Here is a 56648-nt window from a genome sequence, read left to right on the forward strand (position 1 = left end):
TGCCATGGCGCCACGCGGCTGCCGGATGGTCTCGGTTGCCAAACAGCGTTCGCGCCACACGATGAAGCAGCAAGACATCAACGCCTTGCTGGTGCGTGAGGCGCTGGCTGGAAACGACGTGATCCGCCTCAAGGGCGGCGATCCGTTCGTATTCGGGCGTGGCGGTGAAGAGGCCGAGGACTGCTTTGCGGCGGGCGTGCCGGTGCAGGTCGTGCCGGGCATCAGCGCCGCGATGGGAGCAGCAGCTGCGGCAATGATCCCGCTCACCCACCGTGACAGCGCGAGCATCGTCTCGTTCGTTGCAGGCCAGTGCAAGGGCCTGACCGACCAGAACTGGGCGGGTCTTGCCGGAGTCGGCCGTACGCTGGTGATCTACATGGGCGTCGCCACGGCAGAGGCGATCGCCGAAAAGCTGATGGCCGATGGCCTCGCGCCAGACATGCCCGTGGCGGTCATTGAAAATGCTGCGCGGCCTGAAATGCGCGTCGTTCGCGGCGCTCTCGCGGGCCTCGGCGCGGTCGTGGCCGATAACAGGATCAAGAGTCCCGCCCTCATCATCATCGGTGAGGTTGCGGGTCGGGGAGACATGATGGAATTGAAGAAAGTGGCGGAGATGGCTGCATGAAGATCATCACCGGAAATGACCTGCGCACAGGTGATGTGATCTGGTGGACCGGCGAAGGCTGGTCGCGCCATGTCAACGACGCGGTCGAGGCGGGCGATCATGCCGACGCGATTATCGCGCGCGAGAACGCCAAGCAGATCGTCACCGACACGCATGTGGTCGATGCCGAACAGACCGCCGATGGCGTGCGGCCTGCGCACATCAAGGAGCGCGTCCGTGCGCTGGGGCCGACAGTGCGGCTCGACCTTTCCCTCAAGCCTGCCGATCCCGATGCCGGCAACTGGGTGATCTGACATGTATCAGTATGACAGCTATGACCAGGCGATGGTCGATGCCCGCGTCGCCGAATTCCGCGACCAGGTGGAGCGCCGCCTTGCCGGTGACATCACCGAGGACCAGTTCAAGCCCTTGCGCCTGAAGAACGGTCTGTACCTCCAGCTTCACGCCTACATGCTGCGCGTCGCGGTGCCTTATGGCACGCTGAACAGCACGCAGATGCGCATGCTGGGCGATATCGCGGACAAGTATGACCGCGGTTACGGCCACTTCACCACGCGCCAGAACATCCAGTACAACTGGATCAAGCTCTCCGACGCGCCGGATATTCTCGCCGATCTCGCTTCGGTCGAGATGCACGCGATCCAGACCAGCGGCAACTGCATCCGCAACACCACGTCCGACCAGTTCGCGGGCGCTGCGGCAGACGAACTCGTCGACCCCCGCCCATATGCCGAACTGCTGCGCCAGTGGTCGACGTTCCACCCGGAATTCGATTACCTGCCGCGCAAGTTCAAGATCGCGATGATCGGTTCGGAAACCGACCGTGCGGCGATGAAGCTGCACGACATTGGCATCCAGCTGGTACGCAACGACGCGGGCGAGATCGGCTGCAAGTTCTACGTCGGCGGGGGCATGGGCCGTACGCCGATGATCGCACCGGTGATCGGCGATTTCGTGCCGCCACTGCAGATGATCAGCTACCTCGAGGCCTGCCTGCGCGTCTACAACCGCTATGGCCGCCGCGACAACAAGTACAAGGCGCGCATCAAGATCCTCGTCCACGAAATCGGCGCGGACGAATACCGCCGCCAGGTCGAGGAAGAATTCGCGCACATCCTGACGCTGAACCTCGAACCGCCTCCGGCCGAACTGGAACGGATCAAGGGCTTCTTCGAACAGCCCGGCTTCGAAGCCGGCCTGTCGGACGACCTCGACCTATCCGATCCCGACTTCGCGCTGTGGGTCGATCAGAACACGCATGCCCACAAGCAGGCGGGCTACACGATCGTCACGATCAGCCTGAAACCCGCGGGCGGCATCCCGGGCGATGCCACGGCGGATCAGATCCGCCTGATGGCGGACCTCGCCAAGGAGCACTCGTTCGACGAACTGCGCGTAACCCACGCGCAGAACATCGTCCTGCCGCATGTGAAGAAGGCTGATCTCTACGCGCTGTGGCAGAAGCTGGACGAAGCCGGGCTTGCCACTGCAAACCTCGACCTGATCAGCGACATCATCGCGTGTCCGGGCCTCGATTATTGCGCGCTGGCCAATGCTCGTTCGATCCCGGTTGCGCAGAAGATCTCGGCGCGCTTTGCCGACCTCGGTCGCCAGCGCGAACTGGGTGAGCTGAAGCTCAAGATTTCGGGCTGCATCAATGCCTGCGGGCATCACCACGCCGGCCACATCGGCATCCTCGGCGTCGATCGCAAGGGCGTTGAAAACTACCAGCTGCTGCTCGGCGGTAGCGAAGGCGCAGACACCTCGCTCGCCTCGATCACCGGCCCCGGCTTCAGCGAGGACGGGATCGTGGACGCGGTGGAAAAGGCGACCGACGTTTACCTAGCCCAGCGCGCCGATGGCGAACGCTTCGTCGATACCTTCCGCCGTATCGGCATGGCTCCGTTCAAGGAAGCGATCTATGCCAAGGAGCCGGTCAATGGTTGAGCAGAACTTGCGTTTCCGCAGCGACGAACCCGTCGGCGATCCGGCAGTAACGGTCGACGCCTTTGCCGACCAGTCCAACGCCACCGCCGTGCGGATCGAACCGGGCGATGATGCGCGTGCATTGCTGCCGCACCTCGATCGGCTGGCGCTGGTGGAAGTGAACTTCCCGACGTATGGCGATGGTCGCGGCTATTCGGCGGCGCGTATCCTGCGCGAACATGGCTATGCGGGCGAATTGCGCGCGGTGGGCGATGTACTGATCGACCAGCTTTCGCACATGCGCCGTTGCGGGTTCGACAGCTTTGCGCCCGATCAGCCGATCAGCGCCGAGGCCGCCGACAAAGCCCTCGCCACATGGCCCGAGGTCTATCAGAAGACCGTCGATGGCCGCCCCGCGATCTGGGCGAAGCGTCACTCCGCCTGATCCCGATCCAAGTGGACACCCCTGCAATGGACCCGACCTTGACCCGCAATCTCGACCGCAAGATCGATCTGATCGACACCGCGCCCCGCTTTACGGACAGCGATGCGATCCGGCTCAACAACCTGTTCCGGGGGACCGACACGCAGGAGATGCTGCGTTCGGTGATCCGTGACGGGCTGGCGGGCGATCTTGCAGTGGTGTCCAGCTTCGGCGCGGAAAGCGCGGTGCTGTTGCATCTGGTGGCGCAAGTCGATCCGGGCGTGCCGGTGCTGTTCCTCGAAACGCACAAGCACTTCCCCGAGACGATCGCCTATCGCGATCAACTGGCCGATGTGTTGGGCCTGCGCAATCTTGTGATCGTCGAGCCTGACGCGGAACTGATCGCGAAGAAGGACGACAACGGGCTGCGCTGGTCGTGGGACCCCGACGGCTGCTGCGAAATCCGCAAGGTCGAACCGCTGGCCAAGGCGCTGTTGCACTACGATGCGTCGATCACGGGTCGCAAAGGCTTCCAGTCGAAGACGCGCGCCGGATTGCCGCGTTTCGAGGTGGATCGTTCCGATGCGCAAGGCCGGTTCAAGATCAACCCGCTGGCATCGTGGGACAAGAATATGCTCGCGGCGTATTTCGTCGAGCATAACCTTCCCGCGCATCCGCTGGTCGCGCAAGGCTACCCCTCGATCGGCTGCGCGCCGTGCACCAGCCGCGTCGAGCCAGGCGAAGACCCGCGCTCGGGCCGCTGGAAGGGCTGGGACAAGGTCGAATGCGGCATCCACGCGCCGACCGATGGCGAAGCCAAGCCGGGCGACGAACTGCCACCGGGGTATGATCCGATTTTCTAGTTCCCGACGAGTACGAATGGAGCCCAGGTGGCGGGGTGAGCTCCGCCAGATACGGTCTTGTCTCTCAGAATTGCCAGTTGTGCGCGGCGCAACGCCTCTGCGCGAGTGAGGCCGCTCTGCGCGCCTTGCAGGGTATCGAGCGTCAAGCGACTGGCGACGTCATCCCGGACCGGCCAGTGCGACAGCAACAACGAACGCGCGCCCGCCGCAACGAACGAACGTGCGAGACCCGAGAACGTCGGCGCGCTCTCGCCGTCACCCGCGCTTGTGTCGCAGGCGGACAGGATCACCCAGTCTGCATCCAGCCGCAGCTTGGCTATTTCCGAAGCTGTGAGCAGGCCATCATCCAGATCGCTCGGCGTTTCGGGCGGGGTCATTACTAACGCCGGTTCAACCAGATCGCGGAAGCTTCCTCCGACAAGCCCATGCGTTGCGAAGGCGATGACGCTGGCCTGTTCGAGCGGGGCCGCTTTGACCGCCGTTTCTGTTGCGTCCGCCCCGATCAGCAATGCTGGCGTTCCCGAAAAAGCCGTCGCCATGCGGCGCAGTTCATCCGCCGCGCCGGGCAGGCTCGCCAGCTCGCGCAAAGCCCTTACACTGGTATCGCCCGATCGCAGCAATGGAGCTGCACGCGTAGCGAGTCGGACCGGCGCGCCAAGCGTCGGCGCACCGATGCCCGCGAACGTCGCAGGCCTGCCAGATTTCATTGGTCGCTCGGCCAAGGGCACTGCGCCAAGCGGCACGGAAACCGCGTGGTCGAGAGCAAGCCAGCGCGTCTGGCGCAATGCACCGGTATCGCTGTCAGCACCCTTGGGCGCTTCACTGACGAGTGCAGGAAACGGCAAGGCGGCAAGACTGCCGGGTGCGAGGATGCGCAAGTCCGGCGTGCGCCTTATGGCGTTGCGGATCGGCTCGGGAAACAGGACCTGATATAGCTCCCAAGCCGCCGTCCGGTCGAACGCCCCTTGCCCACTATTGGCTAGGCCAAGATCGATTGAGCCGCGCAACCGCTTTTCAAGATCAAGCAATGTGCGCGGCGCAATCGGAGATTGAGCGACAACAGCCGCATCTCGGGTCACCGCCAGCACCACCAGCCCCGCTTCGTCCTGCCCAAAGAGAACCATCGCCTGCCCCTTGGCCAAGGCCTTTTGCGTAGCGGTCAGCGAGGCGGGCTCGACCGCCGTCTGCATGGCATAGCCGGGGATCAGCATGCCGAGGCGCTTGTCCTCTTCGCGGAGCTTGGCATCTACATCGGCAAGTTGGCGATTGATGGCATCGGTCGCGTCCGCTTTACCAGCAGCGACCTGCGCATTGAGAGTACGGCGCAATCGTGCGCCTTCAGCCGCGAGCGACTGGTAGCGCCGAATTACTTCGGTCGCCTCCCCACCATCGGCGGCGCGAAGCAGCGCAAGGCTGGACATCGCACTCTGCAGATCTCCCAGATTGGCCAGCTGCAAGGCTTCAAAGGCTTGAGCGGAATCATTGGCCTGCAGCGCCAGCCGGGCATGCTCAACGAACAGGACGTGATACTGCTCTGCAAGTCGCGAGACTTCTGCACGCGGTGTCGCTCGGTCGAGCAGGCGTTCTCTCGCAGGGGCCAGAATTTCGCGCGACCGCAGGAGCGCATTTGCAGGATCGCCCTTGCGAGCGACGATATCCTGCGCAAATACCTGTCCGGCCAATCGGCGGGCGTTGGAACTGAGCGCACGCTTGGTGAAGGCATCGTTTGCGTGCACAAGCAAGGCCGATGCCTCATCAAGCTTGCCGTTCTCGATATACTCGCGCGCGAGATTGACTTCGGCAAAAAGGATATCGGGGTGCTCGGGCGATACCGACCGTTCGCGACCAATGCGCACCGCCTTTTCGCGCAGGGCGAGCGACAAGACCTTGTCCCCGCGCCACGCGGCCAGACGCGCAACTTGCCCGATCGCGATCGCAGCGATGGTCGGGTTGTTCTTGTTGTCGCTCTTTTCAAAAATCTCGGCAGCGCGTTCGTAAAACGGCAACGCCTCTTCCTTGTGACCTGAATTATCGAGCGCGAAGCCGAGTGCACTGAACGAGAACGCGACATCGGTGTGGTCGGGCGCATAGGCTTTCATCCGCAGCTCAAGCGTTCGTCGGACGACGGGGATCGCTTGCGCGTACAGACCGGAATCGTTGAGCGAAGTGCCCAACTGGTTGAGCGTTGCCATGGTCACACGGTGATCTTCGCCAAGGTGCGTTTCGGCCCAGACTGCCGCCTCGCGCGCCGGTTCGATCGATGACGCCGTATCACCAGACTGGGACAAAAGAGCTGCAAGGCTCAGGCCGAAAATGGCTGGCTGCTCCAGATCATCACCGGTCAGGTCTGCGTGCGAACGCGCGATCCGCAATGCTTCGCGCACGCGCGGCATTGCCTTGAGCGGTTCGCCCTGACGGAACTCCACGAGTGCCATGCCATAGAGCGCGGACGCATATTCGATGCTCTCAGTCCCAGCTGTCTGCGCTGTCAGATCGAGCGCGCGCAACTTGTATCGTGTCGCCTCTTCAAGCTTGCCCAAGGAGGAATAAAGCGAGCCGATATTGTTGACGAGTTCCGCCCTATCGGGCGTCATCGCATACCTACCAGAGTCCAGCTCAGCCTCGAGCTTATGGTAAATGCTTAGCGCCTCGTCATAACGATCCAGCCAGAACAATGCGTTTGCGCGACTTGCCTCGGCATAAATCATGTCGAGCCGGTCGATTCCCTTGGCCTTGCGCGCGCGCGCCAGGATCGCATCAATCTTTGCCAGCGCCTCGGCAGGCTTGCCAGCAGTATCCATGGTTTTGAGCGCCTTGACCTGGTCGGTCAAGCTCTGCACCGGCGCGCTCTTCACAGGTTCTGCGGCGATCGCACCGCTCGGTACAGCTGCCGCAAGCGCAGCGGCCCAGATCAACCTGCTCATGCAATTTCCCCCAGCGGCACTACTGCTCACGTAGCACAGGGTTAACCGCAATCGGACGCTATGCCAGTGCTTTTAAGCACATTTCACTTCAGCCACCCCGCTTCGCGATACCACGCCGCCGTCGCGTGCAGTCCCATCTGCGTTTCCACCTGCGGCGTCCAGATCGCGGGCGGTGGCTGGTTGCCCTCGCCTACGCGCCAGTCGGGGTGGCACATGTAGCCGACGCGGTCCATCGTCAGCTTGGCGCCTTTGCCCCGGAACCGTGCGTCGAGCTTGGCGCCGAGCCGCAGCATTCCGGCGGGCAGGTTCATTGCCGTGACGCGCTTCCCCACCGCCATGCCTATGGCCCTGGCGATGTCGTTGTGCGTCCAGCCGCCCGGCCTGCCATCGTCGGGTTCGAAGGTCAGGTGCGTAACATCCTCTCCGCCCGGTATCAGTGTGAGCAAGAGGCGAGCGAGATCGTTCACATGGATGAGCGACGCTTGGCCCTTTGGTGGCAAGGGCATCACCCCGAACCGCGCCGCCTTGAACATCTCGAGCGTATCGGTGTCACGCGGTCCATAGACCCAGGGTGGGCGCACGACGGTCCAGTCGAGGCTGCTCGCCTTGACCACGCGTTCGCCTCGCAGCTTGGACTTGCCGTAGTCCGACAGGTCCGGTTCGCGTGCCGACAGCGACGAGACATGGACGAAGCGCGGCACGCCTGCGTCGAGCGCGGCGTTGACCACATTCAGCGTGCCCCAGACGTTGCCTTCCTCGAATCCGGCCTTATCCGGCGCGTTGACGACACCTGCGATATTAAGCACCACGCTCGCCTTGCCGACCAAGCGCGCCAGTGCGCGTTTGTCCGACAAGTCGCCCTGCACCCACTCGACACCGACGCGGGCCTCCTGCGGGCGGCGGGCCAGCGCGCGAACCTCGATCCCGGCGCGGGCGGCGAATTCGAGAACCGCTTGCCCGACGAACCCGGTCGCCCCGGTGATCGCCAGCAATTCTGCTGCCATTACAACAGCACCATCTGGTCGCGATGGATCAGCGCCGAACGCGGGGCATAGCCGAGCGTAGCCTCGTGATCGCGGCTAGGGCGCCCCATGATGCGCACACATTCAGCCGCATCGTATTCCGACAGGCCGCGCGCCAGCGTCTGACCGTCGGGGCCGAGCACGGCGATGGCATCGCCGCGCTGGAATTCGCCTTCGACCGCCGTGACGCCAGCGGCGAGCAGGCTGGAGCCGCGCGTCAGGGCACTGGCCGCGCCCGCATCGACGCGCACCAGCCCACGCATCCGCATCTTGCCGCCCAGCCAAGCCTTGCGCGCCTGCTTGCGCCCGCGCGGCAAGAATAGCGTCCCGCGATCGGCTTGAAGCGCGGTGGCGATAGGCGAGACCGGCTGTCCATCGATGATCGCCAATGCAATCCCGGCAAACTCGGCGATCTCGGCAGCCTGCAGCTTCGACGTCATCCCACCCGAGCCGAGGCCCGAAGACGACCCGCCGGTCGCCATCGCGTGAATCTCAGGCGTTACGCCGCGCACCACCGGGATGCGTTGTGCGCCCGGCTCGCGCGGATCGCGATCGTAGAGGCCGTCGATATCCGAGAGCAGCAGCACCGCACTCGCGCCCGCCGCCTGACCGACCCGCGCGGCGAGGCGGTCGTTGTCGCCGAAGCGAATTTCCTGTGTCGCGACCGAATCGTTCTCGTTGATCACCGGCACCGCGCCCGCTGCGAGCAAGGTGCCCAGCGTCGCGGTGACGTTGAGATAGCGGCGGCGGTCTTCGAGATCTTCGAGCGTCAGCAAGATCTGCGCCGCGGTGAGGCCATGCGCGGCCAGCAATTCCGCCCACAAACCGGCCAACGCAATCTGGCCAACCGAAGCTGCGGCCTGCGCATCCGAAAGCGATCCGCGTCCGCCCTTGGCCAGCCCGAGCTTGCGCGCTCCGAGCGCAATCGCGCCCGACGAGACCACGATCACTTCCTGACCGCCAGCCCGCGCCGCAGCGATTTCGGCCACCAGCGCAGCCAGCCAGTCGCGACGCGGAGCGCCATCCCCGCCCACAAGCAACGCCGATCCAACCTTGACCACGAGACGTGGACAGGCGGCAACATCGGTCAATTGGTCAAGCTGGCTGATCTTCATGGTCAAGGCCGCTTACGGGAATTGTGACGAGGCGTGAAGGCCCGCCGGTCGGATATGTGGGGCATCATGGCGTTGGGCGAGCGATACACGAGCGCCCTTCGACAGGCTCAGGTCGAGCGGGCACCGGTGTGATCCCGCAACCGCTCATGCTGAGCGTGTCGAAGCATCAGAGCGGGGACCAGGGCTTGGCGTCCTCTGCATTCTCGACCTCGCCCGTCGGGCGTTCGGTGATGGTCGCTGCCGGCAAGTGGTCGAGCACCGCGTCCAGCAGCGCATCGATCCCCTTGCCGGTCGCGGCCGAGATCGGGAATACGCGCGTTGCGCCGGCTTCGAGCAGTTCCTTGGCGAAGGCGTTGACCAGTTCGGTATCGACCAGATCGATCTTGTTGAGCGCCACCAGCCGCGCCTTGTCGCCAAGGCCCATGCCATAGGCTTCGAGTTCGCCCTCGACGACACGCATCGCTTCGACCGGATCTGTATCGCTGTGAATGTCGACCAGATGAATCAGCACGCGGCAGCGTTCGATGTGCCCGAGGAAGCGGTCGCCGATCCCCGCACCATCAGCCGCGCCCTCAATTAGGCCGGGGATGTCGGCCAGCACGAATTCGCGCGCGCGGTGGCGGACCACGCCAAGCTGAGGACGAAGCGTCGTGAAGGCATATTCGCCGACCTTGGCCTTGGTATTGGTGATCTGGTTGATGAACGTCGATTTGCCCGCATTTGGCAGACCGACGAGGCCAGCGTCGGCGAGCAGCTTTAGCCGCAGCCAGACATACATTTCCTCGCCGGGCCAGCCGGGGCCGGACTGGCGCGGGGCGCGGTTGGTCGAGCTTTTGTAAGACGCGTTGCCGCGTCCGCCCTCTCCGCCACGCAGCAGGACCACGCGCTCGCCGACTTCGGTCAGATCGAGCAGCACGGTTTCGCGATCATCGTCGAGCACTTGCGTTCCGACGGGCACCTTGATCACCAGATCATTACCGCCCGCGCCGGTGCGGTTGGTGCCCATGCCGCCATGGCCGCGCTGCGCCTTGAAATGCTGGGTATAGCGGAAGTCGATCAGCGTATTGAGGCCGGCGACGGCCTCGAACACGATATCGCCACCCTTGCCACCGCTGCCGCCGTTAGGACCGCCGTATTCCTCGTACTTCTCGCGCCGGAATGCGACCGCGCCTGGGCCGCCCGCGCCCGAACGGATGAAAATCTTTGCCTGGTCGAGAAAATGCATGACGGGTCACTGGTCCAACAACAGGCCCGGATGCAACCGACAACCGCCGCAACAGACTGCACCCGAAAACGCGGCTGGTGTACCCGTTCGAGGAGAGCCTGTCGAACAATGCCGACCAGAAGAACCGCGCAAGGCCTGCCTGAAACATGCGGTCCCGGTGATACCTGGTGGAGCCGAGGGGGATCGAACCCCTGACCTCGTCATTGCGAACGACGCGCTCTCCCATCTGAGCTACGGCCCCGTTCCCGGTATCGCCCGACAAGACAAGTCCTGCCAGGAGCGCCCGCCCTTAGCGCAGCGCTCCCGGTGTTACCAGACCAATTTTGCGGCGTCGAAGCCCCGTAGACGGTCAGTTTGCGCCAGTGCCAACGGGCTCCATCGGCAGCACCACCGTGGAGGCCGGCATCGGCCGCGCGACCACCGGCACCGGAGCGTACTGCGCCCGCCATTCGGCCAGCGCGATGCGATAGGCCTCGTAGCGACGGTAGAAATCGTCGAACACGACTTCGATGCTGGGCAGGCTGCGCACGGCAAAGGCTTCCAACTCGGTCGATTTGACGCCGATGCCGTCGCGCGTCACGGCTGTCACCGCGTCGCAGAAGTCATCAATCGTGGGCGGGAGCGCATAGTGATTGTAGAGCGAAGTCAGATAGCTTTCACGAGGGGCGATGTATTTCGCCCCATACCGCTGCTTGAACTCGGCATCGATCTTCTTGTTGACAGCGTTCAGCGTCTTGCCGTGCGCAGTGAGGAATTCCTTGTACCGCGGCAGGATCTCGGCGTGCTTGGGCGCACTGCAATTGAGCGCGGCAACGTTATACGCCGAACGCAGGTTCCAGACCATCTGGTTGGTCGAGATATTGCGGTTTACCGACTGGCGCAGACCGTTGGCGTCGGCGGGGGGAAGATAGATATTGTCCGATGCCCCGTTCGGCGGCGTGGGCTTTGGCGGCGGGACCACGACCTTGGGCGGCGGGGGTGGCGGCACGATCATCGGGATCGGCTTGGGCGCGCAGGACGCCAGACCGATTGCCAACGCGGAAACACAGACGAATGGCGCAATCGCGCGCCGGTAACGGAACATTGGCAATCCCCCGGACGACCCTCTCGCTCAAGGTGCAATCCTGAGCGCGGCATCCTTGCTGCAAGCTGAAGACAGGTACTAGCGCGGCAAGAGCGCTTTGAGAATCCCTAAACGCACGAAAGACCCGGCGAGCACGAAGCTCGCCGGGCAATTTGAGACCAATTGAAAATTCAACCGCGTCAATAGGTTGATCAGCGACGATCGCCCATGAATTGCAGCAGGAACTGGAACATGTTGATGAAGTCGAGGTACAGGCTCAGCGCGCCGAGAACGACGGCCTTGCCGGCAAATTCCGTACCCGCGACATAAGCATACTGCTCCTTGAGACGCTGCGTATCATAGGCGGTGAGGCCCGCGAAGATCAGCACGCCGAGGAAGCTGATCGCCCACTGCAGCCCCGAAGACTTCAGGAACATGTTGAGTACCGAAGCCAGCAACAGGCCGATCACACCCATCACCAGGAAGCTGCCCATACCGGACAGGTCCTTCTTGGTGGTGTAACCATAGAGGCTAAGTCCAGCGAATGCACCGGCCGTGGCGAAGAACGTCGTGGCTACCGACGCGCCGGTATAGACCAGCAGCACCGTCGAGAGCGACAGGCCCATCAGGGTCGCAAAGCCCCAGAACATGATCTGAAGCGTCGGGGTCGAGAACTTGTTCTGGCCAAAACTCATCGCCATGACGATTGCGAGCGGCGACAGGATGATCAGCCACGCAAGCGGACCGCCATTCACGAACACGCTGGCGGCAAGCGACGTAGGGCCGCCCATCGAGAACAGCAGCGCGACGACGCCCGAAAGCAGAACGCCCGAGGCCATATAATTGTAGATCGACAGCATGTGGCGGCGCAGGCCGGCATCGAAGACTTCGGTGCGGCCCTGAGCGCCGGAAAGGCTCGGAGACACGCCGAAGCCCGTTCCGGTGGGCCGGGGGTCATTCCAATTTGCCATTTTCAAGCTCCGTTCTGTGGCCACAATGACCACGTAATACGAATATCGTCGCAGTGTGCCCTTGTTTCAAGCGAAACCGGCATAACGGATTGGCAATCAATTGTAACGAATTGTTGCTGAACTCAGGTTTTCGCCTGCGCCTGCCGCGTCATCTCGGCACTGCGATCCCGCGCGCCGCGCAAGGTATCCGTCATCAGCGACACAAGGCGGTCGTCCGCGTCGAGAACATCTATCCCGACTTGGGTCACGCCGCCGGGGCTGGCTACGCGCCGCGCAAGTTCTGCAGGCGCATGGTCGGAGCCTGCCGCGAGCATCGCCGCCCCTTCGACCATCGACAGCGCCAGCCGGTCGGCCTGATCGCGAGGTAGGCCGAGTTCGGCGGCACCTTGTGCCAGCGCATCGATAAACCGGTAGACGAAGGCGGGACCCGATCCCGCCAGCGCAGTCACCAGATCCATCTGGTCCTCGTCCGAAAGCCACTCGGCCTGACCCAGCGGCGCCATCAGCGCGTCGCTCTGCGCACGGGCAGCCTCGTCGGCGTCACCGACCAGCGCGATCGGGGACTTGCCCAGCGCCGCAGCCAGATTGGGCATGACCCGGACGATCGCGCGCGCAAGCGGGAAATGGCTCCGCAATGTCGCGATATCCACGCCTGCAAGGATCGACAGCAACAGCGTCTGCGGGCCGATCGAAGGTGCGATTGCGCGTGCTGCGTCGGGCAGTTGCTGCGGCTTGAACCCCAGCAGGACCACTTCGAACGCACCCTCGCCTTCAGGCGCCGCGCCGAGCAACCGCACACCCGCCGGTGCGGTCTCAAGGTATGGATCGACTATCGTGAACGATTGCGGCGCGAACCCGCCCGCGAGCCAGCCTTTGAGCATGGCCCCGCCCATGTTGCCGCAGCCGAATTGGAGGATGGACATGATCATCGGCATTCTTCCTCGAAACGTTGGCGCTCTCATTGGCGAGTGACCAAACAATGACAACCCGCTCCCCCGCGAAGGCGGGGGCCTCGGGCCTCTAGGGGGGCGCTATCCGGCCTGAGGTCCCCGCCTTCGCGGGGACGCGGTAGTATCAATGGCCCCGCGTTACGCTTCGCCTGCCGCATCGACCATCGCGCTGGCGAGCGCTTCGACCGGGCTCTTGTCACCCCACAGGACGAACTGGAATGCCGGGTAGAAACGGTCGCATTCGTCGACGGCTGCCTCGATCGCGGCTTGCGCCTGGCTCAGGCTGAGCAGGCCATCGTCGCCGAGCATCAGGCCGTGGCGATAGAGCAGGACCGCGCCGTTCGACCAGATATCGAAGTGACCGATCCACACCTGCTCATTAATGAGTGCCATCAGTTCAAAGACCTGGGGCCGCTTGTCGTCAGCGATGCGGATGTCGGGCAGGCAGAGGATCTGGAGGACGTGATCTTCGGCACGCCAGATCGCGCGAACCTGGTAGCTGGCCCACGACCCCTGCACCTCGCCGCTGACTTCGTCGTCCGAAACAAATTCGCACGGCCAGCCGCGCGCCTCGAACAACGAGGCGATCATGTCGACCGGCGCCGCCTCGTCGCGCTCGTTGTCGTCATGGCCGGTACGCATGGTACGTCCCCTGAACACTTTGCTGCGCCTCCCGGAATGGTCGGCCCCCGGCAAGGCGATTTGCCCGGCCCGCCGTTGTCCTGTCCATGGGGCTGGACCCCCTCAACGACAATCGTGGGTTAACAGGCGGTTGGGCAAAACTCGATAAGCTTGTGGGAAAGCTGTGGACAAGGGGTGAACAAGCCGCCCCCCTAGCGCTCGTCACTTGAGCGCGAGGGTATCGACGGCCTGGCCGGCAGGGCTGGTCCACTGATAGCTGGAGACGCCGCTCTTGCGCAGTTTGGCGATGATGTCCTGCGCCGAGGCCTCGCTTTCGAACGGGCCTGTGAGCAGGCGGAAGTTGCTGCGCCAAGGCGACATGTAGGGCTTGCGGCCGCGCAGGACTTCGGGCGCTTCCTTGACCAGGCGGCGCCACTCGTTGTCCATCATGTCCTTGTTTGCGCCGGTCAGGACCTGGACCCAGATGCGGCTTGGATGGCTTGGCGCGGCCTTCTTCGCCTTGGCATCCTTGGCGTCCTGCGCGGTCTTGGCAGCTGCCTTGGCAGTGGCAGCGATCTTGGCCGGAGGCTCCTTGGCAGCGGTGCGCGAGACGTCGGACGGGGCGTCGGGACGCTCGCCGCGCGGGTCTGACTTGATGACCGGCTTTGGCGGAAGGCGCGTGATGTCGACCGCCGCAACTGCTGGCTGACGCTCCTCGGCAGGAGGCGCGAAACTTTTGAAAAGCGACACAAAATCGGCAGGCTTATCCGGCGTCGCGGTGCTCTCCGGCACTGATGCGGAACCGGTCGAAATGCCTTGCGCCGATGCGATTTGGGTAGGGGCGGGAGACGGGGGCGAGGTGACGGGGTTTGCCGCTGGCGATGTCGTTTGCGGTAGCGGCTGAGCGGTTGATGAGGGAGCGAGCCGCGCGAGGTCGAAACTCGAGCCAGACGCTGCCGGACTGACGGCGGCAGCGCCACTGGATTTGGTGTCGGGAAGCGCAATCGACGGCGTGGCTGGTGCGCTCGCTGTCGCTGTCGTTGGCGCTGTCGCGATCGGAGCGGCCGTTGTGGCCGTCGTACCCGGACGAGGAGTCGCCAGTGCGGGGGTCGAAGTCAGCGGCGTATAGGACGGTGCCGTCAGCGCTGTTGTGGTCGTCGGCGCGGATGTTGCCGGACGGACCGTAGATGGCAGCGGCTGAACCACGGGCTGTGCCGAGGCGTAGCGCGTCGGTACCGAGGGGATCGCCGTGGCTGAACTGGGGGCTGTCGTTGTCGGCGTGGTCGTGCGGCGGATGGGGCCGACCGGTGGCCGCGTCGTTCCAGGCGGGACGTCGAGCGCCGAAAGCACGGTGGGCCGTGCCGCTTGGGCGGGGACGGGATTCGGTGTCGGTGTCGAAGTAGTCGTTGCCGCGACGTAACGCGTGGTGGGCGATGGCGGCAGGGCGGTCGCGGTCGGCTGGGTGATCGAGGGCGTCGGAATGCGGCCCGGCTGCAGCGAGGCTGAGGCGGCGACCTTAACCTGCTCCTTGCCCGGACGACGACGCTTTTCCCGGCTGGGCTTGTCCGAGTTGGGACCCAGCGGTGCGCCGGTCGGCGTCAGGCTTGCCTCGGCATAGCGCGGCGAGCGCGGGTTGAGCGCGGCGTACTGCGCGATGCGCGCATCATCGCGGCCAATATCTGCAGCCCGCGGGAAGCGGCCGAAGTTTGCAGCCGCCGCCTGTTGCGCAGGGGTCAGGCGCGGCATGTAGCGCAGGTACGGCGCGATGCTGGACGCCAGCTCCTGCGGCATCGATGCGTAGGCGACCGCGACGGCCTCGTCCGGGCCGCCGGTGACGGCCATGACGAATGTGCGGGTGCGCCAGGTGGCGCGGTCCTGCTTGGCGATCAGCGGCGCGATCAGCGCTTCTGCGCCGCGCCGGTCGCCCGATATGGCCAGGCTGAGCGCGTGGCGGCGGGTCAGTTCGTCATCGCCGCCCCGGCTTGCGGCGACCTGATACCAGCGTTGGGCGCGGGCGTTGTCACCGACCAGATCGTAAGCCAGCGCTCGGTCGCCCGCCATCGCGAAAGTATCGGCACCCGCGCGCTCGGCATCGTCGAAGGCGCGGATCGCATCGACCGGATTCTCGGCGACGAGATAAGCCTTGCCGAGCAGGACCTTCGAGCGGGTGTTGTTCGGCTGTGCTTCGTTGGCGCGCGAAAGGAAGCCGATCGCCGCGTCGCTATCACCCAGCTTGAGCGCCGCATCTGCCGCATCAGTGAGTGCGGGGACATTGCGCGGATCCGAAGCGAGTCGCGCAAGAGCGGCGTTCAGTTCACGGCTTGGGCTTGGCGCGGTCGACTGTACGACCGGGCGCGATATCGTGGTCGGACCATCGGGATCGTCATCGACTTGGGCAACTGCGGGCGCCGCGATGGCCAGCGCAAGGGATAGGGCCGTGCCGTGCATGAATTTCATACGGGACATGATGGTGTAGCGTTGTTTCATTCAGCCGCACTCATACAGGCCCGAACATGAAGCGGCGGCAACGAGGTCACCGCCGCAACATGTTGTGTCTTACTGATTGTTCTGGCGGCCGAGGAAGCGCGGGATGTTCAACGCGCTGCCGTCATCGCCATCGTCCTCGTCTTCGCGACTGCCGCGCGACAGATTGGCCATGCGTTCGAACAGCGTGCTGCCGCTGCCCGGCTTGGCCGGTGCTGCTTCGGGTCCGCGACCGAGGCGCGGCATGGCAGGCGCAGGCTCGGGAGCGGCTTGTGGAGCCACTTCGGCTGTGACCGGTGCATCGTCTCCACCGAGAAGAAGTTCATCGGCCTGAGGCTCTTCCTGAAGCTCGGTAAGGTCGAGCGTATCGGGCTCTGGATCGGCGGGCTGTACCGGTTGAACCTGTTCGGTTGCTGGCGTCCAGCTTGGCTGTGCGGTTGCTTGAGGTGCCGACGCTGCGGCAGGTGCCGGTGCAAAAGGCGCAGGTGCCATCGAGCCGGATGCCGGCACCGCAGGACCACGCGAGGTGGATGGGATGGTGACGGGGCGCGCGGCGACTTCGGCCTGTTCGGCGCTCTGTTCGATGCCGGTGGCGACGACCGATACGCGGATCTTGCCATCGAGGTCGGGGTTGAACGCCGAGCCCCAGATGATGTTGGCGTTGGGATCGACCAGTTCGCGGATGTGGTTGGCCGCTTCGTCAACTTCAAGCAGCTTCATGTCGTCGCCGCCGATGATCGAGATGATCACGCCCTTGGCGCCCTGCATCGACACGCCGTCGAGCAGCGGATTGGCGATGGCGCGTTCGGCGGCTTCGAGCGCACGGTTGGGGCCTTCGCCCTCGCCCGTACCCATCATCGCCTTGCCCATTTCGCCCATGACCGAGCGGACGTCGGCAAAGTCGAGGTTGATCAGGCCTGGCATGACCATCAGGTCGGTGATCGAGCGGACACCCTGCTGGAGCACTTCGTCGGCGAGCTCAAAGGCCTGCTTGAACGTAGTATCGGCACTGGCGACAAGGAACAGGTTCTGGTTGGGAATGACGATCAGCGTGTCGACGTGCTTCTGCAGTTCCTCAATGCCCGCTTCGGCGGCGCGCATGCGGCGCGCGCCTTCGAACATGAACGGCTTGGTCACGACACCGACCGTCAGCACGCCCTTGCGGCGCGCGGCTTCGGCGATGACCGGAGCAGCGCCGGTGCCGGTGCCGCCGCCCATGCCGGCCGCGATGAACACCATGTGCACGCCTTCAAGCGCGCGCTCGAGCTCTTCGAGCGTTTCTTCGGCAGCGGCACGACCGACTTCGGGACGTGCGCCTGCGCCGAGACCCTGCGTGATGTCAGGCCCGAGCTGAATGCGGTTGTCGACGATCGAATTGTTCAGCGCCTGCGCATCGGTGTTGACGACGACGAATTCGACGCCTTCGATCTTGGCGTTGATCATGTTGGCGATGGCGTTGCCGCCAGCACCGCCGACGCCGATCACCGTAATCCGGGGACGAAGTTCGTCGATGGCCGGCGGTCCGATGTTGATGCTCATTGTCGGTCTCCCAAACGGGTCATTCTGGCGCCGGTGGCGGCGCGAAAAATTTCTATGGTTACCTGTTGCACATTGCAGTCCGGCGAATCAAAGCAAGTTTGACCTTTTCCACAGGTTGGATCACCCAGAGCGTCTGTAATTACACCGTTTCCGAGGTGGAGCGGTGGATAACGCCGTCAGAAATAATCCTTTACCGCTTTCACTAACCGACTCGCCAGCTTCATGCCCTTGTACGATCCTGTGGGTGTGTAGGCCGGGCCGATCGCGCGGATATCGACCGGATCAGCGGCCGCAAACAGGACGAGCCCGACCAGCGTCGACGAACTGGGCGTGGCATGTCCCGGCGGCAGGCCGAGCATGGTCGGTGGCGATCCGATCCGGACCGGACGCCCCAAGGCAGACTGCGTGTAGTCGGCAAGCCCGGGAAGCTGCGCCCCGCCGCCGGTCAGCACGACCTGCTGCCCGGTCTGACCGACAAAGCCCATGGACTTCAGCGACTTGGATACCTCTTCCGTAAAGAAGCCGAGTTGCTGGGTAATGACCGAGATCAGTTCGGCGCGGGGAATGCGGTTCTTGTCGTCCGCGTGGCGGGCCACCGGTCCGCCTTCGGGATCGCCGGGTGCGTTGACCGGGATCATCTCGCGGTGATCGGCTGGGCTGGCGATGGCCGAGCCGGACATGCACTTGAGTCGCTCTGCCTGATAGCGGCGGATGCCGAATGCGGACGCGATGGCATCGGTGATGTCGCCCGACCCGTACTGGATGACCTGCATGCCGAGCAGCATGCCCGCGGCATAAACCGAAACGGTGGTAACTTCCGCGCCAAATTCGACCAGTGCAACGCCGAGTTCGCGCTCTTCGGGGCTGAGGCAGGCGTGGCCTGCGGCGACGGGCGAGCCGACGACGGCCTCCACATCGAGATGCGCGTTCTGCACCGCCTCGGTCAGGTTGCGGATCGGCGCGCCGTCGGCGAGCATGACATGGATATCGACCGCCAGCCGTTCGGCATGGAGGCCCTTGGGATTGGGCACGCCGTGCGCGCCATCAAGCGTGTAGTGCGCGGGCTGGGCGTGGAGCACGGTGCGGCCATCGGGTTCGATCACTTCGCGCCCGGCGACAAGCAGGTGTTCGATATCGTCTTGTTCGATCCGCCGCCCGCCGACTTCGACTTCGACCCGCGCAGTGGTGCTGGCAAGCCCTGCCCCCGAGCACCCGATCCAGACCTTCTGGATGCCGATGTTGGCCATCTTCTCGGCGCGTTCGATCGCGTCGCGCACCGAATGCGTGGCCGCCTGCATATCGGTGACGTAACCGCGCTTGATCCCCTGCGCGGCGCGATGGCCCGATCCCAGCACGACCATCTCGCCGGTTTCGGACAGCCCGGCGATCATCGCGGACACGCGGAACGACCCGACGTTTACGGCTGCAAAAACCTTGGTGATGCGGGGGGTTGCCATCTAAAAGATCAGCCCTCTTCGGCTTTGGCTGAGGGCTTGCTTGTGGCGGCGCGCTTGGCTTCGGCCTTGGCCTGATCGACCGCGCGCTTTTCGGCGGCGACCTCGTCGGCGTGGCCGGGGACGCGCATGTAGATGCGGTCGGGCGCGCGCATATCGAACGCGGCAACTTTTCCGCCGAGCAGGCGATTGACGCCGTCCATGCGCGCAAAGCTGAGCAGGGCACTGGCAGCCTTTTCATCGCCTTCGGGCAGAGCGAGTACCTGATCGGTCTTGAATGTCAGGTTCCAGCGGCGGTTGCCGACCCATTCGGCCTCGCTGACTTGCGGCTTCAAGGCGGGCGCGGCTTCGAGCAGATGGGTGAGATCCTCGACGCGCTGGCCGACGCCGAGGCCTGATAGCACCAGCATGCCCTTGGCATTGGCGGGTTTTACCGTCTCGAGCTCAGTGCCGGTCTCGTCGATCAGGACCATGCGGTCGGGCTTGCGCAGCACCGCGTGGGGGGTGCGCTCGACGATGTCGATCACCAGCGTGTCGGGCAGCTTGCGCGAGACACGGGCGTCCTTGACCCACGGCAGTTCATTGAGCTCATCGCGCAGCGACGCCAGATCGAGCGTCGTCATCGCGCGGTCGTTCTGCCCCAGGATGCGTTCGTAGATCTTGAGTTCGTTCATGCGGTTGACGCCGCGCACTTCAAGGTGGCTGACCTTGAAGCCTGCGTCAGACGCGATCAGCGCGGTCTGCTCTGACACGAGCGCGGGCACGCCGGCCATGACCGCGACAGTCCAGACCAGCACGGCGGCAATGGCGAGGATGACGGTCATCACGATGCGGTGCAGCGTCTCCTCGCTGAACGGTAGCCAGCGGACGACGCTGTCGAGCAGCGATCCGGTCTGCTGGCGCGCGGTGCGAACCTTGCGCTGCGTGGTGCGGGCGGCGGCGGCGCGACGAACGCCCTTGCCGCCGCGCTTGATGGTCTGCGCCATGGTGTCAGCCCTTCCCGCTGTCTGCGATGGCCTCGGCGATAATTGCCTCGACCAGATCCGGGTAGTCCATGCCCATTGCGCGTGCCTGTTCGGGCACGAGGCTGAGCGGGGTCATGCCCGGCTGGGTGTTGACCTCGAGCAGGAACAGACCGGCGACGCCGCGTTCATCGTCCCAGCGGAAGTCCGACCGGCTGGTGCCTTTGCAGCCGAGCAACTTGTGCGCGCGCAGGGCGATGTCGCGACAGGCCTCGGTCACATCGTCGGGGATTTCGGCCGGGCAGATGTGGTCGGTCATGCCTTCGGTGTATTTGGCGTCGAAATCGTAGAAGCCGGATTTGGGGCGCAGTTCAGTGACGAGCAGCGCGCGGTTGCCGATGACGGCGGTGGTCAATTCGCGGCCACGGATGAACGGTTCGGCAAGCAGGCGGTCGAATTCCTGCCACGGGCCCTTGGCATCGGCGCTGATCGGGTTGCCGTAATTTCCCTCGGCGGTGACAATGGCGACGCCGACGGAGGAACCTTCATTGACGGGCTTGAGCACGTAGGGGCGCGGCAGCGGGTCAGCCTTGTAGAGTTCCTCGGTGCAGACCATGCGGCCGCCGGGCATCGGGATGCCGTGAGGGACGAGCGCCTGCTTGGTCAGTTCCTTGTCGATCGCGATGACCGAGGTGGCCAACCCTGAGTGCGTGTAGGTCAGGCCCATGATGTCCATAAGGCCCTGAATCGAGCCGTCTTCACCGGGCGTGCCGTGGAGCGCGTTGAACACGACGTCGGGCTTTGCTTCCGACAGGCGCAGCGCGACATCGCGGTCCATATCGATGCGGGTGACGCGGTGGCCCTTGGATTCGAGCGCCTTGGCTACGCCCTCGCCCGACATGAGCGAGACCGGGCGTTCGCTCGACCAGCCACCCATCAGGACTGCAACGTGGAGTTTGGGGAGTGTCACGTGCGGCCGATCCTCTTGATTTCCCATTCGAGGTCCACGCCGGAGTGAGCTTTCACGCGGGTGCGGACTTCTTCGCCCAGCTTCTCGATGTCGGCGCTGGTGGCGGCGCCGGTGTTGATCAGGAAGTTAGTATGTTTTTCGCTGACTTGCGCGCCGCCGACGGCAAGGCCCCGGCATCCGGCCTTGTCGACCAGTTCCCATGCGCGCGCACCTTCTGGGTTCTTGAAGGTGGAGCCGCCGGTCTTGCTGCGCAGGGGTTGCGAGGCTTCACGGGCGGCGCTGATGCGGTCCATTTCGGTCTGGATCGCTTGGGGATCGCCGGGCTGGCCGCGAAAGCGCGCGGCGACGACGATGCAGCCGTCGACGAGGTCGGAGTGGCGGTATGTGTAGCCGAGTTCCGAGAGCGGCATCGTGGCGATCTCGCCCGAGCGGATCACGATGTCGCAGTCGATCAGCACATCCTTGACCTCGCGGCCATAGGCGCCGCCATTCATGCGCACGAAGCCGCCGACGGTGCCGGGGATCGAGCGAAGGAATTCGAGGCCGGCGATGGCATTGTCGCGCGCGGTGGACGAGACGAGGATGCCGCTGGCACCGCCGCCGCAATTGAGCGTGACCTCATCGACGCGCTCGACCTTGGCGAAGGCCTTGCCGAGGCGGATGACGACGCCGGGGACTCCGCCATCGCGGACGATAAGGTTCGAGCCGAGTCCGAGCGCCATGACCGGGATATCGGGGGCGAGGTTGGCGAGGAAGTCCTGGAGATCAGCGACGTCCTTTGGCTCGAACAGCCAATCGGCGGTGCCGCCGGATTTGAACCAGACCAGCGGGGCGAGCGGAGCGTTGGGGGTAAGTTTGCCTTGAAGCGAAGGCACCACCCCCCGGCCCCCTCTTCTGAAGAGGAGGGCGAGATCGGAAGCCCCCTCCTCTTCAGAGGAGGGGATTGGGGGTGGTGTTTGCAATGTCACGCCCCGCCCCGTTCGCGTGCAATCGAATCCGCCAAACCCGCAGCCCACTTGGTGATGTCGCCTGCGCCGAGGCAGACGACCATGTCGCCGGGCTGGACTGTGGTGGCGAGTTCTTTTGCCAAGGCGTCGGCGCTGGCGATCAGGTGCGCCGAGCGGTGGCCGCGGGCCTTGATGCCTTCGACCATCGCGGCGCTGTCGATCCCTTCGATCGGCTGTTCGCCCGCCGGATAGACCGGGGCGGCATAGACCACGTCGGCATCGTTGAACGCGCCTTGGAAGTCTTCCATGTGGTCGCGCAGCCGGGTGAAGCGGTGCGGCTGGGCGACCGCGATCACGCGTCCGGTCACGCCTTCGCGTGCGGCGGCAAGGACCGCGCGGATTTCGACCGGGTGGTGGCCGTAATCGTCGATAATCGTGGCGCCCGCGACTTCGCCGACCTTGGTGAAGCGGCGCTTGACCCCGCCGAAGTGGGCAAAGCCGCTGCGGATGACGTCATCGGACACGCCCATCTCGACCGCGACAGCGATGGCGGCGAGCGCGTTCTGGACGTTGTGGCGGCCGGGCATGGGCATTTCGATGCCCTCGATCCGGCGGAACGATCCGTCGCGTGCGCGCAGCACCGCAGTGAAGCGGTTGCCACCGGGGACCGGAGTAACCGCGTCACCGCGCACGTCGGCCTGCGCAGAGAAGCCGTAAGTGACGACGCGGCGGTCGCGGATCTTGGGGATAATTGCCTGGACTTCAGGATGGTCGATACACAGCATCGCCGCGCCGTAGAATGGTACGTTCTCAATGAATTCGACGAAGGCGCGCTTGACCGCGTCGAAGCTGCCGTAGTGATCGAGGTGTTCGGGATCGATATTGGTGACGACCGCGAGCGTGCCGTCGAGCCGCAGGAACGAGCCGTCGCTCTCATCCGCTTCCACAACCATCCACTCGCTGTCGCCGAGGCGCGCGTTTGAGCCGTAGGAATTAATGATGCCGCCGTTGATCACGGTGGGGTCCACACCGCCCGCATCAAGCAGGCAGGCGATCATCGACGTCGTCGTGGTCTTGCCGTGGGTTCCAGCGACGGCCACGGTGTTCTTGAGCCGCATCAGCTCGGCCAGCATTTCGGCGCGGCGGACGACCGGGATGCGGCCTTCCAACGCAGCGACGACTTCCGGGTTGTCACGTTTCACCGCCGTGGATGTGACGACAACGGAGACACCAGCGACATTCTCGGCGCGCTGGCCGATCATCACGGCGATCCCGCGCGAGCGCAGGCCTTCGATAACATAGCCCTCGGCGATGTCCGAGCCCTGCACCGAATAGCCCATGTTGTGCATGACCTCGGCAATGCCGGACATGCCGATGCCGCCGATGCCGACGAAGTGGATCGTCCCGATTTCGGTGCCGACGCCCTTCATGCCAGTTGCCCCTGTACGCCCACCGGAGCGCGGGCTTCGACCTGAATTATGTCCATGATCGGTTCCGCGCCGAAGCTCTCGACGAGGTCGGCGAGATCGCTGACGGCGTTGGGAAGCCCGCAGTTCCAAGCCGCGTGAGCGGCGTTAGCGAGTGCCTGCGGGTGCTGGGCGATGGCCTGAATCTGGACGCAGATGTCCTTGGACAGCTTCTGGATATGGTCGGCCCGTTCGCTCATGATCGCGTTGCGGCGGTCGCCCGAATAGGCGTCCGGGTCGACTACCGTGGCGGCGGGCTGACGGATCGCGCGTGCGCCGCCTGCGGTGACGATCTCGCGCGTGTTGGCGGTCTGGTGATCGTCGGTAGCACCGGGCAGCGGGATCAGGATCGCGGGGCGGCCGACGGCGGTGAGTTCCGCGATGGTCGAGGCTCCGGCGCGGCCGATGAACAGGTGCGTACCCGCAAGCCGCGCCTGCATGTCTTCGAAGTAGGTGCCGAGTTCGGCCGGGATTTCATGCTTGGCGTAGCGGGCGCGGACCATTTCGAGGTCTTCGGCGCGGCATTGTTGGGTGACCTGCAGACGGTGCCGCAGGGCGGGCGGGAGCATCGCCAGCGCATCGGGCACGACTTCGGACAGGATCGACGCGCCCTGGCTGCCGCCGGTGACGAGCACGCGGAACAGGCTGTCTTCGGTGAACTCGGGGAAGGCCTGCCCACGCAGCGCGAGCACTTCGGGACGCACCGGATTGCCGACGCGGTGGACCTTGCCCCACAACTTTGGATCGAGCCGTTCGACATCGCCATAAGCCGTGGCGATGGCATCGACACGCTGGGCAAGGAAGCGGTTGACCCGGCCGAGCACGGCATTCTGTTCGTGAATGACGGTGGGCACCTTGGCCGCGCGCGCGGCGAGCAAGGCGGGCAGCGCGGGGTAGCCGCCGAAGCCGATCACGCACGATGGCTCGAAGCTGTCGAACAGGCGCAGCGCCATGGCGCGGCCTTGAAGGATCGACCTGATGGCCTTCCACCAGCCGAGCGGGTTCTTGGTCATGCGGCCAGCGGGAAGGACATGCGCGGGCAGGAAATCGGGCTTGCCCGGAATCTTCGCGCCGCGATCGTCGGTGACCAGCGCGACGTGGTGGCCGCGCCGTTCGAGTTCGACCGCCAGCGCGAACGCGGGGATCAGGTGTCCGCCTGTACCGCCTGCCGCGAGGACGTAGTGACGCGAGACGACGCTCATTTGCGCACCATGTCCGTCAGCCCGAACTTTTCACGCGAGAGGTAGGGGTTGCGGCGGGTAATCGCGAGCAGCAGGCCGACGCCGGTCAGCAGTGCGATGGTCGACGATCCGCCGTAACTGATGAGCGGCAAGGTCATGCCTTTCGAGGGGAACAATTGCAGGTTGACGAGGATGTTGATGAAGGCTTGCCCAACCAACTGCGCGGTGAGGCCCGCCGCTGCGAGGATCGTGAACAGGTCTTCTTCATCGAGCAGGCGGATCAGCACGCGCAGCGCGATCATGCAATAGACCACCACCACCACGGCGCAGGCGATCAGCCCGAATTCCTCTCCGATCACCGAAAAGATGTAGTCGGTGTGCGCTTCGGGCAGCGCGTTCTTGCGCGCACCGAGCCACAGCCCCGCCCCGCTCCACCCGCCATTGAGCAAGGTACGCATGGCCAGATCGACCTGGTCGAATTCGCTGCCGCCCGAAATGAACGCGTCGATGCGGTGCGTGGCGTTGGGATAGAGGAAGTAAGCCGCGATCACCGCCAGCACCCCTGCCCCCATCGACCACAGCACCTTGTTGATCGACAGGCCCGAGAGCAGCACCAGCACGAACCACACCCCAGCAAACAGCACGGTCGAGCCGAAGTCCGGCTGGGCCATCAGCAGGGCACCGACCAGCCCCATGATCCCGATGGTGATCGGGATGACGGGGATGTTGGGATCGCGCACGCGCCACGACAGGATCCATGCAATCGCGATGGCAAAGCCGGGCTTGAGGAATTCCGACGGCTGCAGGCTGAAGCCGATCCACAACCAGCGTTTCGCGCCCTTGACCTCGCTGCCGACGAGCGGAACGAGGACGAGGGCGACGATCATTGCAGCGGCGAGCAGGATCGCGCCGCGCCGCGCCGCTTCCTTGGGCAGAACCGAGGCGAAGAACATCGCGACAAGGCCCACCGCGACCCAGCGCAAGTGAATCCAGAAGAAGTAGAGATCGCCCAGCTTCTTTGCGCTGGTCGACAAGCGATGCGCGCTGGCAGGCGAAGCGGACGCGACCGCGACGGTGCCGATCGCCACGAGAAACAGGATAAGGCCGAGCAGCACACGATCGATCTCGCGCCACCAGATCAGCAATTCGCTGCGGCGGCTGCGACGAAAACGCGCGCCATGGCCGACGACGCGGACGCCGCCTTCGGGCATTGTCGTGGTGACGAGGCGCGTGGGGGTGGGTGCGGTGCTCAATTGCTGGCTCCCGGCGGGCATGGTGCCTCGCGGTCCTCGATCAGGGCTTCGACGATCTGGCGGAAGCTGTCGCCGCGCGCCTCGAAATCGCGGAACTGGTCGAAGCTGGCGCAGGCTGGTGACAACATGACCACGTCTCCGGGATGGGCGGCTTCCATCGCCTGGCGCACCGCGTCGCACAGCATCTCGCTGCGGCTGACGGGCATGACCGGCTCGAGGATCTGGGCGAAGCGGGGACCAGCCTCGCCGATGGTGTAGGCCGCTACGACATTGCCGAAATAGGGCGCGCACTCGTCGAGGTCGTCGCTTTTGGGCAACCCGCCGAGGATCCAGTGGATGCGTGGGTACGCTCCCAAGGCGGGCGCGGTGGAGGCGGGATTGGTCGCCTTGCTATCGTTGACGTAGAGCACGCCGCCTGCCTCGGCCACGCGCTCCATCCGGTGCGGCAACCCGACGAAGCTGGCAAGCGCGGGGCGCCAGACGTCTTCGCCGATGCCAAGCTGCCGTGCGATCTCGACCGCGATGGCGGCGTTCTGGAGGTTATGTGGGCCTTGCAGCGAGGGCCAGTCGGGCTGGCCCTGAAGCGTTGCGGGTTCGACGATGTGGACCGTGCCGAAGGGGCGGCCGCTCGCGGTTTCGCGCGCGATGGCAAGCGTATGCTCGTCACCCTGGCCGAACACGGCGTGCTGGCCGGACGTCTGCATCGCGAACAGGCGCGCCTTGGACGCGGCGTAACCGGCGAAGCCGTCATAGCGGTCGAGATGATCGGGGCTGAGGTTGATCAGTGCGGCGACATCGCAGGCGAGGCTTAGCGTGAGATCGATCTGGTAGCTCGACAGTTCGAGCACGTAGACGCCGCCTTCGGGCAGTGGTTCCTGCCCCAGGATCGGCAACCCGATGTTGCCACCGATGCGTGTGGGCAAGCCCGCGGCTTCGCAGATGTGGTGGACCAGCATCGTCGTGGTCGACTTGCCGTTGGTGCCGGTGATGCCGACGACGCGGTGCGCCGGCAGGTCGGCGCGGGCGCGGGCGAACAGTTCAATGTCGCCGATGACCGGCACACCGGCGGCGCGAGCATGGTCGGCGATGGGATGGCGGTTGAGCGGGACCCCGGGTGAGACGACCACGCCGTCGAAGCCCGCAAGGTCCATCGTCAGCGGATCGGCAATGTCGGCGCGGCCTTCGAACGCGGCGCGTGGTTCCTCGCGGCTGTCCCACACGGTGACATGCGCGCCGCTTGCCAGCAGGCTCTCGACGCTGGCAAGCCCCGAGCGGGCAAGGCCAAGCACCGCGAACCGTTTGTCGGCAAAGGCGCGCGACGTGATCATCGCACCTTGAGCGTGGCAAGGCCCAGCAGCGCGAGCACGATCGAGACGATCCAGAAGCGGATGACGACCGTCGATTCCTTCCAGCCTAGCTGTTCGAAGTGGTGGTGAATCGGAGCCATGCGGAACACGCGCTTGCCGGTGCGCTTGTAGACCGCGACCTGCACGATGACCGAGACGGCCTCCACCACGAACAGCCCGCCGACGATGGCGAGCACGATTTCGTGATGCGCGGCGACCGCGATCACACCAAGTGCTCCACCAAGCGCGAGGCTGCCGGTGTCACCCATGAACACGGCGGCGGGCGGGGCGTTGAACCACAGGAAGGCAAGCCCTGCGCCCATCATCGCGGCGCAGAAGATCGCGAGTTCGCCCGCACCCTTGACGTGGGGGATGCCGAGGTAGCTCGAATAGTCCACGCGCCCTGCCAGATAAGCGATGATGGCGAAGGTGCCTGCGGCGATGATCACCGGCATGATCGCCAGGCCATCGAGCCCGTCGGTCAGGTTTACCGCATTGCCCGCGCCGACGATCACGAAGATCGCGAACAGGTAATAGAACGGACCGAGCGGGATGTAGAGGTTGCTGAACACCGGCACGTAGAGGTTGGTCTCACCCACCGCGAGCCATGCCGCGATGGCCGCAACGACGAATTCACCAAGCAGACGAGTACGAGCCGATACGCCCTTGTGCGCGTACTTCGTGACCTTGTCGTAGTCGTCGAGGAAGCCGATCAGGCCAAAGCCGAGCGTGACCACGGCGCAGGCCCAGATGTGGCGGCTGGTGATGTCCATCCACAGCAGCACCGACAGCGTCAGCGCGGTGACGATCAGCAGTCCGCCCATGGTCGGCGTGCCGCGCTTGGCGAGGTGGGTTTGAGGCCCGTCCTCACGGATCGGCTGGCCCTTGCCCTGACGCACGCGGAGCATGTTGATGAAGCGCGGACCGATGATCAGCCCGATCACCAGCGCGGTCAGCAATGTCGCACCGGCACGAAAGGTCTGGTAGCGGATGAGGTTGCTGAACCCCTCGAATTGAAGCCATTGCGCCAGCAGGTAGAGCATTCATTGTTCCCTGGCGGTGAGCGACCGCACGAGCGCTCCCAGACCGACCGAGTTGGACCCCTTGACGAGGATGGCATCGCCACCCCGTACGCCATCGGCAGCGAGACATTGAGCCGCTTCTGCCGTGTCCTGCACATGCGCCACATCGATTGTAGCGGCAAGCGCGGGGCCAGTGCTTTTCCCCAGCGCGCGCGCCAGTGCAGCCATTTCGGGTCCGACGAGGATCAGGCGATCGACCTTTGCCGCGATGACAGGGGCGGCAAGGTCTGCATGATAGCGGGCCTCGTCGGCGCCGAGTTCACGCATCGCGCCGAGGATTGCGACGCGACGGGTGGCGGAAGTCTCACCCAATTGCTGCAAAGTGACTGTCATCGAGGCCGGGTTGGCGTTGTAGCTTTCGTCGATGAGCAGCGCTTGGCCCGACCCATCGCCATCGGCTGCGGGAATGGTGTGGCGCGCGCCGCGACCGGCGAGGCCTTCCATTTCAGCAAGCGCGAGGCCCGCTGCGCCGAGATCGCCGCCGATAGCCTCGACTGCGGCCATGACCGCGAGCGAGTTGGCCACCCAGTGCGCACCGGGCATGGCGATGGTGTAGCAGACCTTGCGGCCGCCGAGGTCTGCTGTGACCAGCGTGCCGCCGCAGCTTGCGGGGATCGCGTCGATCAGGCGGACGTCGGCATTGGCTCCCGAGCCGAAGGCGATGACGCGTCCGGCGTGACGTGCGGCCTTGGCGCGGAGACGTTCGTAGTGCGGGCTATCTGCGGGGATGATCGCAACGCCGCCGGGTTCGAGACCCTCGAAGATCTCTCCCTTGGCGTCGGCGATGGCTTCCTCGCCTGTGAAGTGCCCGATGTGGGCAGGCGCGATAGTGGTGACGACGGCGACATGGGGGCGAACGAGGCGGGTGAGCGCGGAAAGCTCGCCTGCGTGGTTCATGCCCATCTCGAACACGCCGAAGCGGGTCGCGGCGGGCATGCGCGCCAGACTGAGCGGAACGCCGACGTGGTTGTTGTAGCTCTTGACCGAGCGGTGCGCGCGGCCACGGCTGCCCCGGTCGAGCGCGGCGTAGAGTGCCTCCTTGACGCCGGTCTTGCCTGCTGAGCCGGTGACTCCGATTATGCCAGCATCTACCCGATTTCGCGCAGCTTTTGCCAGATCCTCAAGTGCGCTTGAGGTATTTGAAACAAGCACGTGCGAACCGAAGCAGGCGTGCTCAACGACTGCGCCCGGAGCGCCGCGCCCGTAAGCGCCCTCGAGGTAGCGGTGGCCGTCCGATGCTTCCCCCTTGAGCGCAAAGAACAGGTCGCCTTCGACGACTTCGCGGCTGTCGATGGCGATGCCCGAGACGGCGAACGGGGCGCTGGCGCGGCCACCGGTGGCTGCGGCGATTTCGTCGCTGGTCCAAAGCGCAAGACCTGCCGCGTCGGACAGGTCATCGGGCCATTCGATAAGGGCTGGGTTGGCGGTCATGTGGTGCACTCCCTTGCGACTTGCACGTCGTCAAACGGCAGGACTCGCATCGCATCGCCCCGCCCGACTATCTGCCCCTGCTCATGCCCCTTGCCCGCGACGAGCACGATATCGTCGCGCCCGGCCTCCGATATTGCCGCAGCGATGGCGCTGCGGCGGTCCCCTATTTCACGCGCGGCGTCGTCACAGCCCGCCATGATCGCGGCGCGGATCGCGGCTGCGTCCTCGCCGCGCGGATTGTCGTCAGTGACGATGACGAGGTCCGACCCGGCACAGGCTGCGTGCCCCATTTCCGGGCGCTTGCCTTCGTCGCGATCGCCGCCTGCGCCGAATACGGTGATCAGGCGGCCCTTCACATGCGCGCGCAGTGCGGCAATGGCGGCCTCGATCGCATCCGGCGTGTGCGCGTAATCGACGTAGACCGGTGCGCCTGCACGGTTGATCGCGGCGCGTTCGAGCCGACCGCGTACCGGCTGGAGCCTTGGCAGCGCGTCGAACACCTGTGCGTCGCTCATGCCCGATGCCATGGCCAAGCCCGCCGCGACCAGCGCATTGGCGGCCTGATAGGCTCCGATCAGCGGCAGGTTGACCTTGCGCGCCCTGCCCTCGCATTCAATCTCGAGCATCTGCCCGAGTTGGGTCGGCGTACGGGCGAGCAGGCGGATCGAGGTCCCCTGCTCGCCCACGCTGAGCAGCCGCAGACCCCTTGCGCGGACGTGCTCGACTGCCTCTGCCGACCATGCATCGTCCATCCACACGACGGCAGTGCCGCCGTCATCTACGACGGTGTCGAACAGGCGCATCTTGGCCGCGAAATAGTCCTCCATCGTCTCGTGGTAGTCGAGATGATCGCGGCTGAGGTTGGTGAAGGCGCCCGCAACGACGCGCAGGCCCTCGTTGCGGAATTGCGAGAGGCCGTGGCTGGACGCTTCGTAAGCGACGTGCGTTACGCCTTCACGCGCTAGGCCGGTCATGTTGGCGAGGAAGGTGACGATGTCGGGCGTCGTCAGCCCCGTCGAGATGCTCTCATCCGCCGTGGTAACGCCGAGCGTGCCGATCGATGCCGCCGCGTATCCGCCCATACGCCAGATCTGCCGGGTCATTTCGGCGGTCGAGGTCTTGCCGTTGGTGCCGGTCACCGCAACGACGGTTTCAGGGACGGGTTGGAAAAACTGCGCGGCGAGCGCGGCAAAGGCGCGGCGCGGTTCGGCGTCGGCGACGTGGTGTGCGCCATGAACGGTAGCTTGCGGACGCGCGACAATGGCCACCGCGCCTGCCTTGACCGCGTCGGCGATGAAATCCTCACCGTTGAAGCGCGTGCCGGGGAATGCGCCGAAGATCGTGCCGGGCGCGACCTTGCGGTGATCGATGGCAAACCCGGTGACGTTGGCGTCCGCCTCCGCTGGCGGAAACCCTGCCGCGTCAAGGATTGCGCCGAGCTTCATTCGCCCTTCCCGTTGCCGACCAGCGGCGAAAGGTCGGAGATGTCGATGTCGCGGCTGTCGTCCGGCACAACCCCGAGCAGCGGCCCGATGCGCGGGATAAGGCGACCAACGATCGGTCCAGTGTTCCACGCGGCGGTACGCTGGAACGAGGTGGCCGCGGTGCCTTTGGGTTCATCAAGCATGGCGACCACGACATAGCGTGGCTTGTCCATCGGGAACGCAGCAGCAAATGTTGCGATCAGCGAGGTGCGGTTGTAGCCGCCCTTGCCGCCGGGCTTTTCAGCCGATCCGGTCTTGCCGCCGACCCGGAAGCCCTGCGCGTTCGCGCTGCGGCCGGTGCCATCGACGACGATCATCCGCAGCAACTGGCGCATGCGTGCGCTGGTCGAAGCCTTGAAAACGCGACGCCCTGCCGCAACGTGGGCTGGATCGACCTTGTAGAGGGTGGCCGGCCGCCAGATGCCGCCGTTGACAAGAGCGCTGTAGCCCGCTGCCAGATGAAGCGGGGTAACCGCGATGCCGTGGCCATAGCTGACCGTCATCGTCGTGATGCGCGCCCAGTCGCCGTTCTTGTCAGTGCCGCGCGGCCACAGCGGGAAGCCTCGGGCCGGCAGTTCGATATAAGGCCGCTCATTCATGCCGAGCGCTGCCATAGTCCGCTTCAGCGCAGGCCCTCCGAGCTTGTCGGCGACTTGCGCTGTCACGATGTTCGATGAGTGGATCAGCGCCTCGGGCACGTTCAGGGACGCGCCGAAATTGTGGCTGTCACGGATCTGGAAGCCACCGATGGCAAGCGGGCGATTGGACGGATAGCGAACCGACAGGTCGGTGATCACGCCATCGTCGATCGCCGCTGCAACCGTGAACGGCTTAAAGGTCGACCCCAGTTCGTAAACCTGATTGGTGACCTTGTTGAACACGAGATCGTTGTAGGCCATGTCCGAACGGTTGGGATTGAACGAAGGCAGCGAGGCCAGCGCGACGACTTCGCCAGTATCGACATCAAGGATCACGCCCGCCGCGCCCTTGGCCTCGGTTTCCATCATCCCGCGGCCGAGTTCGTCCTCGAGCGCGCCCTGCACACGCATGTCGATCGACAATGCGATCGGCGTGCCGCGCTGCGCCGGATCGAGCAGCCGCTTTTCGAGCACCTGCTCCATGCCGACATGGCCGCCACCTTCACCATCGACGTAGCCCAGGACGTGCGCGCCAAGCGACCCTTGCGGATAGTAGCGCTGGTTCTCGCGCGGGAATTCCAGCGCGGGCTCACCCAGAGCGTAGAGGCGGTTGGCTTCTTCGGGCATGACCCGGCGGCGCAAGTAGCTGGGCTTGTCGGACTTCAGCCGCCGGACCAGATCGTTGTAATCGGCGTCGGGAAAGATCTGGAGCAGCGCCTTGGCGACTTCCTCGGGCGACTTCACCAGCGAGGAGCCCTTTTCTCCCAGCGCCTTGGGGTTATACCACAGCGCATAGGCGGGAAATGCGCGGGCGAGCGGGAAGCCGTTGCGGTCGGTGATCTCGCCACGTGGCGGCAGCAGCGCCTCGGTGAGCGAGCGCCGTTCGGGCGCGTCCTCGAAAAATCCGAGCTGCGCGATGCGGATCAGTGCAGCAAGGCCCACGAACGCAAACAGCGCCGCCACCACGAGCACGCGCACCTTGGCCTCGACCAGCGAGCGCTGACGGACGTTGGCGAGGCGGACCCTGCCAGATGCGATGGCGGCCGAGGCGGTGAGCGCGTTCAAGTGGTTGCTTTCGCCTCCTTGCGTGTGCCGGCCTTGGGCTTGGTATCCTTTTTGGCCGACGATTTGTTTGCGACCTCGACGGGCTTGGTTTTGGCAGTGGTCTTTTGGGACGCAGCCGTCTTTTGCGACGTGTCGGCATCCTTCTTCGCGCTGGCCTTGACGGCCTTGACCGGGCGCGGCTTGTCCGAAGTCGTCTCGGCGCGAACCGGCTTACCCGAGGACACTTCGACGACCTTGCCCAGACGGTCGTTGAGCGTTTCAACGGCCTCGGCGTGGCCCATGCGCGGGGCGCGCGGACCGTCGTCGGCATCGTCGTCGGACGCGCCGGCCTTGCGGTCGCCACTGGCGAGCGCCTTGCCCGAGAGCGGCGAGACCATCGCCGGAAATGCGGCCGAGGCGATCACGCTGTCATCCATGCTGGCGACGCGGATCGGGGCAGGCGCATCGGGTGTCGACGGCATGCTGAGGCTGGCAAGCTGGCGCTCGCCTTCGAGGTACTGGCTGGCACCGGGCGCGGCATAGCCGAATTCGACATCGTTCCATGCCTTGAGCTGCTGCTGGTTGGCGCGGGTTTCGAACTCGGTTTCGAGGTAGAGTTTTTCCTGCTTGAGCGCGACGATCTTTTCCTCGGCGTGGTGGACCCGGCTGCGCAGCGCGTTGACGCGGAAGGCAAGCACCAGAACGAGCGTGAAGCACAGGCCGAGCAGGACGAACCAGCCAACAGAGCGCAGGCGATTTGCCGAGGTGATCATGCTGCCTGCCTTTCGCCCGTGGCCCGTGCCGGGGCCGGGGTCCGCACGGCCCAGCGCAGCGTGGCCGAACGCGAGCGGGGGTTGCGCGCCTCTTCCTCGGCCGTGGGGCGGATCGCAGCGGAAGGCTTTTCGAAGACCGGCTGCACGGTGCTGGCGATCTGCGGGAGGTGGCGCGACCCGGAGCCTTGCGCCCCTGCCGCCTCGCGCAAGTACTGCTTGACGATGCGATCCTCGAGGCTGTGGAAGCTGACCACGACAATGCGGCCGCCGGGGAGGAGGACCTTTTCGGCAGCAGCAAGGCCTTCGATCAGTTCGTCGAGCTCACCGTTGATGTGGATACGGACGGCCTGAAAACTGCGCGTGGCGGGGTCTTTCTGCGCCTTGGGACCCTTGATGTCGGGCCGATAGCCCAGCGCCTTGCGCACGACGGCAGCGAACTGGCCGGTTGTGGTCAGCGGGCGCGCAGCAACGATGGCGCGGGCGATGCGGCGCGACTGGCGTTCTTCGCCATAGCGATAGAGTACGTCGGCGATGTCTCCCTCGTCCGCATCGTTGAGGAAATCAGCCGCGCTGAGCCCTTCCTGCGACATGCGCATATCCAAGGGGCCATCGCTGGAAAACGCAAACCCGCGCGCCGCCTGGTCAAGCTGCATCGAGCTGACCCCGATGTCGAACACGACACCGCGAACGCCCGCAATTCCGGCCTCGGCAAGTCCTTGGGCGAGTTCGGAAAAGCGCCGCGGATGGAGAACCAGGCGCGGATCTTTTCCACAGGTTTCTCCCCAGAGCTGTCCAGCGGCAATCGCGTCAGGATCGCGATCGAAGGCGTGAACGGTCGCGCCGGATTCCAGGATGCGACGGGTGTAGCCGCCCGCACCGAACGTGGCGTCGATGATGAGGTCGCCCGGCTTGGGATCGAGCGCGGCGACGACCTCATCGAGCAGGACGGGGATGTGGGGCGCGTTCATTTGCGCTTGCCCTTCGCGGCTTCGGCCATCTTGGCACGGCACCCGGCCTGCGCGCTTTCCCAGCCTGGCCCTTGCTGGAACAGGACGGTGGGGTTCCAGATGGTGATCTGACGCCCACCACCGTGGAAGTACATGCCATCTTCGATGCCACCGAGTTCGGCGAGGTGATCGGGCAGCACGAAGCGTCCGCTGTCATCGAAACTGGCGCGGTAGAAACCGTAGACCTGTCCTTCGGCCACATCGCGGTCGAAATCCTTGCCGAGGCGAAGTTGCTTCTCTTCCTCACGATCGATCTCGATCGCGAATTCCGCGAGACGCGAAAGGCCGAAGCCGGTCAGGCAGGGCAGGCGCGGGTGCTTGTCGAGACAAAGGATGCGGGTATCGTTCGACGCTGTGACGATGTCGGCGCGGAAATCGGCAGGCAGGACGTAGCGACCCTTTTCGCCGCGTGGCGAAAAGCCCTGCCCTACGAAACTTGCCGACCCTCCTGCCACCTGGTGTCACCCCGATCAAAGACAAAAGCGCCATCCTCCAGCCCCGCGCCATCGCGCAGAGCCGACTCATCCCCCGTGGATGCGACTGGAGTTCGTCTCGATTGAAAGCAGTACTAACGCGGGACGGCACGGGCGAAAAGGGGAAAATGCGGGAAATAGCGGACAAGTGATGATTTCGTCGCATTTTCTCGCCGTATTACCATGGCGGTAACCATGCGCTGGCTACAAATGAAGCACCGCGACTCCATGAAATAGGGCCATTTTTGTCGAACGCCTAGTATTACGCAGCTGATCGGCCCGCAGTTTCCCGTAACGGTGGCGAGGTCAGCGCGGAAATGCCTGATCGAGCAAGGCTTCAAACTGGGTACGTTTCCCGGCAGGAGCGGCGTCAGCCTCGAGCAGCGCCGCGTCGGCTACGATAAGTGCCTGACCTTTGGCGATTTTACACCGAGCGACCAAGCCTTCGGGGCCGATTTGGCACCGCGCCTCGACCCCGCCCGGGAATGCCTCGAGCACTCCGGGAAGGGCGACGGACAAGCCCTCGCCCGTGTTTTCCCGTGAGGCAGCCGGTTGCGAATCGTCGAAGCGCAGTTGCAGCCCCCAGCGCCTGAGGATCGGCGAGATGAGCGCAATATCCTGCGGGCGTCGGCGATCGCCCAGCGGGAACGCACTTTCCCGCGTGAGCATCGGATCGGCGAACAACAGGAGCTTGCCGCCGCCGCGCACCCAATTGTCGAGCGCGACGTTTTCCTCAGGCATGAGCGGGCGTGGCTGCGCGATGACCAGACGGCGGGTGCGCGACAGGTCGAGCAGGGTATCGAGCGCGAGCAGTGTGCCGCGACGTTCGAGGACGTTGCGCGCCCAATGGGGAGGCGCGGTCGAGGACAGCATCGCGCTGACGCTCTGTTCTTCGCTCCACAGGATCGGCAGGCTGGTGAACAGGCCGATCGAGGTGTTTCTGTCCGGGTCGGCGCCGCGGGTGGAGATGGCCCAGACAACCGCGCCCATGACCATCAGCAGCGCGGCGAGCCACGGGGCGCGGCGGCGCAGGATCAGGGCTGCGGTGCCTTGACCGAAGGTGCTGCGGTTGGCGGCGGGGCGGGCGAGATGCTGACGGTGGGCTTGACCGGTAGTTCGGGCGCAACGCCCATATCGACCAGCGGGTCACTGGCGGCGGTGTCGCTTGCCGCATCGGCAGGCGCTGCACCCGCGACTGCGGTCTGGTCGATATACTTGGCGCGGTCCATGATCACGTTGGCGAGGCTGACCAGCAGCAGCATGCCCGCCAGCCCGAACAGCCCGACCTGCAACCTGTGAACTGCCTGCGCGCGCATTTCGCGCATCGAGGGCGGGGTGTAGGCGAGCGCGCTGGACGGAACATCGACCTGAGGTCCGGTCGGAGCAGCGCGCGGGGCCTGCGATCTGGCAAAAAGGGCCATGGAGCGCTTCTAGCCTATTGCTCCAACCATGGGAATACCGGGAGACCCTTAGCCTTCAACCACTCGGCATTGTAGAGCGAGGACAGGTAGCGGAAGCCTGTGTCGCACAGGATCGTCACCACGCGCGCATTGGGGCCGAGCTGCTTGCCCAGAGCCACCGCCCCAGCCACATTGATCCCGCTCGACAGGCCGAGGCAGAGGCCTTCGTCGGCCAGCATGCGTTCGACCCAGAACAGGCCTTCCTCGTCCGAGATGCGGAACTGCGTGTCGATCGGCGCGCCATCGAGGTTGGCGGTGATCCGACCCTGCCCGATGCCTTCGGCGACTGACGACCCTTCGGCCTTCAATTCGCCATTGGCATAATAGTTGTAGAGCGCCGCGCCGTGCGGGTCGGTCAGCGCGATGGTGACGTTCTCGTCGAAGGCCTTGAGGCCCATGCCGACGCCCGCGATCGTGCCGCCGGTTCCGGCCGCACAGGTAAAGCCGTCGATGCGGTGTTCCATCTGCTCCCAGATTTCGGGCGCAGTGGTTTCAATGTGGGCGCGACGATTCGCGATGTTGTCGAACTGGTTGGCCCAGACCGCACCCTCGGTTTCCTCGGCAATGCGGCGCGAGGTGTGGACGAAGTGCCCAGGGTTGGAGAACGGCGCTGCCGGAACGAGCACGAGTTCGGCGCGCAGGGCACGCAGCGTATCCATCTTCTCGCGCGATTGCGTTTCGGGCATGACGATGACCGACTTGTAGCCCAAGGCATTGGCGACCAGCGCGATGCCGATGCCGGTGTTGCCCGCAGTGCCTTCGACGATGGTGCCACCGGGCTTGAGCAGCCCGCGCTCCTCGGCATCGCGCACGATCCACAACGCGGCGCGGTCTTTCACCGAGGCGCCGGGGTTGGCGAATTCACACTTGCCGAAGATGTCGCAACCCGCCGCTTCGCTGGGGCCTTTCAGCCGGACGAGCGGGGTGTTGCCGATCAGGGAGATGGTATCGTTTGAAATCGCAGGAGCTGTCATAGGCCCTGAATTAGGGTGCGTCGTGCGCGATTGCCAACGATTTTACACTCCGGCAGCTTATTCGCGGCCTGCCCGTATCGCCGCGCCCCCGGCGAAAGGCGCGACAGCCAGCGCGACGAGGCTGCAGGCGGCGAGCAGGGCCAGCCCGCCCTCACCATCGGGTTGGAGAGAGCCTGCTCCGAAGATCAGCAGCGGCACCGTCAGCGGGATCGCAAGCAGCCCGCCGAGCGCGGACCCGGCGCGCAGGCCAGCGGTGAGCGCGGCAATGGTCACGCCGATGGCGGCAAGGCCTGGCGTACCGAGCAGCAGGCCGATCTCGACCGTACGCAATTGTGCGGCGTCGAGCGACAGTAGTCCGGCAGAGATCGGCGCGGCGATCATCAGCGGCAGGCCGAAGCTGATCCAGTGGGCGACGATGCGACTGAGCAGCAGGGCTTCTTCGGACAACCCGCGCAAGGCCCACTGGTCGAAGAACCCGGCCTCGACGTCGGGTTCGACCAGCCGGTCGAGCGGCAGGATGGCGGCGAGCAGCGCGGCGACCCAGATCACCCCTGCCCCGGTCCGCGCCAGCAACCGCGCGTCGGGTCCGACCGCGAAGGGGAACAGCATCGCGACGGCAAGGAAGAACAGCAGCGGCAGCACCGCCCCGCCGCGCCCTTGCGCGCCGCGCGTGAGCAGCGTGAGATCGCGCACGAAGATCGGCCAGAGGCGGCGAATCACGCGGAGTAGTCCAGCAGTTTGACCGTGGTCACGTGGTCGATCGACAGCGACTGGTGCGAGGCGAGGATCACCGCGCCGCCTGCCTTGCGGTGCGCGTCGATGGCGAGTTGGGCCATGCACGACCAATGCGTATCGAGCCCGTTCAGCGGTTCGTCGAGCAGCCAGATGCTTGCCTCGCTTGCCGCCACGCGGGCGAGCGCGGCGCGTTTGCGCTGGCCGGTCGACAGGTAACGTACGGGCACATCGAGCAGGTTGGCGAGGCCGAAGTCGGGCTGCTGGCCGTGCGTTCCGTCGATCCCGCGCCAGAAACCGAGCGCGCGGTCGAGCGGGAGGTGGCCGTCGAGCGCCAGCCGTTCGTCCGACAGCGCGAGGGAGCCGCTACGCTCGACCGATCCGGCATAAGGGCGCAGCAGGCCCGCCAGGATCCGGATCAGGCTGGATTTGCCGATACCGTTGGGTCCCGCGAGATGCACGATCTCTCCGCCGCGCACGGCTAACGACAGCCCGCGAAACAGAATACGGTCACCGCGCCTGCAGGCGATAGTGTCGGCGACGAGACGGCAGTCTTGCATGGGGGCAGGCGATAGGGGAAAGCTTAAGTCCTGCCAAGCAGCCGACCGACAAGGACTATGCGATGACGATTCCCCGCCTGACCGACGCCGAACGCGACGCCCTGCTGGCCGAACTGCCCGAGTGGACGCTGCGGGCGGATGGCATTGCGATCGAACGGACATTCCGTTTCGCGGATTTCTCGGCCGCGTGGGGATTCATGAACCGCGTGGCGCTGTATGCGGAAAAGGCGGACCATCATCCGGAGTGGTTCAATGTCTACAACCGGGTGGAGGTGACGCTGACCACGCATGACGCGGATGGGCTGTCGGCGCGCGATGCGGCGATGGCGCGGGCGATGGAGGGGTTTTTGTGAGGGGGTGAGTGCAGGTTGACGGCAGAATTGTGAGCTTTTCGACTGAAAGCTGCCGTTCCGGACACGACGCCATTGCGGACATTGAGCAAAAAAGCAGGTTCCTGCAGTGAGCAACGAAAGCCTGGATCGATTTAAAAGTCTGTTTGCGGATTTAGGGGCTGCCCTCCCACCCGCACCTTTGAAAGTGATTTGCCTGCTCGGTGAGTTGGACTTGAATGCAGTCTACACACGAGAACCGGACTTTCTTCTTGATCTAACTTTGAGAATTACGGCGGACAGCATTCTAGCCTGCTATGATATGGTTGGACCAGCGAAAGCAGATTACCTCGGCGCTCTCAGATTGATATCATTGAAGCTTAACTTCATCGCTAATCAAGAGGTGGAAAATTCCGAGTTACTCACCTACCTAAGCAAGCTCGATTCCCAGCTTGATGAGTTCAACATTTAACGTTCGCTCCCCACCAATTCCCGCCAATCCGCCATTTCTCAGGCTAACGCAAAACCAGCCGTCGCCCCGGACTTGATCCGGGGTCCCGCTTTTTTTTGGAGGTTGCGCGGAAGAACAGCGGGATCCCGGGTCAAGCCCGGGATGACGAGTGGATGCATGTAGGGCGGTTGGTTGTGATGCGGTGCGGCGGACTTTAAAGGTTTTTTCGCGCAGAGGCCGCAGAGAGCGCCGAGGGGCGCGCGGGGATACGCGGGGAGGTTTCAGGTCTGGCGCACGCAGTCGCGCTTGTTTGGTCCAAACGACCTCGTCGCGCAAACAGCCTTCTCTGCGCTCTTTGCGATCTCTGCGCGAAAACTAAGGAAGCCTCACCCCGGATCACGTCCGGGGCGACGGGGTGGAGGGGTTGCCGTTTACTGTGGCTTTCCTGACATGGCGTTAGAGTGCCGGTCAAGCCGATGCTTCGGAGCACTGATCCCAATCAACCCAGCCGTCGCCCCGGACTTGATCCGGGGGCCCGCTTTTTTTGGGGGTTGCGCGGAAGAACAGCGGGATCCCGGGTCAAGCCCGGGATGACGAGGAAGTGGGTGGTGTGTGGGTTTGGTCGTGCTCGGTCAGGCCGCCCCTTACTTCCCCATCGGCCTCTGCCCCTTACGCATCTGTTTGCGCAACACCCCCGGCATCCAGCGTGAGGCGAACGCCAGACGCCGCGCCGTCTTGCCGACAAAGGTGTGGAGCTTTTCGCCGTGGACTGCGGCCCACGCGGCTTCGGCGACGTCACCCACGGGCGTGATCTCCAACCCCGCGCCGCGCACGCGGGTGCGGATGTCTTCGTTGCTGGCGCGGTTGGGGGCATGGTCGAGGAGCGGGGTTTCGATGAAGGCGGGCATCAGGCTGCGCACCTTGATGCCGTCTTCCGCCCATTCGCCGTCGAGCGATTCGGTGAGCGCGCGGACGCCGAACTTGGTGGCGGCATAGACCGAGGTGCCGGGCGAGCCGTAGATGCCCGCCGCGCTCGCGGTGTTGAGCAGGCACGATCCCGGCGCACTCGCCTTGAGCCACGGATGAGCGGCCTGCGCGCCGAAGATCACGCCCTTGAGGTTGATGTCGAGCGTGCGTTCGATTTCCTCGGGCGTGACGTCGATCAGAGCGCCGCCGATGGGGATTCCGGCGTTGTTGAACACGACATCGATCTGGCCGCCTGCTGCCTTGGCGCAATCAGCGAGCGCTGCGTCCCATGCCGCGCGGTTCCGCACGTCGAGGGTGTGGCACGAGCTTTGCCCGACCGGGAGCAGCGCGGCGGTGCCGGCCATGCCGGCCTCATCGATATCGGCGAGCCCCACGAACCAGCCGCCTTGGGCGAAGCGTTGGGCGACGGCGCGGCCGATGCCCGATGCGCCGCCGGTGATGAAGATGGTCTTGCGTGGCATATCAAAGCGCCGGATTGTTGTAGCAATGCCAGGTGAATATCGCGGCAGCTCCGCGGTGCGGGCGCCAGTCTTCGGCCAGCGCGCGGGTTTCCTTTTCGGTGGGGCGTTCGGTCAGGCCCAGCAGCTTGCCCAAGCCTACTTGAACTGCGAGGTCTCCGGCGGGCCAGATGTCGGGGCGGCCCTCGGCGAAGAGCAGGTAGATTTCGGCAGACCAGCGCCCGATGCCCTTGATCCTGACGAGTTCGGCAATGGCGTCTTCGTCATCTGCCGGCAGATTGTCGAGATCGAGTTCGCCCGAGACGACCAGTTCGCACAACGAGCGCGCGTAACCCTGCTTCTGGCGCGAAAGGCCGCAGGCGCGCAGGGCATCGAAATCGGCAGCGAGCAGGTCGTGCGGGGGGATGTCCTCACCCAGCAGCGCCTCGAGCTTGTTCCATACCGATGCTGCCGCCGACACGCTGACCTGCTGGCCGACGATGGTGCGCAGCAGGGTGCGGTAGCCGGTCTCGCGGATGCGCGGTTCGGGATAGCCGACTCGTTCGATTGCGCCAGCCATCAGTGGCGCGCGGGCGGCAATGTGGCCCAGACCTTCGCGGATCGCCTCGGCGGTAAGGCCCATGTCATTTCTCCCAAGCAACGCTGTCTTTTGGCCGGATAGGCGGTTGCCAAAGACCGGGACACGCGATAGCAGCCCGCTCCAAAGGCGAACAGGGGGCCAATTTCTCCCCCGCGCTGCGTTTGGAGAATGGACGATGCCGAAGATTGTCGTGATCAATCGTGCAGGTGAAGAACAGACCGTCGAAGTCGATGCCGGCTTGTCGGTAATGGAAGCGATTCGCGACAACGGTTTCGACGAGCTGCTGGCGCTGTGCGGCGGCTGCTGCTCGTGCGCAACGTGCCACGTGTTCATCGATCCGGAATTCGCTGACAAGCTGCCCGCGATGAGCGAAGACGAGAACGATCTGCTGGATAGCTCGGACTATCGCAACGAGACGTCGCGTCTTTCGTGCCAGGTTCAGGTGACGAGCGCGCTCGAAGGCCTGCGGGTTACGATCGCGCCTGAGGATTGATTTCGGTTCGATGACTGCTGCGTCCCCGCGAAGGCGGGGACCTCAGGCACTTACATGACAGCTAGAGCAATGCGGCCTGAGGCCCCCGCCTTCGCGGGGCCGCGGGCTTTTTTATGATTTTGCATCTCCACATCCGTTCGACACGAACGGGGAGAGTGGGTGTTGTGACTGGGGTGGCTAAAGACGCAGACCCGCAGTCTCTTCCAGCCCCGACATCAGGTTGAGCGACTGCACCGCCGCGCCGCTGGCGCCCTTGCCGAGGTTGTCGAGCACGGCGACCAGGCGGGCTTGCTGGCCGTCGGCACTGCCCATCACATGCAGCTTGAGGCCATCCCACGGTTCCATCGAAGCGCGTAGCAGCAGTTCGCCGTCTGCGGGAAGGTCCTGCTCGACCGTCACGATCGGCGATCCGGCGTAAAATTGCGTCAACGCCGCGCGGAGCAGGTCGGCGGGGACGTTTCCGGGCATCACGCCCAAGGGCAGCGGGATTTCGACGACCATGCCGCGATGTCCGTTGACCACGGCGGGGCTGAACAGCGGGGCGATGGCTACGCCGCTGTACTTTTCCATTTCGCCGACATGCTTGTGCCCGAAGGTCAGGCCGTAGCCGCGCCATGCAATGTCGCGATCGTCCTCGAAGCGCTTGATCAGCGCCTTGCCGCCGCCCGAATAGCCCGAGATCGCATTGCAGCTATAGGGCCAGGCCGAGGGCAGCAGGCCGTTGTGAACCAGAGGCGCAAGCAGGGCGATGAAGCCGGTGGGGTAGCAGCCGGGGTTCGAGACGCGGCTCGCCTGCGCCACGCTGTCGCGACCGACGATTTCGGGAAAGCCATAGGTCCAGCCCTCGGCGACGCGGTGCGCGGTCGAAGCGTCGATAACCTTGGTGCGATCGTTGCGGATCATCGCCACGGCATCGCGCGCGGCGTCATCGGGCAGGCACAGGATCACGACATCGGCGTCGTTGATCGCCTCTGCCCGCGCGGCGTCATCCTTGCGGCGGACGTCGTCGAGCGCGATCAGCGCGAATTCGCTGCGGCCTGCGAGCCGGTCGGCGATTTCGAGGCCGGTGGTACCGGCGGCGCCATCGATGAATACCGAAGTTGTCATGGCCTCGCCTCGATTGCAGTCAGTTCGACGTAGCCCACCAGCATGTCGTCCTCGCACTGGCCCCAGGCCCAGCCGCCGGACATGTCGAGCACATCGAAGACTTCACCAGCGCGCAGGGTGCGCAGTTCCTCGCCCTCGGCCTTGCCCGCAGCGCGCAGCACGGCGATGGCCTTGATCGTGTGCGGCATCGGCACGGCGTAGTGCGGCACGAAGTAGCGGCCAGCCAGGCCGATATGCGCCAGGTCGCCGCGCACCGGCAGGTGCGGCTTGTCCGACCGGTCCGCCGGGCGCAGCAGCGCAAGCTGTGCGGCGGGCACGTCGATGGGAAGTGGCGATGCTTCAACGGTCAATTCAGGTTGCCCCCGGAACACGAAAGCCGGGCGATTAGCCGTGTCGGCGTGATCAGGCAAGCTAGCGCGCATTTCAGCCGTAGCGGGCCTTGAGCATTCCCCATGTCGCGCGAAGGCCGAGCGCGTCGCCACCCTTTGGCCGCCCGGGCTTGGCGGCGGGTCGCCACGCGAACGTATCGAAGTGCGCCCACTCGATCCCCTCACCGACGAAACGGTCGAGGAACAGCGCAGCGACGCTGGCTCCGGCAAAGCCGCCCGAGGGCGAATTCTGCAGGTCGGCAACGTCGGATTTGAGCATTTCGCGGTAGCCGTCGTGCAGCGGCAGGCGCCAGCACGGATCATCGCGTTCGAGGCCTGCGGCGATCAGGACATCAGCGGTAGCAGCCTGACGCGTAAACAGCGCAGGCAGGTCCGGGCCGAGCGCGACGCGGGCCGCGCCGGTCAGCGTGGCGAAGTCGATGATCAGTTCGGGCTTGAGTTCACTCGCGCGGGTCAGCGCGTCGCCGAGCACCAGCCGCCCTTCGGCATCAGTATTGGTCACTTCCACCGATAGGCCGTTGCGCGCGCGCAAGATGTCGCCGGGGCGGAAGGCGTGGCCCGAGATCGCATTTTCGACGGCGGGCACAAGCACATGCAGCCGGATCTTCGGGCCGAGAGCCATGATTAGTCCGGCAAGTGCCAGCGCGTGCGCCGCACCGCCCATGTCCTTTTTCATCAGGAGCATGCCCGCAGAAGGCTTAATGTCGAGACCGCCCGAATCGAAGCACACGCCCTTGCCGACGATGGCGACGCGGGGGTGGCTGGGATCGCCCCACTCCATCTCGATCAGGCGCGGCGCATGGCTGCGTGCGGCGGCGCGGCCGACCGCGTGGACCATCGGATAATCGCGCTCCAGCGCGTCTCCGGTCACGACGTGGATTTCGGCGTGGTGGGTCTTGGCGAGCGCGCGGGCTTCGGATTCCAGTTGCGCGGGACCCATGTCCTCGGCGGGGGTGTTGACGAGATCGCGCACCATGAGCACGGCGGTGGCCTCGGCAAGCGTCGCGTCGATCAGCGCGGCCTGCCTGGTCAGAAGCACGCGCGGCTCTGCGTCCTTGGCATCCTTGCGATAGCGGTCGAAGCGGTATTGGGCGGTGACCCAGCCGTGCATGGCCTTGCCGGGTTCGCCGCTGGCGAGGCGGTAAGTGCCGCCAGGAAGGACATCGGCAAGCTTTGCGAGGCACCACGATGACAGGTTCGCCGTATTGGCGACACCTGATACGACGAACCAGCCATCGCCATCGGGCACGATCGCGTATTCGTATCCGCCCGCCTCGAACTTCTGGGCGGCAAGGCTCGCGCGCTGTCCGGCGTTGAGTTGCTTGAGAAATTCGGGCAACGTCGTCTTGTCGAGAAGGTGGATCGCAGTGGCCTGCTGGCCTCGGTCCGGCTGGATCAGCGCGTTTCTGTCGGTCATGGTGTATCCATGCATGCCGCAGAGCGCCGCGTGTTGCGAGAGGAAAGTGCCTGATGCGTGCCACCGTTTTGTTCCCGCTCGTGCTCCTTGCGGGTTGCTCGGTCAGCAGCGACCCACAAGCCGATGCCAGCGCAAGTGCCAGTGCAGAGCCGAGCGCCGTCCCTGCCCCGCCCGCCGCGCCATCGGTGCCGGCCCAGACGCCGGTGGCTGCGCGCAACGTCACCGTAGAGAACGACGAGTACGAATTCACCTACTCCTACCCCGCTGAGGCTGGCGCGATTCCAGCTCTGAAGGGCTTGCTCGATGAAGACCTCGAAAAGCAGCGCAAGGAACTGATTGCGGACGCAAAAGAGGGTAAAGCGGATGCCACGAAGAACGGCTACCCGTACCATGCCTATAGCCACAGCGTCGAATGGCAGGTCGTGACCGACACGCCTGCGTGGCTGAGCATGTCGACGCTGATCGGCTATTTCAGCGGCGGGGCGCATCCGAACTACGGCTACGAGCCGCTGTTGTGGGACAAGATCGCAGGCGTGCGCCGCGCGCCGACCGACCTGTTCACGTCGAAAGCGGCCCTGGCCGCGGCAATTCGCGATCCGTTCTGCAAGGAACTGGAAAAAGAGCGTGCCAAGAAGCGGGGCGGGGAAAAGTGGACCGGCGATATCTCGGAGTTCACCAAGTGCATCGACCCGATCGAGCAGACGGTGATCCTGGGCTCGTCCAACGGCAAGGCGTTCAATCGCATCGGCGTGCTGATTTCGCCTTATGCGGCCGGACCTTACGCCGAAGGGTCGTACGAGGTGACGCTGCCGGTGACGCCCAAGGTGCTGGCGGCGGTGCGTCCCGAATACAAGCCCGCTTTCGTAGCGCAGTGATACGGTCGATCTTCAAGACCTCGCATTTGCCGAACGATATCGCTACATGCAGGGCATGACCGAATATCTGACAGTCGAAGACAACGATGTGCTGCTGCGCGACGGCACGATCAAACTGCATGGCCCTGCCGCGTTCGAAGGGATGCGCAAGGCGGGACGGCTCGCAGCCGAGATTCTCGATGCGCTGGCGCCGATGGTGCAGCCGGGCGTCCGGATGGACTATCTCGACGACGTCGTGCGGCAGATGACGCTGGATGGCGGCGCGATCCCGGCGACGCTGGGCTATCGCGGCTATGAGCACTCCAGCTGCATCTCGATCAACCACGTGGTGTGCCATGGTATCCCTTCGGAAAAGGTGCTGAAGGACGGTGACATCGTCAACATCGACGTGACCCCGCTGCTCGACGGCTGGCATGGCGATTCCAGTCGGATGTATCTCGTGGGCGACGTGCCCTTGAAGGCAAAGCGACTGGTCGACGTTACGCACGAATGCCTCATGATCGGGATCGAGCAGGCCAAGCCCGGGGCGCGGCTGGGCGATATCGGCGCGGCGATCCAGGCCCATGCCGAAAAGCACCGCTTCGGCGTGGTGCGCGAATTCTGCGGACATGGCGTCGGCCGCCTGTTCCACGATGCGCCCGAGGTCGTTCACGCCGGGCGTGCAGGAACAGGGCCGGAGCTTCGGCCGGGCATGTTCTTCACGATCGAGCCGATGATCAATTTCGGCAAGGCGGGCGTGAAAATCCTCGACGACGGCTGGACGGCGGTTACGCGCGACCGTTCGCTGTCGGCGCAGTTCGAGCATTCGATCGGCATCACCGAAGACGGCTGCGAAATCTTTACGCTCAGCCCGAAAGGCCTGCACAAGCCGCCTTACGCGGGTTGACGGCCAGCCCCCCGACCGCGTCATTGCGACCGGCACAGGACGAGGTTGCCCAAAAATCAGGCAGCCTTTGCGCAAATATTGTGCACGAATAGATCACACAGGCGCAACGATGCATCTGTGTGGCTGGCGCATGCGATTCAAATCTTGCCGCAGCGCCGCATTTCCCGCTTTCCCGGCGTGTCGCGATGGCCTAGTGATTAGGCATACTAGCGTGGCACGATTCTTGTAGGATCGGTGTCATACGTGATCATCGCCGGTTCGCCATTCTGGTGCTCCGGCCCGCGTTGCAGGGGTCTGAACGACGTGAAAAAGGTCGAAGCCATCATCAAGCCGTTCAAGCTCGATGAAGTCAAAGAGGCACTGCACGAAATCGGCGTGTCCGGCATCACCGTTACCGAAGCCAAAGGCTTCGGTCGCCAGAAGGGCCATACCGAGCTTTATCGCGGTGCCGAATATGTCGTAGATTTCCTGCCCAAGGTGAAGCTCGAGGTCGTTGTGCCAGATACGCTGGTCGATCGCGTGGTCGAAGCCATTGCCGCCGCCGCCCAGACCGGCCGCATCGGAGACGGCAAGATCTTCGTGATCCCGGTCGAAAGCGCGCTGCGCATCCGCACCGGTGAGCGCGACAACGACGCGATCTAGACACACGCAGTCGTCTTGTTTTTTACGGCGGGGGTAGGCCTGTGGACGGGCAAGCCTCCGGTTTGACTACCACCCCAGACACCCCCCGACCTCTCCCCGGGGGCAAGAAAAGGACCAGCGATGGCAACTGCAAAGGACATTCTCGCCCGCATCAAGGACGAGGAAATCGAGTGGATCGATCTGCGTTTCACCGACCCCAAGGGCAAGTGGCAGCACCTGACCATGGTCGCCGGCCTGATCGGCGAAGATGAGCTCGAAGACGGCCTGATGTTCGACGGTTCGTCGATCGAGGGCTGGAAGGCCATCAACGAATCCGACATGATCCTCAAGCCGGACCTTTCGGCAGTCTATGTCGATCCGTTCAGCGCCACCCCGATGCTGATCGTGGTTTGCGACATCGTTGAGCCTTCGACCGGCGAGCTGTACTCGCGCGATCCGCGCTCGACCGCCAAGCGCGCCGAAGCCTTCGTCAAGTCGACCGGTATCGGCGACACCGTCTACGTGGGGCCAGAAGCCGAGTTCTTCCTGTTCGACGACGTCAAGTACTACGACGGCTACGACGGTAACGGCTTCCGCATCGACGATATCGAACTGCCGACCAACACCAACAAGGAATACGAAGGCGGCAACCTCGGCCATCGTCCAGGCGTCAAGGGCGGCTACTTCCCCGTCGCGCCGATCGACAGCTGCGTCGACATCCGTGGCGAGATGGTTTCGACCATGATCGAAATGGGCCTGCCTTGCGACAAGCACCACCACGAAGTGGCAGCAGCGCAGCACGAGCTCGGCCTGACCTTCGGTACGTTGGTCCAGACCGCCGACCGCATGCAGGTCTACAAGTACGTCGTGCAACAGGTTGCGCACGCTTACGGCAAGTCGGCCACGTTCATGCCGAAGCCGATCAAGGGTGATAACGGTTCGGGCATGCACACCCACATCTCGATCTGGGAAGCTGGCAAGCCACTGTTCGCCGGCAACGGCTATGCCGGTCTGTCCGACATGTGCCTGTATTTCATCGGCGGCGTGATCAAGCATGCCAAGTCGCTGAATGCCTTCACCAACCCCACGACCAACAGCTACAAGCGCCTGGTCCCGGGTTATGAAGCGCCGGTGCTGCTGGCATATTCGGCCCGCAACCGCTCGGCTTCGTGCCGCATTCCTTATGGTGCCGGTGCCAAGGCAAAGCGCGTGGAATTCCGTTTCCCCGACGCTATGGCCAACCCCTACCTGTGCTATGCAGCGCTGCTGATGGCAGGCCTCGACGGGATCAAGAACAAGATCCACCCGGGCGAAGCCATGGACAAGAACCTGTACGACCTGCCGCCAGAAGAACTCGCCGAAGTGCCCACCGTTTGCGGTTCGCTTCGCGAAGCTCTCGATTCGCTTGCGGCCGATCACGACTACCTGCTGCAGGGCGGCGTGTTCACCAAGGACCAGATCGAAGCTTATGCCGAGATCAAGTGGGCTGAGCAGCTGCGTTGGGAAACCACCCCGGCGGCGGTCGAATTCGACATGTACTACTCGGCCTGATTTCAGACCGTTGAATTGTAGGAGGGCGCCCGGGAAACCGGGCGCCCTTTCCGTTGGGGGACCAAGCGCCGCTCACTGCGGACAACGCGTGAAGTTGTGATTTTTTCCACAGTTTGCGACGAACCGAGTTGAGCTGTTATGAGCGCGGGGTGAACGGAATGGGGCTCGGGTTACCTTAAGCGACAGCATCGTTACGAAGGCTGCCATGCTTCGTACAATGGTCGCCAGCCTCCTCGCCCTGTTCAGCCTTGCAGCGCTCCCCACCTCCGCCCACGCGCGCTTGCAGTGCGTGACTTACGCCCGGCAGGTTTCGGACGTTCAGATCAGCGGCAATGCCCGCGACTGGTGGGGCAATGCCGAGGCTACCTATGAGCGCGGCCATCAGCCCCGCCCCGGCGCGGTTCTGGCGTTCAGCGGCACCCGCGCAATGCCCTATGGCCATGTCGCCGTGGTCAGCAAGATCATCGACGATCGCCACATCCTGATCGATCACGCCAACTGGTCTGGCCCGGGCATGGTCGAGCGCGGTGTTCAGGCCGTCGATGTTTCAGCTGCCGGCGATTGGAGCGAAGTGCGCGTATGGTATGCACCGACGCGCTCGGTGGGCCTTCGTGCCAGTCCGGCCAAGGGCTTCATCTATCCCCGCAGCATGACCGCCAGCGCAGCAAACGCAGACGCAGACGCAGCCAAGGGCTGACACCAATCAGGCCGAGCGCAAGGCCTTGCGCTGGGTGGGCTGGATGAGCGCGAGCGCTTCGTCGGGCGACAGCGCGGGCCAGAACAGGTGGCCCTGAATCATCTGGCATCCGGCGGCCTGGACCAGCGCGCGCTGCATCGTGGTCTCGACACCCTCGGCCACGACCTTCATGCGCAAGGTGTGACCCAGCGACACGATCGCGCGCAGGATCGAATGCGCATCGAGATCGGCTTCGATGTTCTGGACGAACGAGCGATCGATCTTGATCCGTTCGAACTGGAACGAACGCAGGTAACTCAGCGAGGAATAGCCGATCCCGAAATCGTCGAGCGCGATGCGGAAGCCTCGATAGTTGAGGCCCTTGAGCACGTCGAGCACGTGATCGCTGCGATCGAGCATGACGCCTTCGGTTACTTCGAGAACGAACCGCCGCGGGTCGATGCCCGTCTCCCGAATGAGTAAATCGATCCTTGGCAGGAAGTCGCTCGCCATGATTTGCAGTGGCGAGAGGTTGACCGAGATATCGCAGGACGGCCAGTCTCGGCATTCGGTGAACACGCGCCGCAGCACCCATTCTCCGAGCGGGCCCATCAAGCCGGCTTGCTCGGCCACGGGCACGAACAGGCCGGGACGGATCGGTCCGCGCTCCGGGTGGGGCCAGCGGACAAGTGCCTCAAAGCCCTGGATCGCGCCGTCGGCCGCACTGACGATCGGCTGGTAGGCCATCGCCAATTCGTCGCGGGTGATGGCGCGCCGCAGTTCGATTTCCATCTCGCGGCGAAGCTTTACCGTGGCATCCATGTCGCGCGTGAAGCGGCGGTAGCGAGCGCGGCCGCGCTGTTTGGCGCGGTAGAGCGCGATGTCGGAGCGGCGTAGCAGCTCGCCGGGGTCTTCGCTTTGCTCAGGGCCCCAGCTGATGCCGCACGAGCAACTGATGTCGAGATTGTTGCCCGAGATCACGAAGGGCTCGTGCATCAGCGCCATGATCTGACGGCCGAGCATATCGGCGGCAGGCTTGCCACCGGTGGTGCGCCGCAGTAGCACGAATTCATCACCGCCGAAGCGCGACAGGAAGTCACCGGGTGGAAGCGAGCGGCGCAGGCGCAACGCGACCTGGCGCACCAGCTCGTCCCCCACCTGATGGCCGAGCGTATCGTTGACCACTTTGAAGCGGTCGATATCGACGTAGGCGACGAACACATCGCCAAGGTCGCGGCGCTCGACGCAGGTCTGCAGTTCCTGCCGCAAGCGCTGCATGAAATGGGTGCGGTTGGGCAAGCCGGACATCGCATCGTGGAGCGCGTTGTGCTGGGCCTGCGCTTCGCTGGCCTTCAGTTCGTCGGTCGTGACTCTCATGCGCCGCACGATGAACGCGCCGCCTACGACGACCGCGACGAAGAACAGGATGTAGACCGCAAGCAGCGGGGTCGCGCGCTGGACAATGGCCGGTCCGGGCGGGCGCGAGCGCCAAGATAGCCAGCCGATCCGCTCACCGTTCTGGTCGGAGATCGCGTAGGCATTGCGCCCGGCGTCAGCGTCATTCGCCACGCTGAAGCGCAAGTCCTCGAGCAGCAGCGAATCATGCATGTCGGCAATGATCTTGGCATCGAGATAGCGCACCAGCACGATGTAGTCGGGTTCGCGCTTGAGCAGGGCGGGCTTGGTATCGGGAACGACCGATGCCACCGCGAGAAAGGCGGGTCGTCCGTCGGCGCTGGTCATGGCAGAAAGCCCGCGCGCCATCGGCAGGCCCTTAGCGGTGTAAGGCCAGTCGACCGTGCCATGACGATGCCGCGCGGCGATCGGTCCGTCTGTCGGCCCTTCGGTCACCGAGCGCGTGACGAGTTTGCGGACCTGGCCTGCAAGCGGTCCGAATTCGCAGTCTCGCGACAGCTTGATCCCGCGCCAGCAATGTACCAACGTTCCATCGAAGCGGACGTGGTAAATCCGATCGACGTGGTGGCTGCCCCAGAAGTAGCCGGACAGGTACGTCTGCGACCACGACGCGACGGCGGGCTCGTTCAGCTTGACGACGGCATCGTCCCAAGTGACCTGCAGCCGGGCAGTGTCGAGCAGCTGCTTGCTCGTCCGGGCGACGAACCTTTCGGCCAGGCGACGCTCCTCCACCCGGGCAAATTCATCGGCGATGTCGGTTGAGTTGCGGAACGCGGCGACGAGCGCGGCGGTCAGGGCCAGCAGGGCGATGAACGTCGCGATGACGATCCACCGCACGGCGGCAGCGCCCGTGTGCTGCCGCACCGCGCGATGCCGCAAGAAGAGACCGGTCTTCATCATGCCATGCGATAACAAGCGGTTGCGAACAAATGGTTATCAGCGGCTAAGCGGGAGCCTTCGGATGCCGCCGTCGGGCCAGTGGCCGGTACGGAACCAACCCTGCGGTTCAGGGATTGTGTCTGCGACGTTGCCGGGTGCCACAGGTGCCCATTTACGGAGACCTGCCATGCTGCTGACCCTTGCGCTTATCCTGTTCGTCCTGTGGGCACTTGGCGTTTTTGCATTCAAGATTACGGCCGGGGTGATCCACCTCGTGCTCGTGGTTGCCCTGATTGTCGGGCTTGTTCATCTGTTCCGCGGGCGTCGCGCCTGACAGTCACCCCGCCACCAATCAAGTTGCGAACTGAAACGCGATTGCCTACCTTTTGATCGTCCCGCGCCGGGTGGCACATCCGGCGCGGTCGTTCATTCGGGAGATGCGCAATGCGCGAGAGACTTCAGCAATATATCGACGGAAAATGGATAGATAGCGAAGGCGGCAAGCGCCACGAAGTCATCAACCCGACGACCGAGGAAGCGTGTTGCGCTATCACGCTGGGCACCAAGGCGGACGTGGACAAGGCCGTTGCCGCAGCGCAGCGCGCGTTCAAGACCTTCAGCAAGACCACGCGTGAGGAACGCCTTGCGCTGATGGATCGCATCGTTGCCGAGTACAAGAAGCGCGTACCCGAACTAGCCGAAGCGATGGCCGAAGAAATGGGCGCGCCGGTCAGCTTTGCCAGCACCGCGCAGGTCGGAGCCGGGATCGGCGGATTCCTTGGCACGATGGCCGCGCTCGAGAACTTCAACTTCATGGAAAACAACGGCGCCTATTCGGTGGCTTACGAGCCGATCGGTGTGGTCGGCATGATCACCCCGTGGAACTGGCCGTTGAACCAGATCGCGCTCAAGGTCGCGCCTGCGCTGGCGGCCGGCAACACCATGATCCTCAAGCCGTCCGAGGAATGCCCGACCAACGCAGTGATCTTTGCAGAGATCCTTGACGCTGCGGGCGTTCCCCCGGGCGTATTCAATCTCATTCAGGGCGATGGCCCTGGCGTTGGCACCGCGATTAGCTCGCATCCCGGAATCGACATGGTGAGCTTTACCGGCTCGACCCGCGCGGGCATTCTGGTGGCCAAGGCGGCGGCGGACACGGTCAAGCGCGTTCATCAGGAACTCGGCGGCAAGTCGCCCAACCTGGTGCTACCCGATGCCGACTTCGCCAAATATCTGCCCTCGACCGCGTCAGGCCCGCTGGTCAACAGTGGTCAGAGCTGCATCTCGCCAACGCGCGTGCTGGTCCCGCGTGAACGTGAAGCCGAAGCGGCGCAGTTCGTTTCCGCGATGTATTCATCCACGCAAGTCGGCGATCCGATGCAGGAAGGCAGCCACATCGGACCTGTCGTCAACAAGGCGCAGTTCGACAAGATCCGCGCGCTGATCCAGTCGGCAATCGACGAGGGTGCCAAGCTCGAGACCGGTGGTCCGGACCTGCCTGCCAACGTCAACCGCGGCTACTACATCAAGCCGACGGTGTTTTCGGGCGTGACGCCGGACATGCGCATCGCGCAGGAGGAAATCTTCGGCCCGGTGGCGACGATCATGGCCTACGACAGTCTGGAACAGGCAATCGAGATTGCCAACGATACCGCTTATGGCTTGTCGGCATGCATCACCGGCGATCCCGCCAAAGCAGCGGCGGTTGCGCCGGAGCTTCGCGCGGGCATAATTGCGATCAACAATTGGGGCCCCACACCCGGCGCTCCGTTCGGCGGCTACAAGCAATCGGGCAATGGGCGTGAAGGCGGGCTCTACGGCCTGAAGGACTTCATGGAAGTTAAGTCGATCAGCGGTTTGCCCGCCTGACCGGATCGCGATTTGACAGGAAGCGGCTGCTCAGACCCGAGCGGCCGCTTCTTGCGCGATGTTCTGCCGCCAGCAAGGCCTTCGGGTAGACCTCGCCCAACAGGCTCTGGAACGTCTGCGACCAATCGAACCGACTGACGACATGATCGCGCGCGGCGCGGCCCATCGCGCGACGGTCCCCGGTCCAGGCCGCTACCACAGCGTCGGCGAATGCCTGAGTATCGTCTACTGGTACAAGCAAACCGATCCCGTGCGGCACGCGGTCCGTCATGGCACCGCTTGCCATTCCGACGACCGGCAATCCGCTGGCCTGCGCCTCGACGACCGAGATACCAAATGTCTCGTCTGCCATCGCTGAAACATAGACATCTGCCGAAGCCAGCGCGCGGGCAAGTGCGAGGCGGTCGGAGATGAAGCCAGGAAACGCAACCTCCCAGCCCAAGGACTGTTCTTCGAGACTTTGGCGCAGCTTGCCATCACCGATGAGCACGAGGCCCGCGTCGAGCGCCGAAGGCAGGCGCTTGAACATGTCGAGCAGGTGCTGGGCACGCTTTTCGTTGTCGAGCCGCCCGGCATAAACCAGTAAGGGACCGCGCGCCTTCAGGCTGATTTCTGTGCGCCAATCCGGATCGCGGCGCTTTGGATGAAACAACGCGGTATCAACCCCTAGCGACATCACATCGACATGGTCGATCCCGTAGCCGCGCAGGGTCTGCGCCATTGCGCTGCTGAGCGTATAAACCCGATCGAACTCGCGGTAGGTCAACTGCGCGTACCCGGTTGCCAGCCGACGCAATCCCCGTGCAACGAAGCTGCCGAACAGGCTTGATCCGACGCGATAGATATGCGCTTCGGGAAAATCAGTGTGGTATCCTGCGACGAGCGCGGTTTTGGGATGTGCCCTGCCGTAATTGATTGCTGTCCAAGGCAAAACCCAGGGGCATTGGGATTCGATCAGGTCCGGTTGGTACTGCTCCAGCAGCTTGCGCACGACTCCCGTACGCATGATGAAACGATAGTTGGGACTGCCCCGCACCTGGTCTGCGCCAACCTGCGCCCATATCAGCCGACCCTGTTCGACTATGCGGTCTTCGGGACCGGGTACGATCTGCAACAGCCGGTGCGGCGTGCGTTCCAGCACGTAACGCTGCTTCTCTCGTAAATAAGTGCCGATACCTCCACCGCCGTGCGGCGCGTAACTCTGGGTAAGATCGCACAGCAACAAGGGTCGGGTCGGGTCGGCCATGAGCCGTGAAAGCCACTGCGACGTGAAGATTTCGAGACGATATTGCGTCCGTGTTACCGTCTGTCAGTAATCCTTGCTGACTTTTAGGTTCAGACTCTCGTCGCCGATCGTGGAAACCGTAGCAAGCAGCGCAAGCCAACGGGTGATACGGAATTCGACCGATGTGGCGCTGTAGCCACCGCCGTCGGTAACCAGTTCGACGAAGAACCGCCGCCCGATGTATTTGCCCACCGCGATGCTCGTACCTGCACCGATCGTGGGGTCGGCACCGACGATGCGCAAGCGATCGAGACCGATCGCGGCGCGCAGCTTGTTGATCGGATCGAGCCCCCCACCACCACGCAGCGAGGCGAGCGCAGAGGCGAGCTGGACGGCTTCGGGTGCGGATATCTGGGTGATCGAGCTGCCGAACAGCAGGCGGCTGAGGAGTTCTTCCTCCGGCAGCGCGGGCGTCGAGGAGAAGCCTATCACGGGCTTCGTGCCCGAACCGCTGATCGTTATCTTGGCACTGATGTTGTTGGCATCGCCTTCGGCCACGATGTCGAGCAGCGGGTCGATCGGCACTTCGCCGGTAAAGCGGATGCGGCCGCGCGACAATTCGAAGCGCTTGCCGGCAAATTCGTAGCCGCCGCGGACCAGATCGACCTGACCGAATATCTGCGGTGCCGCCGTGGTGCCGCGAATGCGCAGATCGGCACCCCATTCGCTGTCGAGGCCAAGACCGCGCACGTTGATCCGGTTTGCGCCGGACGCGTCGATCAGGAAGCGCCACGGTGCTGCGGGGACGCGTGCTGGAGCGGCGTCAGCGGGGGCGTTGATTTCGCGGGTCTTGATGGTCGGCAGTTCTGCAACGGCGCTGGCTTGGCCGAGCGCCCAGCGGGCGGTGTCTATGCTGACGCGGCCGGCAATCGTTCCGCCGACGCCGTCGCTGACGATGCGCAAGGGGCCAGTAACGGTCGCACCCATATCATCGCGGTTGACCAGCGCTGCATTGCGCGCGGCGATGCGCAAGTCGATCGAGGGTCCGCGCGTCGACAGATCGGCAAGGCCGATAGTGCCGCTACCGCTCACGCGGCCGCCATTGGGCGTTGTCCCGCTGAAGCGTGCGAGCGACAGGGTGGAATCACGGAACGTTCCGGCCATCTCGATCTGGCGCAGATCGGTGCCGGTAAGTGTGGACTGGATACGCAGCCCCTTGGACGACACCGCGCCCTGGATGACCGGAGCGGCAATCGTGCCACCGATGTCGGCGCGCACGCCCAGAGGGCCGGTGAGGTCGAAAACCTCGACCCCCGAGAGCCGCCACAGGGCTTCGGCGGGGCCGGAGTAGCGCAATTGTCCGGCGAGTTGGCCCGCCGACAGTCGGTCCATGACGCCGCCGCCCTTGGGCAATCCGCCGATGCGGGCCTGCAGGCGACCGCGAATGTCG

Annotated in this window: 53 protein-coding genes and 1 tRNA gene (2 of these 54 cut by a window edge); 15 read left to right on the forward strand and 39 right to left on the reverse strand. The window is 64.5% G+C overall.

Annotated elements, in window-relative coordinates:
• The 5 genes in view from cobA to GGQ88_RS12890 are tightly spaced (at most 26 nt apart) and all read left to right on the forward strand, a layout consistent with a single transcriptional unit that may run on beyond the window.
• Positions 1–625 carry the 3' portion of a uroporphyrinogen-III C-methyltransferase gene (gene cobA, locus GGQ88_RS12870; protein ID WP_183613845.1) on the forward strand. The gene continues 146 nt to the left of window position 1, outside the view, so 625 of the gene's 771 nt are visible here — the last part of the coding sequence; its start codon lies beyond the left edge, outside the window; its stop codon occupies positions 623–625.
• The gene (locus GGQ88_RS12875) at positions 622–918 is read left to right on the forward strand and encodes a DUF2849 domain-containing protein (protein WP_183613846.1); all 297 of its coding nucleotides are present in this window, start codon (positions 622–624) and stop codon (positions 916–918) included. Before cobA ends, GGQ88_RS12875 begins: the two co-directional genes overlap by 4 nt.
• 1 nt (position 919) lies before the next feature.
• On the forward strand, positions 920–2572 hold the full coding sequence (locus tag GGQ88_RS12880) for a nitrite/sulfite reductase (protein WP_183613847.1): 1653 nt from the start codon (positions 920–922) through the stop codon (positions 2570–2572).
• A complete protein-coding gene (locus GGQ88_RS12885; protein ID WP_183613848.1) occupies positions 2565–2996 on the forward strand; it encodes a DUF934 domain-containing protein in 432 nt (143 codons plus the stop codon). Before GGQ88_RS12880 ends, GGQ88_RS12885 begins: the two co-directional genes overlap by 8 nt.
• A 26-nt stretch (positions 2997–3022) precedes the next feature.
• A complete protein-coding gene (locus GGQ88_RS12890; protein ID WP_183613849.1) occupies positions 3023–3838 on the forward strand; it encodes a phosphoadenylyl-sulfate reductase in 816 nt (271 codons plus the stop codon).
• Here the strand turns inward: GGQ88_RS12890 and GGQ88_RS12895 are convergent.
• The 31 genes from GGQ88_RS12895 to ccmA form a co-directional block, all read right to left on the reverse strand.
• A complete protein-coding gene (locus GGQ88_RS12895; RefSeq protein WP_183613850.1) occupies positions 3835–6762 on the reverse strand; it encodes a CHAT domain-containing protein in 2928 nt (975 codons plus the stop codon). The two genes, GGQ88_RS12890 and GGQ88_RS12895, sit on opposite strands and share 4 nt — an antisense overlap.
• A gap of 83 nt (positions 6763–6845) precedes the next feature.
• Positions 6846–7766, reverse strand: coding sequence for an NAD-dependent epimerase/dehydratase family protein (locus tag GGQ88_RS12900; protein ID WP_183613851.1), 921 nt, complete (start codon positions 7764–7766; stop codon positions 6846–6848).
• Positions 7766–8899, reverse strand: a complete 1134-nt coding sequence (gene proB, locus GGQ88_RS12905) for a glutamate 5-kinase (RefSeq protein WP_183613852.1) — start codon at positions 8897–8899, stop codon at positions 7766–7768. The genes GGQ88_RS12900 and proB overlap by 1 nt, the downstream gene beginning before the upstream one ends.
• 166 nt (positions 8900–9065) lie before the next feature.
• Positions 9066–10124, reverse strand: a complete 1059-nt coding sequence (obgE, locus tag GGQ88_RS12910) for a GTPase ObgE (RefSeq protein ID WP_183613853.1) — start codon at positions 10122–10124, stop codon at positions 9066–9068.
• 165 nt (positions 10125–10289) lie between these two features.
• Positions 10290–10365: transfer RNA gene (locus tag GGQ88_RS12915), tRNA-Ala, on the reverse strand.
• Between the two features lie 108 nt (positions 10366–10473).
• A complete protein-coding gene (locus GGQ88_RS12920) occupies positions 10474–11208 on the reverse strand; it encodes a hypothetical protein (protein ID WP_183613854.1) in 735 nt (244 codons plus the stop codon).
• Between the two features lie 191 nt (positions 11209–11399).
• Positions 11400–12158 carry a Bax inhibitor-1/YccA family protein gene (locus tag GGQ88_RS12925; RefSeq protein WP_183613855.1) on the reverse strand — a complete coding sequence of 253 codons (759 nt, stop codon included), beginning with the start codon at positions 12156–12158 and terminating at the stop codon, positions 11400–11402.
• Between the two features lie 122 nt (positions 12159–12280).
• Positions 12281–13093, reverse strand: a complete 813-nt coding sequence (proC, locus tag GGQ88_RS12930; protein ID WP_425490447.1) for a pyrroline-5-carboxylate reductase — start codon at positions 13091–13093, stop codon at positions 12281–12283.
• A 153-nt stretch (positions 13094–13246) separates the two neighbouring features.
• On the reverse strand, positions 13247–13750 hold the full coding sequence (locus GGQ88_RS12935; protein ID WP_183613856.1) for a type III secretion system chaperone family protein: 504 nt from the start codon (positions 13748–13750) through the stop codon (positions 13247–13249).
• 201 nt (positions 13751–13951) lie between these two features.
• Complete coding sequence (locus GGQ88_RS12940; protein WP_183613857.1) at positions 13952–16195, reverse strand: SPOR domain-containing protein; 2244 nt, start codon at positions 16193–16195, stop codon at positions 13952–13954.
• A 90-nt stretch (positions 16196–16285) separates the two neighbouring features.
• Complete coding sequence (gene ftsZ / locus GGQ88_RS12945) at positions 16286–17752, reverse strand: cell division protein FtsZ (RefSeq protein WP_183613858.1); 1467 nt, start codon at positions 17750–17752, stop codon at positions 16286–16288.
• A 176-nt stretch (positions 17753–17928) separates the two neighbouring features.
• Complete coding sequence (ftsA, locus tag GGQ88_RS12950; RefSeq protein ID WP_183613859.1) at positions 17929–19209, reverse strand: cell division protein FtsA; 1281 nt, start codon at positions 19207–19209, stop codon at positions 17929–17931.
• An 8-nt stretch (positions 19210–19217) separates the two neighbouring features.
• On the reverse strand, positions 19218–20192 hold the full coding sequence (locus GGQ88_RS12955; RefSeq protein WP_183613860.1) for a cell division protein FtsQ/DivIB: 975 nt from the start codon (positions 20190–20192) through the stop codon (positions 19218–19220).
• Between the two features lie 4 nt (positions 20193–20196).
• Positions 20197–21138, reverse strand: a complete 942-nt coding sequence (locus GGQ88_RS12960; protein ID WP_183613861.1) for a D-alanine--D-alanine ligase — start codon at positions 21136–21138, stop codon at positions 20197–20199.
• Complete coding sequence (gene murB, locus GGQ88_RS12965; RefSeq protein ID WP_425490448.1) at positions 21135–22016, reverse strand: UDP-N-acetylmuramate dehydrogenase; 882 nt, start codon at positions 22014–22016, stop codon at positions 21135–21137. Before murB ends, GGQ88_RS12960 begins: the two co-directional genes overlap by 4 nt.
• Positions 22017–22102: 86 nt before the next feature.
• Positions 22103–23515 (reverse strand): UDP-N-acetylmuramate--L-alanine ligase, encoded by a 1413-nt coding sequence (gene murC / locus GGQ88_RS12970; RefSeq protein WP_183613863.1) that lies wholly within the window; start codon positions 23513–23515, stop codon positions 22103–22105.
• Positions 23512–24753, reverse strand: a complete 1242-nt coding sequence (locus GGQ88_RS12975; protein WP_183613864.1) for a UDP-N-acetylglucosamine--N-acetylmuramyl-(pentapeptide) pyrophosphoryl-undecaprenol N-acetylglucosamine transferase — start codon at positions 24751–24753, stop codon at positions 23512–23514. Before GGQ88_RS12975 ends, murC begins: the two co-directional genes overlap by 4 nt.
• Complete coding sequence (locus tag GGQ88_RS12980) at positions 24750–25943, reverse strand: FtsW/RodA/SpoVE family cell cycle protein (protein ID WP_183614045.1); 1194 nt, start codon at positions 25941–25943, stop codon at positions 24750–24752. Before GGQ88_RS12980 ends, GGQ88_RS12975 begins: the two co-directional genes overlap by 4 nt.
• 38 nt (positions 25944–25981) lie before the next feature.
• Positions 25982–27313 (reverse strand): UDP-N-acetylmuramoyl-L-alanine--D-glutamate ligase, encoded by a 1332-nt coding sequence (gene murD / locus GGQ88_RS12985; RefSeq protein ID WP_183613865.1) that lies wholly within the window; start codon positions 27311–27313, stop codon positions 25982–25984.
• Positions 27310–28374, reverse strand: coding sequence for a phospho-N-acetylmuramoyl-pentapeptide-transferase (gene mraY / locus GGQ88_RS12990; RefSeq protein ID WP_183613866.1), 1065 nt, complete (start codon positions 28372–28374; stop codon positions 27310–27312). The genes murD and mraY overlap by 4 nt, the downstream gene beginning before the upstream one ends.
• Complete coding sequence (locus GGQ88_RS12995; protein WP_183613867.1) at positions 28375–29844, reverse strand: UDP-N-acetylmuramoyl-tripeptide--D-alanyl-D-alanine ligase; 1470 nt, start codon at positions 29842–29844, stop codon at positions 28375–28377.
• Positions 29841–31289, reverse strand: coding sequence for a UDP-N-acetylmuramoyl-L-alanyl-D-glutamate--2,6-diaminopimelate ligase (locus GGQ88_RS13000; RefSeq protein WP_183613868.1), 1449 nt, complete (start codon positions 31287–31289; stop codon positions 29841–29843). Before GGQ88_RS13000 ends, GGQ88_RS12995 begins: the two co-directional genes overlap by 4 nt.
• Positions 31286–33031, reverse strand: a complete 1746-nt coding sequence (locus tag GGQ88_RS13005; RefSeq protein ID WP_183613869.1) for a peptidoglycan D,D-transpeptidase FtsI family protein — start codon at positions 33029–33031, stop codon at positions 31286–31288. The genes GGQ88_RS13000 and GGQ88_RS13005 overlap by 4 nt, the downstream gene beginning before the upstream one ends.
• Positions 33028–33783 carry a hypothetical protein gene (locus GGQ88_RS21305; RefSeq protein ID WP_246385951.1) on the reverse strand — a complete coding sequence of 252 codons (756 nt, stop codon included), beginning with the start codon at positions 33781–33783 and terminating at the stop codon, positions 33028–33030. Before GGQ88_RS21305 ends, GGQ88_RS13005 begins: the two co-directional genes overlap by 4 nt.
• Positions 33780–34751 (reverse strand): 16S rRNA (cytosine(1402)-N(4))-methyltransferase RsmH, encoded by a 972-nt coding sequence (rsmH, locus tag GGQ88_RS13015; RefSeq protein ID WP_183613870.1) that lies wholly within the window; start codon positions 34749–34751, stop codon positions 33780–33782. The genes GGQ88_RS21305 and rsmH overlap by 4 nt, the downstream gene beginning before the upstream one ends.
• Positions 34748–35245 carry a division/cell wall cluster transcriptional repressor MraZ gene (locus tag GGQ88_RS13020; protein ID WP_183613871.1) on the reverse strand — a complete coding sequence of 166 codons (498 nt, stop codon included), beginning with the start codon at positions 35243–35245 and terminating at the stop codon, positions 34748–34750. Before GGQ88_RS13020 ends, rsmH begins: the two co-directional genes overlap by 4 nt.
• A gap of 324 nt (positions 35246–35569) precedes the next feature.
• Complete coding sequence (locus tag GGQ88_RS13025; protein ID WP_221214662.1) at positions 35570–36253, reverse strand: GldG family protein; 684 nt, start codon at positions 36251–36253, stop codon at positions 35570–35572.
• A gap of 44 nt (positions 36254–36297) precedes the next feature.
• Entirely contained in the window at positions 36298–36684 is a 387-nt protein-coding gene (locus GGQ88_RS13030) for a hypothetical protein (protein WP_343057208.1), read from the reverse strand.
• Between the two features lie 14 nt (positions 36685–36698).
• The gene (locus GGQ88_RS13035; protein WP_183613873.1) at positions 36699–37697 is read right to left on the reverse strand and encodes a cysteine synthase A; all 999 of its coding nucleotides are present in this window, start codon (positions 37695–37697) and stop codon (positions 36699–36701) included.
• 57 nt (positions 37698–37754) lie between these two features.
• On the reverse strand, positions 37755–38417 hold the full coding sequence (gene ccmB / locus GGQ88_RS13040; protein WP_183613874.1) for a heme exporter protein CcmB: 663 nt from the start codon (positions 38415–38417) through the stop codon (positions 37755–37757).
• Complete coding sequence (ccmA, locus tag GGQ88_RS13045; RefSeq protein ID WP_183613875.1) at positions 38414–38989, reverse strand: heme ABC exporter ATP-binding protein CcmA; 576 nt, start codon at positions 38987–38989, stop codon at positions 38414–38416. Before ccmA ends, ccmB begins: the two co-directional genes overlap by 4 nt.
• 62 nt (positions 38990–39051) lie before the next feature.
• Between ccmA and GGQ88_RS13050 the strand changes: the two genes are divergently transcribed.
• Positions 39052–39342: a 4a-hydroxytetrahydrobiopterin dehydratase gene (locus tag GGQ88_RS13050; RefSeq protein ID WP_183613876.1), complete on the forward strand. Its 291-nt coding sequence runs from the start codon at positions 39052–39054 to the stop codon at positions 39340–39342.
• Positions 39343–39448: 106 nt separating this feature from the next.
• Positions 39449–39790, forward strand: a complete 342-nt coding sequence (locus GGQ88_RS13055) for a hypothetical protein (protein ID WP_183613877.1) — start codon at positions 39449–39451, stop codon at positions 39788–39790.
• Positions 39791–40413: 623 nt separating this feature from the next.
• Here the strand turns inward: GGQ88_RS13055 and GGQ88_RS13060 are convergent.
• Both GGQ88_RS13060 and GGQ88_RS13065 read right to left on the reverse strand, forming a co-directional pair.
• Positions 40414–41217 (reverse strand): SDR family oxidoreductase, encoded by an 804-nt coding sequence (locus tag GGQ88_RS13060; protein WP_183613878.1) that lies wholly within the window; start codon positions 41215–41217, stop codon positions 40414–40416.
• A gap of 1 nt (position 41218) precedes the next feature.
• Positions 41219–41836 (reverse strand): DNA-3-methyladenine glycosylase family protein, encoded by a 618-nt coding sequence (locus GGQ88_RS13065; protein WP_183613879.1) that lies wholly within the window; start codon positions 41834–41836, stop codon positions 41219–41221.
• A 133-nt stretch (positions 41837–41969) separates the two neighbouring features.
• On the opposite strand from GGQ88_RS13065, the gene GGQ88_RS13070 reads away from it, so the two are divergent.
• Entirely contained in the window at positions 41970–42287 is a 318-nt protein-coding gene (locus GGQ88_RS13070; protein ID WP_183613880.1) for a 2Fe-2S iron-sulfur cluster-binding family protein, read from the forward strand.
• Between the two features lie 177 nt (positions 42288–42464).
• On the opposite strand, the gene argC is transcribed toward GGQ88_RS13070, so the two are convergent.
• From argC to GGQ88_RS13085, 3 genes are all read right to left on the reverse strand, one after another.
• On the reverse strand, positions 42465–43394 hold the full coding sequence (argC, locus tag GGQ88_RS13075; protein WP_183613881.1) for an N-acetyl-gamma-glutamyl-phosphate reductase: 930 nt from the start codon (positions 43392–43394) through the stop codon (positions 42465–42467).
• Complete coding sequence (locus GGQ88_RS13080) at positions 43391–43744, reverse strand: SH3 domain-containing protein (protein ID WP_246385954.1); 354 nt, start codon at positions 43742–43744, stop codon at positions 43391–43393. The genes argC and GGQ88_RS13080 overlap by 4 nt, the downstream gene beginning before the upstream one ends.
• A gap of 73 nt (positions 43745–43817) precedes the next feature.
• Complete coding sequence (locus tag GGQ88_RS13085; protein ID WP_183613883.1) at positions 43818–45200, reverse strand: leucyl aminopeptidase family protein; 1383 nt, start codon at positions 45198–45200, stop codon at positions 43818–43820.
• A gap of 53 nt (positions 45201–45253) precedes the next feature.
• On the opposite strand from GGQ88_RS13085, the gene GGQ88_RS13090 reads away from it, so the two are divergent.
• The 5 genes from GGQ88_RS13090 (at position 45254) to GGQ88_RS13110 (ending at position 49830) form a co-directional block, all read left to right on the forward strand.
• Entirely contained in the window at positions 45254–46075 is an 822-nt protein-coding gene (locus tag GGQ88_RS13090; RefSeq protein ID WP_183613884.1) for a DUF4163 domain-containing protein, read from the forward strand.
• A 55-nt stretch (positions 46076–46130) separates the two neighbouring features.
• Positions 46131–46961, forward strand: a complete 831-nt coding sequence (map, locus tag GGQ88_RS13095; protein WP_183613885.1) for a type I methionyl aminopeptidase — start codon at positions 46131–46133, stop codon at positions 46959–46961.
• A gap of 303 nt (positions 46962–47264) precedes the next feature.
• Complete coding sequence (locus GGQ88_RS13100; RefSeq protein WP_183613886.1) at positions 47265–47603, forward strand: P-II family nitrogen regulator; 339 nt, start codon at positions 47265–47267, stop codon at positions 47601–47603.
• A 120-nt stretch (positions 47604–47723) separates the two neighbouring features.
• Complete coding sequence (glnA, locus tag GGQ88_RS13105; protein WP_183613887.1) at positions 47724–49133, forward strand: type I glutamate--ammonia ligase; 1410 nt, start codon at positions 47724–47726, stop codon at positions 49131–49133.
• A gap of 205 nt (positions 49134–49338) precedes the next feature.
• Complete coding sequence (locus tag GGQ88_RS13110; RefSeq protein ID WP_183613888.1) at positions 49339–49830, forward strand: CHAP domain-containing protein; 492 nt, start codon at positions 49339–49341, stop codon at positions 49828–49830.
• 6 nt (positions 49831–49836) lie between these two features.
• On the opposite strand, the gene GGQ88_RS13115 is transcribed toward GGQ88_RS13110, so the two are convergent.
• Positions 49837–52125, reverse strand: a complete 2289-nt coding sequence (locus tag GGQ88_RS13115; protein WP_246385957.1) for a putative bifunctional diguanylate cyclase/phosphodiesterase — start codon at positions 52123–52125, stop codon at positions 49837–49839.
• 166 nt (positions 52126–52291) lie between these two features.
• Here GGQ88_RS13115 and GGQ88_RS13120 point away from each other — a divergent pair, with 166 nt between their 5' ends.
• Together GGQ88_RS13120 and GGQ88_RS13125 are read left to right on the forward strand one after the other, a co-directional pair.
• Entirely contained in the window at positions 52292–52438 is a 147-nt protein-coding gene (locus tag GGQ88_RS13120) for a lmo0937 family membrane protein (RefSeq protein ID WP_183613889.1), read from the forward strand.
• A gap of 110 nt (positions 52439–52548) precedes the next feature.
• A complete protein-coding gene (locus tag GGQ88_RS13125) occupies positions 52549–53973 on the forward strand; it encodes an aldehyde dehydrogenase family protein (RefSeq protein ID WP_183613890.1) in 1425 nt (474 codons plus the stop codon).
• On the opposite strand, the gene GGQ88_RS13130 is transcribed toward GGQ88_RS13125, so the two are convergent.
• Both GGQ88_RS13130 and GGQ88_RS13135 read right to left on the reverse strand, forming a co-directional pair.
• Complete coding sequence (locus tag GGQ88_RS13130) at positions 53954–55219, reverse strand: glycosyltransferase (protein ID WP_183613891.1); 1266 nt, start codon at positions 55217–55219, stop codon at positions 53954–53956. The genes GGQ88_RS13125 and GGQ88_RS13130 overlap by 20 nt on opposite strands.
• Positions 55220–55282: 63 nt before the next feature.
• On the reverse strand, positions 55283–56648 hold the 3' end of the coding sequence (locus GGQ88_RS13135; protein WP_183613892.1) for a translocation/assembly module TamB domain-containing protein. The gene runs 2846 nt beyond the window's last position; only the last 1366 of its 4212 coding nucleotides appear in the window; its start codon lies off the right edge, out of view; the stop codon is at positions 55283–55285.

The organism is Novosphingobium hassiacum (assembly GCF_014196055.1).
Classification (GTDB): Bacteria; Pseudomonadota; Alphaproteobacteria; order Sphingomonadales; family Sphingomonadaceae; genus Novosphingobium; species Novosphingobium hassiacum.

What these genes read in the sequence shown, in the direction of transcription:
- GGQ88_RS12875 (WP_183613846.1), top strand. Translation starts at nt 622, where the DNA reads ATGAAGATCATCACCGGAAATGACCTGCGCACAGGTGATGTGATCTGG.
- GGQ88_RS12880 (WP_183613847.1), top strand. Translation starts at nt 920, where the DNA reads ATGTATCAGTATGACAGCTATGACCAGGCGATGGTCGATGCCCGCGTC.
- GGQ88_RS12885 (WP_183613848.1), top strand. Translation starts at nt 2,565, where the DNA reads ATGGTTGAGCAGAACTTGCGTTTCCGCAGCGACGAACCCGTCGGCGAT.
- GGQ88_RS12890 (WP_183613849.1), top strand. Translation starts at nt 3,023, where the DNA reads ATGGACCCGACCTTGACCCGCAATCTCGACCGCAAGATCGATCTGATC.
- GGQ88_RS12895 (WP_183613850.1), bottom strand. Translation starts at nt 6,762, where the DNA reads ATGAGCAGGTTGATCTGGGCCGCTGCGCTTGCGGCAGCTGTACCGAGC.
- GGQ88_RS12900 (WP_183613851.1), bottom strand. Translation starts at nt 7,766, where the DNA reads ATGGCAGCAGAATTGCTGGCGATCACCGGGGCGACCGGGTTCGTCGGG.
- proB (WP_183613852.1), bottom strand. Translation starts at nt 8,899, where the DNA reads ATGAAGATCAGCCAGCTTGACCAATTGACCGATGTTGCCGCCTGTCCA.
- obgE (WP_183613853.1), bottom strand. Translation starts at nt 10,124, where the DNA reads ATGCATTTTCTCGACCAGGCAAAGATTTTCATCCGTTCGGGCGCGGGC.
- GGQ88_RS12920 (WP_183613854.1), bottom strand. Translation starts at nt 11,208, where the DNA reads ATGTTCCGTTACCGGCGCGCGATTGCGCCATTCGTCTGTGTTTCCGCG.
- GGQ88_RS12925 (WP_183613855.1), bottom strand. Translation starts at nt 12,158, where the DNA reads ATGGCAAATTGGAATGACCCCCGGCCCACCGGAACGGGCTTCGGCGTG.
- proC (WP_425490447.1), bottom strand. Translation starts at nt 13,093, where the DNA reads ATGCCGATGATCATGTCCATCCTCCAATTCGGCTGCGGCAACATGGGC.
- GGQ88_RS12935 (WP_183613856.1), bottom strand. Translation starts at nt 13,750, where the DNA reads ATGCGTACCGGCCATGACGACAACGAGCGCGACGAGGCGGCGCCGGTC.
- GGQ88_RS12940 (WP_183613857.1), bottom strand. Translation starts at nt 16,195, where the DNA reads ATGTCCCGTATGAAATTCATGCACGGCACGGCCCTATCCCTTGCGCTG.
- ftsZ (WP_183613858.1), bottom strand. Translation starts at nt 17,752, where the DNA reads ATGAGCATCAACATCGGACCGCCGGCCATCGACGAACTTCGTCCCCGG.
- ftsA (WP_183613859.1), bottom strand. Translation starts at nt 19,209, where the DNA reads ATGGCAACCCCCCGCATCACCAAGGTTTTTGCAGCCGTAAACGTCGGG.
- GGQ88_RS12955 (WP_183613860.1), bottom strand. Translation starts at nt 20,192, where the DNA reads ATGGCGCAGACCATCAAGCGCGGCGGCAAGGGCGTTCGTCGCGCCGCC.
- murC (WP_183613863.1), bottom strand. Translation starts at nt 23,515, where the DNA reads ATGAAGGGCGTCGGCACCGAAATCGGGACGATCCACTTCGTCGGCATC.
- GGQ88_RS12975 (WP_183613864.1), bottom strand. Translation starts at nt 24,753, where the DNA reads ATGAGCGTCGTCTCGCGTCACTACGTCCTCGCGGCAGGCGGTACAGGC.
- GGQ88_RS12980 (WP_183614045.1), bottom strand. Translation starts at nt 25,943, where the DNA reads ATGCCCGAAGGCGGCGTCCGCGTCGTCGGCCATGGCGCGCGTTTTCGT.
- murD (WP_183613865.1), bottom strand. Translation starts at nt 27,313, where the DNA reads ATGATCACGTCGCGCGCCTTTGCCGACAAACGGTTCGCGGTGCTTGGC.
- mraY (WP_183613866.1), bottom strand. Translation starts at nt 28,374, where the DNA reads ATGCTCTACCTGCTGGCGCAATGGCTTCAATTCGAGGGGTTCAGCAAC.
- GGQ88_RS12995 (WP_183613867.1), bottom strand. Translation starts at nt 29,844, where the DNA reads ATGACCGCCAACCCAGCCCTTATCGAATGGCCCGATGACCTGTCCGAC.
- GGQ88_RS13000 (WP_183613868.1), bottom strand. Translation starts at nt 31,289, where the DNA reads ATGAAGCTCGGCGCAATCCTTGACGCGGCAGGGTTTCCGCCAGCGGAG.
- GGQ88_RS21305 (WP_246385951.1), bottom strand. Translation starts at nt 33,783, where the DNA reads ATGATCACCTCGGCAAATCGCCTGCGCTCTGTTGGCTGGTTCGTCCTG.
- rsmH (WP_183613870.1), bottom strand. Translation starts at nt 34,751, where the DNA reads ATGAACGCGCCCCACATCCCCGTCCTGCTCGATGAGGTCGTCGCCGCG.
- GGQ88_RS13025 (WP_221214662.1), bottom strand. Translation starts at nt 36,253, where the DNA reads ATGGGCGCGGTTGTCTGGGCCATCTCCACCCGCGGCGCCGACCCGGAC.
- GGQ88_RS13030 (WP_343057208.1), bottom strand. Translation starts at nt 36,684, where the DNA reads ATGGCCCTTTTTGCCAGATCGCAGGCCCCGCGCGCTGCTCCGACCGGA.
- GGQ88_RS13035 (WP_183613873.1), bottom strand. Translation starts at nt 37,697, where the DNA reads ATGACAGCTCCTGCGATTTCAAACGATACCATCTCCCTGATCGGCAAC.
- ccmA (WP_183613875.1), bottom strand. Translation starts at nt 38,989, where the DNA reads ATGCAAGACTGCCGTCTCGTCGCCGACACTATCGCCTGCAGGCGCGGT.
- GGQ88_RS13050 (WP_183613876.1), top strand. Translation starts at nt 39,052, where the DNA reads ATGACGATTCCCCGCCTGACCGACGCCGAACGCGACGCCCTGCTGGCC.
- GGQ88_RS13060 (WP_183613878.1), bottom strand. Translation starts at nt 41,217, where the DNA reads ATGCCACGCAAGACCATCTTCATCACCGGCGGCGCATCGGGCATCGGC.
- GGQ88_RS13065 (WP_183613879.1), bottom strand. Translation starts at nt 41,836, where the DNA reads ATGGGCCTTACCGCCGAGGCGATCCGCGAAGGTCTGGGCCACATTGCC.
- GGQ88_RS13070 (WP_183613880.1), top strand. Translation starts at nt 41,970, where the DNA reads ATGCCGAAGATTGTCGTGATCAATCGTGCAGGTGAAGAACAGACCGTC.
- argC (WP_183613881.1), bottom strand. Translation starts at nt 43,394, where the DNA reads ATGACAACTTCGGTATTCATCGATGGCGCCGCCGGTACCACCGGCCTC.
- GGQ88_RS13085 (WP_183613883.1), bottom strand. Translation starts at nt 45,200, where the DNA reads ATGACCGACAGAAACGCGCTGATCCAGCCGGACCGAGGCCAGCAGGCC.
- GGQ88_RS13090 (WP_183613884.1), top strand. Translation starts at nt 45,254, where the DNA reads ATGCGTGCCACCGTTTTGTTCCCGCTCGTGCTCCTTGCGGGTTGCTCG.
- map (WP_183613885.1), top strand. Translation starts at nt 46,131, where the DNA reads ATGACCGAATATCTGACAGTCGAAGACAACGATGTGCTGCTGCGCGAC.
- glnA (WP_183613887.1), top strand. Translation starts at nt 47,724, where the DNA reads ATGGCAACTGCAAAGGACATTCTCGCCCGCATCAAGGACGAGGAAATC.
- GGQ88_RS13110 (WP_183613888.1), top strand. Translation starts at nt 49,339, where the DNA reads ATGCTTCGTACAATGGTCGCCAGCCTCCTCGCCCTGTTCAGCCTTGCA.
- GGQ88_RS13115 (WP_246385957.1), bottom strand. Translation starts at nt 52,125, where the DNA reads ATGATGAAGACCGGTCTCTTCTTGCGGCATCGCGCGGTGCGGCAGCAC.
- GGQ88_RS13120 (WP_183613889.1), top strand. Translation starts at nt 52,292, where the DNA reads ATGCTGCTGACCCTTGCGCTTATCCTGTTCGTCCTGTGGGCACTTGGC.
- GGQ88_RS13125 (WP_183613890.1), top strand. Translation starts at nt 52,549, where the DNA reads ATGCGCGAGAGACTTCAGCAATATATCGACGGAAAATGGATAGATAGC.
- GGQ88_RS13130 (WP_183613891.1), bottom strand. Translation starts at nt 55,219, where the DNA reads ATGGCCGACCCGACCCGACCCTTGTTGCTGTGCGATCTTACCCAGAGT.